Origin of the sequence: Vibrio sp. M250220 (assembly GCF_036533795.1) — a bacterium.
Classification (GTDB): domain Bacteria; phylum Pseudomonadota; class Gammaproteobacteria; order Enterobacterales; family Vibrionaceae; genus Vibrio.
Genome location: NZ_JATABI010000024.1, coordinates 1 through 52,532 on the forward strand (window position 1 = coordinate 1; position 52,532 = coordinate 52,532).

Sequence of the window (52,532 nt, forward strand, 5' to 3'; positions counted from 1 at the left end):
GAATCAATGAAGAAATCATACGCCGATATGTAAGACATCAAGAGAAGCAAGAGCGAGTAGAGCAGCACCAGTTGGCGTTGGATTAAACAAAGGCCCCCTTTTAGGGGGCTCACACAAAGCCACCTTCTTTAGAAGGTGGTAATTTACTTCTATCGTTAGTTTGGTGATTTTCTGTCGCTAAGTTATTCAGTGATAAATAAAGGGTGTCATTCGGTAAGATAATGAAATTTTATTTATGGCGGTAAAATAGTTTGAATCTACTCTCACAACGTATGGAAAAAGGGCGATTCAACCTCTAGTCTTATTATTGAGACAGATTCTCTGCCAGAGTCTCTATAATGTAACCAAATAGATTTATATGTGCCTAGGTACACATTGTATTCATATTATCAATAATAAGGAATATGCTTCATGGGTAGTCAGTTCCGAATGGATTCCGTTCCGGGTTCTTTGGTCGTAGTTGGAGGAACCTACGAACCGTGGCTTTCAGTGTTAGAGCAGGTAGGTTGGAGATGTACTCAGTGTGGAGATTTACGAAAGGCCGATGCGCTGTTTACTGAAACAGGCCCTTGTATTGGCATCGTCGATCTAAGTCATGATGAGTTTAGTCTTAACGGTATAGCAAACCTAGTTAGCAAACATAAGCAAGTTCGCTGGTTAGCGTTTATCAGAGAGTCTCAATTGAGTTCAGATACTATCTGTCAGTTCATTGTTAACTTCTGTATCGACTTTTTTACTGCACCAATTCCAGATGCGCAGCTTCTTAGTACAATCGGACACCAGCTTGGAATGCTCAAGCTAGAGAAGAAAGTATGGCCTCATTATGGCAATCAAAGTGACATGGGAATGATTGGTGATTCTATCCCAGTAAAACGTCTCCGTGATCAGATTAAACGTATTGGTCCAACTGACGTCAGCATTCTTATATATGGTGAGAGTGGTACAGGAAAAGAGACGGTGGCTCGAGCTGTTCATCGAACGTCTGCCCGAGCAAACAAAGAATTCATCTCTGTGAACTGTCGAGCGATGTCAGAGCGCCGTATTGAGAGCGATCTATTTGGTATCAATCGTGATGATTTAAGTGAACCCTCGATTCTTGAAAAAGCGCACGGAGGAACGATCCTCCTTAATGATATTTTGACTTTACCGAAATCTCAGCAGTTCAATCTGCTCAGATTCCTTCAAGAAGGTATGGTTGATACAGCATCAGGCCGTAAAGAGGTCGATGTGCGTGTTTTAGCTGCTAACTCAGCCGATATCGAAAAAGCATTGATTGATGGTGACTTCAACGAAGAGCTTTATCACTATATCAATGTATTGCGCATTAATGTCCCTAGCCTGAAAGAGCGTGCAGGAGACGTTGCAATTTTGGCTCGCCATTTCTTGCAGGAGTACTCGAAAGAGTACAATGCTCAGGCCCGCAGCTTTACTGAAGAAGCGACCCGTGCATTAACTCGCTACCATTGGCCTGGTAACGTTCGTGAACTCATGAACCAGATTAAACGAGTGGTGCTAATGTCGGATACCGTGATGTTAGATGAAATTCACCTCGATTTACCAAAGCGCAGTGATAGCCGCCGTAGCCTCAAGAGCATTCGTGAGCGTAGCGAGCGAGATGCACTACTTTTGGTTCTTGAATCGCATGCAGGGCAAGTGTCTATGGCAGCCAAAGAGCTCGGTGTATCACGTGCAACAATGTATCGTTTGTTGAACAAACATAACCTGATCTCTGACATCACTGTCTAATTGTTTGTTTTGTAAATAAAAAGCCACGCTCTTCCCGAGTGTGGCTTTTTTATTTGGCACGCATAATGCTCTGTCATAAAGATATAACTAAGTTGAATATATTATATCTAACCATCCATTTTGATTATTTTTGGGTTAAAAAATTGTTTTAATCTTATCGACAAAAAAGGGTTGAATTTATAACCTTCATGGTTAGAATTTAACCATGAGCTAGAGCTCATACCCATCAAACTTTGGATTATTACATTAGCTAGGAGGCACACAATGAAACATATCACTGTTAAATCATTTATTTGTGTCTCTATCGATCTAACCATCTCTAAGATGGCTGACTCCAAGTGCAGTGCGTTTGGCGCCGATCGAAAACTAACTGACCTAATGTAATTAGTCCGTATCCACATTTTTTAATTGGCTGCGGGAAAGCAGCGAATTAAAACACCCTGTTGATCTTTATCGATTCGTTGATCTTTTCCCAGCTACCAAACTCAACTGGAGAAAACTCATGAGTCATTCTGTATATCTAAAACTAGCAACGCTATTGGTTAAAGCTGATCTACGTCGTGAAGAGAAGCAATGGAAACGCAAATTACGTCGCAGTGCGTTCGATATACCATGGAATAATGAGCATTTGTTACGTGATATTGGTCTTGAGCTAGATGGACGCCCAATCGGCTTTTCTGAGCCAGACAGCGTTAAAGCCGAACGCCGCATTCGTCATCTTCGTCGTGTGCTAAGCGCGCGAATACCGACGTAATCGAAAGGGCAGGTGGCTTCGCCTGCCCGACTAAATACTATGGACAAGGATTGGAGTAAGTCGTCCCAATTTCTTGAATACCTTGAAGCAACTCATCGGTTAAAACGACATCTAAACTATCAATATTTGATTTAAGCTGATCCAAGTTTGTCGCACCAATGATATTGGCTGCGACAAAAGGTCTTTGATTGACAAAAGCTAACGCCATTTGAGCAGGATCTAAGCCATGATTTCTCGCCAGATTTACGTATGCTTGAGTGGCTTCAATACCTTGTGGCGTAAAATAGCGGACAAAGCGTTCGAACAAAGAACAGCGAGCCCCTTCTGGTTTATGTCCATTTAGGTATTTTCCACTTAAGCAACCGAAGGCCAATGGTGAGTAGGCGAGAAGCTGAATACCTTCATAGTGGCTGATTTCTGATAAGCCAACTTCGAAACTACGATTGAGTAAGTTGTAAGGGTTTTGAATTGATACGATTCGCGGAAGCTCATGCTTTTCCGCTAGCCTCAGCAATGTCATCACACCCCAAGGCGTTTCATTCGATACGCCGATATAGCGAATTTTCCCGGCCTTAATTAGCTCAGCTAGCGCTTCAAGTGTCTCTATTAGCGTTACCTCTTCCTGTGTGTCAGGATAAGGGTAATTCAGCTGACCAAAACAGTTAGTTTTTCGTTGTGGCCAATGCAGTTGGTAAAGATCAACATAGTCGGTTTGCAGACGTTTTAAGCTATCGTCGATGGCTAAGTGGATATTGCGACGATCTAAGCTCATATTTTCGCGGATGTAGGGAACATTACGCGGGCCTGCGACTTTTGTTGCGAGGACGACTTTTTCTCTTTTTCCGGATTTCGCTAGCCAATTACCAATGAATTGCTCCGTTAGACCCTGTGATTGTCCTTGTGGTGGAACAGGATACATTTCAGCGGTATCAATGAAGTTCACACCACGTTCCAATGCATAATCCAGTTGGCTGAATGCTTCTTGCTCGGTGTTTTGTTCACCAAATGTCATCGTGCCAAGACAGAGCTTACTAATCTCCAATGTGGAGTGAGGTAGCTTGTTATATTGCATCGACCTTCCTTGTTGTAAAGAGAGATATGATCCCACTATAGGGGAATCGAGTATCAATAGAAAAGGGGACAGCTAACAAATTCGCAAAATTGCGCAAGTTGACTACTATTGAATACTGGAGGTGAAGAATGCAAAAAACTCAGTTACATAAGTGGATTCATGGTGAACACAAAGAAAGTTACCAGCCACCTAAGGTGTTTGTTATAAGCTGTTCAGACCTATCTCAATACTTGCTCGCAGTTGAATACAAGCACAAACTCGAACCAATAAGAATCGACGATGACCCCGTTCACTTTGACTCACTAGAACAAGTCAAAGATGAACTCAATCGTTTGGGAGTGGAGAGGGCATATCTTCGTTTACACAATGCTTATGATGAATGTGGTTTAGGTGATGGCCCTTCGTATCATGATCAAGAGATATTACTCACAACCCACTAAATGAAGTTGTTCTCCAAAATCTTTGCCGTAAATTGGGTTCTTAAATAAAAACCTAGCGGCAGGGTTTTTATTGGCTTTCCACTGGCACCATAGGCCTCTGTTAGAACACGACTGTTTGCTGCTTTCGGACGAAGTTGTAGCACTTCTCCGTGACGTGCGGTGATCTGTTCAACACGACCGAGCACGATCATTTCCATTAATTCTTCCCAGTCAGTGCGCAGTTGCTGTTCTTCTTCCTCCGTTGGGGACCAGATAAGAGGAGAGCCCACTCGCCTTTCCGAAAGGGGGATCTCTCGTTCTCCTTCAACTGGAACCCAAAGCACGCGTGACAGTTTATTACGCACGTGGCTGGTTTCCCAAGTCAGGCCGTGGACACCGATCAGCGGAGCGACACAAACAAAAGTCGTTTCGAGTGGTTTTCCGGTATAGCTGATCGGGATTGTCTTTAGTTCAATTCCCAGCTGTTCAAAATCTTGTTGTGGCTTGCTGCCCGCGGTTGCTCCTAGATGCCACTCCAATAGTTGTCCAACCCATCCTTTATCTCGGCGAAGATCGGGTGGCACATCAATGTCGGCTTCTGCCGCTAACTCTTGAAAGGACATCCCCGCAATATCGCAGGCTCTGGAGAGTAACTCTTGCTCGGACTTAGGCTCTGATTTCATATCGGTTGGTGTCGATTGGTTTAATGTGCTTATTGTAGCGAATTACTTTCAAATTACGACCAACAAGCAAAGATCGAACAGTTCGAAAAATTGGTGAAAAGATCAACGTTCAACTAGTTATCCACAGGTGATGACGAAAAAAAGTGATTTTTTTGCAAGTATGTATGAATCAACAGGGGTTTAGGCAGACAAAATAGCTTGAGTTTTTGCTCGGATGATGACTCTTGATGATCGTGGTGTGGATAAATGCACTGCTGGTGGATCTTTGACCGATCTGATCATGAAGATGAATTGCTCTAACGATAGGTCTTTATGATATTTGGTTTGAATATTTAAGTTGTTGTTTTTATTTTATTTATTTCTATTGTTTTCATGTTTTTTATGTGTTTCCTTCTCAAGCTGTATGCTTATTGATCACTTTCTCATTGATTCTTCACATACTTATACACAGAAAAGGTGAATAAATGTGGGCTATGTCTCACAACTGTGTGAGTAACCTTTGGTTTGATTAAAAGTTATCCATTTTGGGTGTCCAAAGTAATATTTTCTGTGTTAGTCACACTAGTAAGTTTGCTCATATTGGGGATATGTGGAAAAATCACTGTAATTAAGAATTTAATAGAGGTTGGCCAGTGATAGATGGCGATGGTTACCGCTTAAATGTGGGTATTGTAATCTGTAACAGCCATGGTCAGGTCTTCTGGGCAAAACGATACGGACAACACTCTTGGCAATTCCCTCAGGGAGGGATTGATGAAGGTGAAACCCCTGAACAAGCAATGTACAGGGAGTTATATGAAGAGGTTGGTCTTAGCAAAAAAGACGTAAAAATCGTAGCGACGAGTCGTCATTGGCTGAGGTACAAGTTACCTAAGCGGCTAGTTCGTTGGGATTCTAAGCCTGTTTGTATCGGCCAAAAACAGAAATGGTTTCTACTGCGTTTAGATTGTGATGAATCAAGGATCAACATGCAACGTGGTAGTTCCCCTGAATTTGATGGTTGGCGTTGGGTAAGTTATTGGTATCCAGTCAGACAAGTGGTTTCTTTTAAGCGCGATGTTTATCGTCGGGCAATGAAAGAGTTTGCATCAATGGCAATGCCATTTAAAGAACGCAGAGTGAAAGGCAAACGTAAACACAAAAGAGGATAGACATGCTTTCTCAACTAAGGGAAATAGTTGAACAAGTTTCTAAAGTCGATGAAGTTCATCAGGCTTTAGATATCTTGGTTAAACAAACATGCAGTGCGATGAGCACTGAGTGTTGCACTGTCTATCTCGCCAATGAAGAGATGCAGCGCTTAGAGTTAATGGCGACTCAAGGCCTGCGTTTCAAAGGCGACAAAATCCACATTCGCTTTAGTGAAGGTCTCGTTGGTTTGGTTAAGCGTAGTGCCGAACCTCTTAACATTGCTGAAGCCTCAAAACACCCCGATTTCAAGTACTTTTCTGAGCTTGGTGAAGAGATTTATCAAAGCTTCCTTGGCACGCCAATTATCTATCGTAAGCAAGTTCTCGGTGTATTGGTGGTTCAGCAAAAAACGCCTCGCTTATTTAATGAGATGGAGGAGTCATTCCTAGTCACGCTGGCTGCTCAGCTTGCGGTTATCATTGCGCATGCCCAAACTCAGGGACATTGGCGTCTTGAGAAAAAACAGCAAGCAATACGTGGCGTACCCGCTTCATCAGGGGTAGCGATAGGTGATTTTTGGTGGGATGACACCCAGCCTGATCTGACGAATGTTTATCCTGCATCGACGTTGGATATTGAGCGCGAACAAGAGTGGTTACTGTTGGCGATCGAAGAGGCGTTGAATGATTTTCGCCGAATGCGTAAGCGACTTGATAACGAGATCAATAAAGATGCGCTAGCGATTTTTGATCTGTTTACCCACCTGCTTAATGATCCTATGCTGCGTAAAGATTTAAAGGCGCAGATTCACAAGGGAGACCGAGCAGACTGGGCATTGCGTCAAGTGGTCGAATCCTACTCTAACCGTTTTGCTCGTATGTCGGATGTTTATCTCAGAGAACGAGCTCAGGACATCCGCGAATTGGGGCAACGGTTATTGTTCTTCTTGTACAACACGGATCAAGATAGAACTGTCATTGATAAACCCGTTATTTTAGTCGTGAGGGAGTTGACAGCAAGCTTGCTCGCTTCGATTCCCAAAGATAAGTTACTCGCGGTTATCTCACTGGAAGGAGCGGCCAATTCTCACGCTGCGATTCTTTCCCGTGCATTAGGCATTCCCGCGGTTATGGGGGCTAACCTTAACCCTAAAGCGATAAAAGGCAAGTTGGGTATCGTCGATGGTTACAGCGGAAAAATACTGATTTCGCCAAACAAACAGTTACTACGCGAGTACCGTGCTTTAGCTAATGAAGAGCGTGAATTGGCTAACAAGGTTAATCAACGCATCGAAGACCCCGCTTTTACCAAAGACGGTAAGCGAATTGAGGTGATGTTGAACGCGGGTTTGAGTGCTGATGCCAATATTGCGATTAACCAAGGTGTCGACGGCGTAGGGCTTTATCGAACCGAGATTTCTTTCTTACTTCAACACAGGTTTCCGTCAGAAGAAGAGCAGACTCAGCAGTATCAAGCTGTGTTAGACACCTATCCAGATAAACGTGTGGTGATGCGTACCTTGGATGTGGGTGGTGATAAGGCATTGCCATATCTACCCATTGAGGAAGACAACCCATTTTTAGGCTGGCGTGGGATTCGTTTTACATTGGATCATCCAGATATTTTCTTGATGCAGATCCGCGCTATGATGCGTGCGAGTGCCACTCATCAGAATTTAAGTATCTTGTTACCTATGGTTTCTGGGGCTCAAGAGCTTGATGATGCGATTGCTCTAATAGAACGCGCTCACCAAGAAGTGGTGCTGTTAGATCAACGCATTCGCATGCCACAAATCGGAGTGATGATCGAAGTTCCATCGATGATCTATCTGCTGCCGTTGATTGCTAATAAAGTCGATTTTGTTTCTATCGGGACTAATGACTTAACTCAGTATCTACTAGCGGTTGATCGCAACAACTCACGTGTAGCGGATGTTTATGAGTCAATGCACCCTTCGGTGATCATGGCCCTTAAGCATATTCATTCGACCTGTCAGGAATTAAATATTCCAGTCTGTATCTGTGGAGAGCTCGCTGGTGACCCAATTGGCGCTTTATTGATGGTCGGTTTAGGTTATCGAAGTCTAAGTATGAATACCTCAAACGTTGCTAAGGTGAAGTACTTGTTGCGTCATACCGAAACTGGAGAATTGCAACAACTGGCTGACAAAGCTCTGATGCAACCTTATGGTCATAACATTTATACTATGATGCAGTCATTTTTTGAGGATAAGGGCTTCGCAGGCTTTATTCGAGCAGGTAACAAATAGGGTTCAATGTGTCGATAGAATTACTTTTGTCTTTTATGGCTCTCGGTGCCGTGGTCGGCGTCATGGCTGGTTTGTTGGGGATAGGTGGTGGGCTCATTGTTGTTCCAGCCTTATTGTTCATGCTCCCTGCGGCCGGTATCGATGCAAATATTAGTATGCACATTGCTCTGGCTACGTCATTAGCGAGTATTATTGCGACCTCTGGTTCATCTGCACTCAATCATTTTAGACTTGGGAATGTCGATATGTTCGTGGTCAAGTGGTTGATGCCAGGTGTGGTTGTTGGCGGGTTTTTAGGCGCGAATGTCGCCGAATGGATTCCGTCTCAACACTTACCGAGAGTCTTCGGGGTTATCGTATTGTTACTGGCTATTCAGATGTTATTTTCTATTCATGGTAAAGCATCTAAGAGCATGCCAGGCAGCACTGCCACTATGTTTTATGGCACGGGTATTGGTGTTATTTCGAGTCTCGCTGGTATTGGTGGCGGTTCTCTCTCGGTTCCGTTCTTAAACCGCCATGGTATCGAAATGCGCAAAGCAGTGGGTTCGTCGTCAGTGTGTGGTTGCCTTATCGCCATTTCAGGAATGGTGGGCTTTATTCTCCATGGTTACAAGATTGAGGATTTGCCAGCGTATAGCATTGGTTACGTTTATTTACCTGCTTTAATCGCAATTGCATCCACCTCTATGCTCACCACGCGCATTGGTGCTAAGCTTGCTACCTCATTACCTACACCTACATTGAAAAAAATCTTTGCACTATTTTTAATGTTTGTTGCCGGAACTATGTTGCTATAACGCGCTCTCATCTTATACGTTTCGAAATAATCTGAACTTTATAAAGAGTATTAATCCTATGTCTCAGGGATATCTAACTTTTCCAAATATTGATCCAGTGCTTGTCTCCATTGGACCGCTATCTATCCGTTGGTATGGATTGATGTATTTAGTCGGCTTTGCTTTCGCGCTCTGGCTTGCCAATAGACGAGCTGATAAAGCCGATAGTGGCTGGACGCGAGAGCAGGTATCTGACTTGCTATTTGCCGGTTTCTTAGGGGTTGTGATCGGTGGCCGTGTTGGCTATGTAATTTTCTATAACTTTGACCTTTTCCTTCAAGACCCACTTTATTTATTTAAGGTCTGGACGGGGGGAATGTCGTTCCACGGTGGTCTCCTTGGTGTGATTAGCGCCATGTTCTGGTACGCAAAGAAAAATGGCCGTACCTTTTTTGGTGTCGCTGACTTTATCGCGCCGTTAGTGCCATTTGGTTTAGGTATGGGACGTTTGGGTAACTTTATGAATAGCGAACTGTGGGGACGTGTAACCGATGTGCCATGGGCGTTTGTCTTCCCTAATGGTGGTCCTTTGCCTCGCCATCCGTCTCAGCTTTATGAGATGGCGTTGGAAGGTGTGGTACTGTTCTTCATCTTAAACTGGTTTATCAAAAAACCTCGCCCGCTCGGTTCGGTGTCTGGATTGTTTCTCGCGGGTTACGGAACCTTCCGTTTCCTTGTAGAATACGTGCGCGAACCGGATGCCCACTTAGGTCTATTTGGTGGATTTATCTCAATGGGACAAATCCTCTCACTACCTATGGTGATTATCGGGATTCTGATGATGGTTTGGGCGTATAAACGTGGCCATTACAAAGATGAATTACCACAACAAGCGAAGTAAGGAATTGGTGTGAAACAGTATTTAGATCTCTGTCAGCGAATCGTTGACCAAGGTGAGTGGATTGAAAACGAACGTACTGGCAAACGTTGCCTGACCGTTATCAATGCGGATCTAACGTACAACGTGGCAAATAACCAGTTTCCATTGGTGACAACGCGAAAAAGCTTCTGGAAGGCCGCCGTTGCTGAGCTACTTGGCTATATTCGTGGTTACGATAACGCTGAGGACTTTCGCAAACTAGGTACGAAAACGTGGGATGCAAATGCGAATCTGAATGAAGCTTGGCTAAATAACCCTTACCGTAAAGGTGACGATGATATGGGGCGCGTTTACGGCGTTCAGGGGCGAGCATGGGCCAAACCTGATGGTGGTCATATCGACCAACTGCGTAAAATTGTAGATGATCTGACTCGTGGTGTTGATGATCGCGGTGAAATTCTAAACTTCTACAACCCTGGTGAGTTCCATATGGGTTGCTTGCGTCCTTGTATGTACAGTCATCACTTCTCGTTACTGGGTGATACGCTTTATTTAAACAGTACTCAACGCTCTTGTGATGTTCCTCTTGGGCTTAATTTCAATATGGTTCAGGTCTACGTCTTTTTGGCCATTATGGCGCAAATTACCGGTAAGAAGCCGGGTCAGGCGTATCATAAGATTGTTAACGCACATATCTATGAAGACCAATTGGAGTTGATGCGTGATGTGCAGCTAAAGCGTGAGCCACTAAAAGCGCCGAGCTTCCATATTAACCCTGAGATTAAGAGTCTAGAAGATTTAGAAACTTGGGTGACACTGGATGATTTTTGGGTTGAAGGTTATGAGTACCATGATCCGATTCAATATCCGTTTTCGGTGTAACACGGTTTAATTTTGAATAATGAGAAAAGGGCTCCAAGAGCCCTTTTTTTTGTTTTTCAGATGGTTATTTCAGCGCGTTGGCGACAAACTTGTAGATAGGATCCGTAAGCGCAGGATTAGCGATAGCCGGACTAATAAACTTAGGAGGAATAAGGATACCGTCCTCGACCAAAGATTTTATGGTCGAGAAATAGCGTATCTCCGTTTTACCTGCCAGCAGCAAATTAAAATCCTCACCGAGTTGCTCATAGGCGTTGAGAATCTCTCTAAACCCTCTGAGATAGAGGTAATCTTTGGTATAGCCTCCACCACGGTATACACGGCTTGTAATCGTAAATGCCGTCATATCGTCCGCTTTATACTGCTCTTTAAGTAGCATAAAGGTATTTCTAAAATCGCGGTCAACGATCATGGATTCTACTGCGACAACACGAAGTGCCAATGTTCTGAGGCGTTGCAGACTAAAGTGACCAGAAAGAAACTCACATAAGATAGCCAGCCCTTCTTGAGTAGTCGTATTGACAGGACAACCTAGACTCAGCAACTTCAGTGGTTGTGCTTGACCATTCAAAGTGGTTAACAGGTGGACACCTAATTCATGGTGGGCGAGGGCGTGAAGTTCATTCGCAGAGATGCTTGCCGAAGCATTAATTTTTACTTTGGTTCCTGACACTAATGCATTGGCGATCATGCTATCGTTGATTTCTATCTCCCCTGAATAGCCATGCTGGAAGCAAAACTGCTGCATAAACGCTGCAATCTCTTCACTGTTGTGGCGTGGAGAAGTATCTTCGTCAATGGGCAGATGTAGCAAGAAATGCGCATTTCGCACGTCCTTACTGCTTGGCTCACCAAAATAGCGTAGCGAGTTATACAAGAAGTCCGCACAACCAATAGAACTGAGCTGATCAAGCTTATCGGCATAGGATTGAATCACTTCAGCATAGAGTGAACGGAGTTTTTCATTATCGATATTTTCGATAGGAAGAGAGTAAAGATCACGCTTGGCTTGATGAACATCAAACGTCTGCTCTTTATAGACAAAGTTAGGCTCGACAGAAAATCGATTATCGAAAAAACGCTGCCTCTCTTCGGCATAATTTTGTGGCGTTACGCTGCTTAAGATATCGATATCTTCAACGAGTGATGACAGTTGTTGATCTATTTGCCCTGCCACGGCGAGTAGTTGTTCGTTTTCTTTATGGTCCATCATAGTGTACGTCGCTGTTTTTCTTCAGTGTGTATCAGCTGATGATTTTTTACCAATGAAAACCGATCCATAAATAACAAAAAAGGAGAGCATGGGCTCTCCTTTCAGAAATCGTATTGGCTGATTATGCAGTCATTGCCAGAATCACACCAGGTAGCAAGATAAATACGGATAGTAAGTAACCTATAACGACCGTTTTATTCTTAACTGCCATATCAGAAATGAAGTCAGCACCTTTGAGAGGAATTTCACGTAGGAATGGAATTCCGTAGATTAATACTGTTGCCATGATGTTGAATACTAAGTGAACCAGAGCAATTTGAAGAGCGAATACTGCGAACTCACCAGATACTGCTGTTGCTGCTAGTAGAGCGGTAATACAAGTACCGATGTTAGCACCTAGTGTAAATGGGTATACATCACGAACTTTTAGTACACCAGTACCAACCAGTGGAACCATCAGGCTTGTTGTTGTCGATGAAGACTGAACCAGCACAGTAACAATTGAACCAGACGTGATGCCGTGAATTGGACCACGACCAATCGCATTTTTTAGGATCTCACGCGCACGGCCAACCATTAGACTCTTCATCAACTTACCCATTACAGTAATTGCGACGAAGATAGTTGCGATACCCAGTGCGATAAGCAGGACACCACCAATCGTGTCACCAAATGTGCTTAGCGGTTCTTTCACTGCGCTAACAACGGGTTTAGTAATTGGTTTGATGAAGTTAAGACCTTTGATGCTCATATCACCCGTTGCTAGGAACGGAGAAACTAACCAATGAGAAATCTTATCTAAAATACCAAACATCATTTCAAGAGGTAGGAAGATCGCAACCGCAAGAAGGTTAAAGAAGTCGTGAATAGTTGCACTGGCAAAAGCGCGCTTAAACTCTTCTTTGCAACGAACGTGTCCTAATGAAACAAGCGTATTTGTTACTGTTGTTCCGATATTCGCACCCATCACCATAGGGATAGCTGTTTCTACCGGAAGACCGCCGGCAACGAGGCCCACGATAATTGAAGTTACTGTACTTGAAGACTGGATCAGTGCTGTTGCGACTAAGCCGATCATCAAACCTGCTACAGGGTGAGAGGCAAATTCAAATAGAACTTTAGCTTGATCGCCAGTCGCCCATTTAAAACCACTGCCAACCATCGATACCGCTAGAAGTAGCAGATACAACATGAATGCCAAGTTAGCCCAGCGCAACCAGCGAGTAGTGCTCGAAATTGGCGCCGCTGTAGTAGTAGCTTGGTTCATAATCATTTTCTCCGTGGACCGTTAATGTCTTTATTTTGGTCTGTTGTTGAAACTGAGGCTGATGGTAGAGATGAAATATTTCAGTAATATTACAGTTCCGTGTAACCGCTTTGTTTTTCATCATAACAAACGAATACAGCTGTATTTTGAATTTTACAATAGATTTAAGGTTTTGATTTTAAAGTTGTTTTTGCTTTATTTATTAGTGATTGTTCAATGTGACAAAAATCAAAAAAAAAGGAGAAAAAATCCTTTTGGTGATTCATTTATTACATTGGTTTGTAATAATTGAATTTAAAAGTTCGGTAAAATAGACGGTAATTTGTAAATGTGTAAGTTTTTCCGAGTTATTGTTGTCATGCTCAGCATTTGTTATAACCTTATCCATTCGAACTTAAAGAGTCATCGCGATGTCGCATTTAAATTACAACCACCTCTATTACTTCTGGATGGTCTGCAAGCAAGGTTCTGTAACAAAAGCGGCCGATGCTCTGTTTTTGACCCCGCAGACGGTTACTGGCCAAATTAAAGCGCTTGAAGATCGAATGGACGGTAAGTTAACGAAACGCAATGGTCGCAGTATTGAACCTACAGAGCTTGGCCAATTGGTATTTAAGTATGCCGATAGAATGTTTGGCCTAAGTTATGAAATGCTCGACATCGTTAATTACAGCCAACGAGCCAACATACTCTTTGATGTTGGTGTGGCTGATGCGCTTTCTAAACGTTTGGTGAGCAAAATTTTGTTAACCACTGTGCCTGATGACAATAGCATCCATTTACGGTGTTTTGAGTCGACTCATGAAATGCTACTTGAACAGCTTTCCCAGCATAAGCTGGATATGATTTTATCTGATTGTCCGGTTGACTCGAGCCAAAGCCCTGGCCTCTATAGTAAGAAACTTGGTGAATGCAATATGAGTTTCTTCTGTTCAGGTAATGTGGATAGTGTCAGTTTTCCTGCTGTATTAGAGCAGCGTAAATTGCTTATTCCTGGTAGTCGTACCGCAATGGGCCGCAAAGTATTACAGTGGTTTGATCGACAGGGTCTTCAAGCGAATATCCTTGGTGAGTTTGATGATGTGGCATTAATGAAAGCATTTGCCCGTTACCATCATAATGTCATCTTCTTAGCGCCGTCTATTTACGTTAAAGAAGTAGAAAGTGATCTCCCATTGCAGTTGATAGGCCATATTGATGAACTGAAAGAAGAGTATTATGTGATATTCGCTGAAAGGATGATTCAACACCCTGCTGTAAAGAATGTTTGTGATGTAGATTTTACGAGTTTATTTAATTAAACCAGATGGTTAATTAAACTGAATAGATTATTTTTCTCAGTTGAATTAATATTTGAATGATTCGCTTAAACATAATTATTAATCGTGCGAATCTGGTTAGTACAGAAGGTTAGTTATTTCTGTAAGGCTGAAAATTTTTGTCAAAGTTATGCTTGTATCAAGAGGTCATTGGTGATGGATTTACAAGAGATGGAAAAAAACTCTGCAAAGGCAGTGGTGCTACTCAAGGCGATGGCGAATGAACGACGTCTTCAGATTTTGTGCCTGCTCCATAACCAAGAGTTATCCGTTGGAGAGTTGTGCTGCAAACTGGAATTGAGCCAGTCAGCGTTGTCGCAACATTTGGCTTGGTTAAGAAGAGATGGACTGGTTCATACTCGAAAAGAAGCTCAAACGGTTTATTACACATTAAGCAGTGAAGAAGTGAAGTCTATGATTCAGTTACTACACGAGCTTTACTGTGATAATTAAGAACAGGTGATGAGCAATTAATTGCTCATTTACAAATAGCAGATATAAAAAAACCGGCCAAGGCCGGTTTTTTCTTTCACTGTATAATCAGAGTTCTATTAAAGAGCTTTGATTGCAGCAGAGAAACGAGACTTATGACGTGCAGCTTTATTCTTGTGAATAAGGCCTTTAGTAGCCATGCGGTCTAGGATTGGTGTAACTGTAGCAAAAGCTTCAGTTGCAGCAGCTTTGTCGCCTGCTTCGATAGCAGCAACAGTTTTCTTCATGTAAGTACGCATCATTGAGCGACGGCTAGCGTTGTGCTGACGACGTTTCTCAGCCTGGATAGCGCGCTTCTTAGCAGATTTACTATTTGCCAAGGGTCTAACTCCCAAAAACTTAGTTCAGTGACAATTTAAGGGCGAGGAATATCCCCTATTTGCTCTTAAATGTCAAATAATTTGTGCAAAAACCAATCGAGCCAAACAAATTTTGGATTGAAAGGTCTTCACGGTTAAGATGGCGGGGATTCTAACAGTATTTTTTTTTCAATGCTAATACTAATCTGCTCTGGTTATGACATTCCTAGTGTAAAGTAGAGCGAAATTTTTGATTCCCGAGGTAATTGTGAGTAAACGCCTACTCAAGTCTGGCATGATAGTGAGTGCCATGACCCTGATTTCTCGCGTACTTGGCCTAGTGCGAGATGTTGTTGTTGCCAACCTGATGGGGGCGGGTGCAAGCGCTGATGTTTTCTTCTTTGCCAATAAAATTCCCAACTTCCTCAGGCGTTTATTTGCTGAAGGTGCATTCTCTCAGGCATTTGTTCCTGTTCTGACGGAGTATCATGCTGCGGGAGATATGGATAAAACTCGCCAACTTATTGCGAGGGCCGCAGGTACCTTAGGGGTTCTTGTCTCGATAGTGACATTGTTTGGTGTCTTAGGTTCGGGAATCGTGACGGCTCTATTTGGTTTTGGCTGGTTTTTAGATTGGATGCATGGCGGCCCGTCGGCAGAAAAGTTTGTTCTGGCCAGCCTGATGCTCAAAATTACCTTTCCATATTTATGGTTCATCACGTTTGTCGCTCTTTCTGGGGCAATACTTAACACCATGGGGAAATTTGCCGTTTCTTCATTTACCCCAGTGTTCCTCAATGTGATGATCATTTTATCGGCCTGGTTTATTGCTCCTCAGCTAGCTCAACCAGAAATTGGTTTGGCGATTGGTGTGTTCCTCGGTGGTTTAGTCCAGTTCCTTTTTCAAATCCCATTTTTGATAAAAGCAGGAGTGATGGTTAAACCTCAGTGGGGATGGCGAGATCCTGGTGTGGTCAAAATTCGCACGTTAATGATTCCAGCGTTATTTGGCGTATCAGTGAGTCAGATAAACTTGCTGTTTGACACTTTTATCGCCAGCTTCCTTCAAACGGGATCGATCAGTTGGCTTTATTACTCAGACCGTCTGCTTGAATTTCCTCTTGGCTTATTTGGTATAGCCATTGCGACAGTCATCCTACCCGCGCTGTCACGCAAACACGTCGATGCTCACAACGAAGGTTTTGCCCAGACAATGGACTGGGGCGTACGCATGGTGACACTACTGGGTATTCCCGCGATGTTGGGCTTGATGGTGCTAGCAAAACCTATGTTGATGGTGCTGTTCATGCGTGGGGAATTTACGCCACAAGATGTCGAGTTTGCTTCGATGTCATTGATGGCTTATGCGTCTGGTTTACTCAACTTTATGCTGATTAAAGTTCTCGCCCCTGGTTATTATTCTCGCCAAGATACAAAAACGCCAGTGAAGTACGGCATTATCGCAATGGTAACGAACATGGTCTTCAATGCTATCTTCGCTTATTTTTATGGCTATGTCGGTCTGGCTATTGCGACGGCACTATCGGCTTTGGTCAACATGACTCTACTATATAGAGGTTTGCATATCGCAGGTGTTTATCAGTTAACACGCAAAACACTCATTTTTGTTGGCAAGCTAATTATCGCGGGGGGCTTAATGGTCACAGCGATCATGTGGCAGTTGGAAGAGATGAGTGTTTGGCTGAGCTGGAGTTTAGCTCATCGCGTGATGTGGTTGTCTATGCTGATTGGTTTAGGTGCAGGGGTTTATTTGGTGACACTTCTGGTTATGGGTATACGTTTAAAAGACTTAAAAGCAGCGACAGAGCGAACCTGATTAGTATATAATTCGTCAGTTTCACGCAATGTTTACTCTTTTAGACAGTATTTATAGCCAATAGATAGGTTTTTAGCAGTCCCCAATGGAATTGATTCGAGGTATTCACAATATCAAACCCCACCATCAAGGGTGTGTATTGACGATCGGAAACTTCGATGGTGTTCATCTTGGACATCAGGAAGTATTACGACAAGTGTCTGAACAGGCTAAGGAATTAGGTCTGCCCTCGACGGTAATGACATTCGACCCTCAGCCATTGGAACTGTTTGCTAAAGATAAAGCACCAGCGAGGCTGACACGCCTCAGAGATAAGTTTGTGCAACTGAGTAAATTGAATATTGAAAGGTTGCTTTGTGTAAACTTTAACCTTAAGTTCGCCAATCAAACCCCTGAGGCATTTATTAGTGACTTGTTGGTAGCGCGTTTGGGTGTTAAGTTTCTCGTCGTAGGCGATGATTTCTGCTTTGGTCATGGTCGTAAGGGGAACTTTGCGATGCTGCAAGAAGCAGGAAAAAAGTACGGCTTTGAAGTGGTCAGCACACAAAGCTTTCGCTTAGCTGAGTTGCGGGTTAGCAGCACAGCAATACGTCGGGCATTAGCGCAAGATAAGCTTGATGAAGCTGCGCAAATGTTAGGTCGTCATTATAGTATTAGTGGTCGAGTCTCTCATGGTCGTAAATTGGGTAGAACCATTGGTTTCCCTACGGCAAATATCCCACTAAAGCGTTGCGTATCTCCAGTGTCAGGTGTTTATACCGTAGAGGCATTAGGTCTTGATGATGGGCCTATCGGAGGTGTGGCGAACATTGGTAACCGACCGACGGTTAACGGCGTACGTCAGCAACTAGAAGTACATTTATTCGACTTTAAAGCCAATTTATATGGCAAACAGTTGGAAATCGTACTTTTAGATAAGATTCGAGATGAGCATAAATTTGAGTCATTCGAAGCTTTGAAACAACAAATTGAATTGGATGCTGAAGCAGCAAGGGTGTGGCTGCGTCAGCGTAAAGACCAAGCGGTTTAGTTCGCTGCTTGGCATAATGTCTAACTGTCACCCAACACAACGGAATTAAGAATCGATGAGTGAGTATAAAGATACCCTGAACCTTCCTGAAACAGGGTTTCCGATGCGCGGCAATCTGGCCAATCGTGAGCCAGAGATGCTTGAGCGTTGGTACAAAGAAGACCTTTACGGTGAAATCCGTAAAGCGAAGAAAGGCAAAAAATCTTTCGTTCTACACGATGGTCCTCCATACGCGAATGGTGACATTCACATTGGCCACGCACTAAACAAGATTCTTAAAGACATTATTATTAAATCCAAAACACTTTCTGGTTTTGATGCACCGTACATTCCAGGTTGGGACTGTCACGGCCTACCAATTGAACTAATGGTAGAGAAGAAGAAAGGCAAACCAGGCCAAAAGATCTCTGCGGCAGAGTTCCGTGAAGAGTGTCGTAAATACGCTCAAGGTCAGGTTGAAGGTCAAAAAGAGAGCTTCAAGCGTCTAGGTATCATGGGAGAGTGGGATAAGCCTTACCGCACGATGGATTTTGCTACCGAAGCAAATATCATCCGCGCGTTAGGTAAAATCGCTGACAATGGTCATCTACTGAAAGGCTTCAAGCCAGTTCATTGGTGTACGGACTGTGGTTCGGCACTTGCTGAGGCTGAAGTAGAGTACAAAGACAAAGTTTCTCCTTCGATTGATGTTCGCTTCAAAGCGACAGATGCTGCGGCTCTACTGTCGAAGTTTAATCTTATTGAAGGTCATGAAGGCGAAGGCGATATCTCAATTGTTATCTGGACGACGACACCGTGGACACTGCCAGCAAACCGCGCAGTATGTTTACGCGGTGATCTAGAGTATGTACTTGTCCAAATTGAAGGTGAGTCGAAAGAGCGCATCATCGTTGCGTCTGAATTAGCGAAAGATGTCATGGACCGTGCTGGTATTGAGCACTTCCACAACCTAGGTTTTGCTAAGGGTAGTGATCTTGAATTGCTTCAGTTCAATCACCCATTCTATGACTTTACCGTGCCAGCGATCTTAGGTGATCACGTGACTACTGATTCGGGTACAGGTGTTGTCCATACCGCGCCAGGTCACGGTCAAGAAGACTTCGCAGTAGGTAACCAATACAACCTAGAAGTGGCTAACCCTGTAGGTTCAAACGGCGTTTACCTACCAGATACTGAGTTGTTTGCTGGTCAACACGTATTCAAAGCGAACGATGCGGTCGTTGAAACGCTCAAAGAAAAAGGCGCGCTTCTTCATCAGCACGCTTATGAGCACAGCTACCCACACTGTTGGCGCCATAAGACTCCAATCATCTTCCGTGCAACACCTCAGTGGTTTGTATCGATGGACCAAGCAGGTCTACGTGCTAAAGCACTAGAGTCAATCAAAGGTGTGGAGTGGATGCCTGAGTGGGGTCAAAGTCGTATCGAAGGTATGATTGAAGGTCGTCCTGAGTGGTGTATCTCACGCCAACGTACTTGGGGTGTGCCGATCGCTCTATTCGTTCACAAAGAAACTGCAGAGCTTCATCCAAACACAATTGAACTGGTTGAGAAAGTTGCTCAACTTGTTGAAGAAAAAGGCATCCAAGCTTGGTGGGATCTAGAAATTTCAGATCTACTTGGTGATGACGCTGATAAATACGAGAAAGTACTTGATACTCTAGACGTATGGTTCGATTCAGGTGTTACTCACTATTCAGTGGTTGACGCTCGTGAAGAGTACAACGGCAACAGTGCAGATCTTTACCTGGAAGGTTCTGACCAACACCGTGGTTGGTTCCAGTCGTCATTGATTTCATCTATCGCGATGAAAGGTGAAGCGCCATACAAGCAAGTGTTAACGCACGGCTTCGTTGTAGATGGTCACGGTCGTAAGATGTCGAAATCGATTGGTAACGTAGTTGCACCGAAAGATGTCACGAACAAGCTAGGTGCAGATATTCTGCGTCTATGGGTTGCATCAACAGACTACACTGGCGAAGTCGCGGTATCTGATGAAATTCTTAAGCGCTCTGCTGATGCGTACCGTCGTATCCGTAACACAGCACGTTTCTTCCTTGCGAACCTAAGTGGTTTCAACCCTGCAACGGATATTGTTCCTGCAGAAGAAATGGTTGCACTTGATCGTTGGGCTGTTGGTCGCGCACTAGCGGCTCAGGAAGAAATTGTTAAAGCATACGGCGAGTACAACACTCACGCAGTGACTCAGCGCTTGATGCACTTCTGTTCGATTGAGATGGGTTCATTCTACCTAGACGTGATCAAAGACCGTCAGTACACAGCAAAACGTGGCGGACACGCTCAACGTAGCTGTCAGACGGCGCTTTACTACATCGTAGAAGCGTTGGTACGTTGGATGGCTCCTATCATGTCGTTTACAGCGGATGAAATCTGGAATGAAATGCCAGGTGAGCGCGATAAGTTTGTTTTCACTGGTGAATGGTTCGACGGCCTGTTCGGATTGACTGAAGGTGAAGAGCTGAACAACGAGTTCTGGGCTGAGATTCAGGTGATTCGTGGTAGCGTAAACAAGCTGCTAGAAGACGCTCGTAAAGACAAGACAATCGGTGGCTCTCTACAAGCTGAAGTCACGCTATATGCCGACGATGCACTTCTGGCTAAGCTAGGTAAGCTAGAAGACGAACTGCGTTTTGCTCTACTGACATCAACCGCCGTGGTTAAGTCTCTAGGTGAAAAATCTCAAGCAGCACAAGCGACCGATGTTGAAGGTCTGTTTGTTGAAGTTAAAGCGACTGAAAACGAGAAGTGTGACCGCTGTTGGCACCATACTCCAGACGTTGGTACGATCGAAGGCCATGAGAAGATCTGTGGTCGTTGTGTATCGAACGTAGATGGTGAAGGCGAAGTACGTAAATTTGCATAATTCGCATTAGCGTAACTGAACTTTTCAGAAATTAAATAGCCCCAGTATTTACTGGGGCTACTTTTAGGAACTGTATGAACGAGCAAACATTAACTCTTAAACAATCAGGTGTACGTTGGCTATGGCTAGCGTTGGTTATCTTCCTTGCGGACATCGGTATTAAACTGTTTGTGATGGATAATATGGGTTATGGATGGGCAAATCGAATAGAGGTACTGCCTTTCTTCAATTTCCTTTATGTTCATAATTACGGCGCTGCGTTTAGCTTCCTGAGCGATCAGGCTGGCTGGCAACGTTGGCTATTTACTGGGATTGCATTTGCAGTCACCGCAATGCTGACTTACTGGATGAGTAAACTTCCAGCGGCCGAAAAGTGGAACAATATCGCCTACGCTATGATTATTGGTGGTGCGGTAGGTAACGTCTTCGATCGTGTCGTCCATGGTTTTGTGGTCGATTACCTCGACTTTTACTGGGGTAATTATCATTGGCCAGCATTCAATCTGGCTGATACTACTATCTGTATTGGTGCTGCGATGATTATCTTAGATGGCTTTCGTAAAAAAGACGACGCCAAAGCTTAATTCGTGATGAATTGAATAACCCTAAGCGCTGTCGGTTGATTACGATGGCGCTTTTTAGTATACCCGTCTAGTTTGAATCCGAGCGCCAATTTGACGGCGACACCTCTATTAAAACAATAACGACACCAAGGAAGCAGTAACGTGACTACAATCGCCCAAGATTCAGCAGTAACTTTGCACTTTACGATCAAAATGAAAGACGGGTCTGTTGCCGACAGTACCCATAACATGGGCAAACCAGCCAAACTAGTGATTGGTGATGGTAGCCTTAGTGAAAACTTTGAACAGTGTTTGCTGGGTCTTAACTCAGGTGACCAAAAGGCCATTGAACTTAAAGCTCAAGATGCGTTTGGTTTGCCAAATCCAGACAATATTCATCATATGGACCGTGCTAAGTTTGTTGGTGACGCGGAAGTGGAAGTGGGCACCATCATGGCTTTTTCTGGTCCAGACGGAATGGAAATTCCTGGCATTATTACCGAAATAGCTGGCGACTCTGTGACCGTAGATTTCAACCATCCGCTAGCAGGACAGGATGTGACTTTTGAAGTTGAGATTTTGTCAGTAGAATAACCGCCCAAAGAAGAAAACAACGCCATGAGCAATGAAATGAAAATTCTATTAGCCAACCCTCGCGGTTTTTGTGCCGGTGTTGATCGTGCGATCAGCATTGTTGAACGTGCATTAGAAATGTACCAACCACCAATCTACGTACGCCATGAGGTGGTTCACAACCGTTTTGTCGTGGAAGGCCTCAAGCAGCGTGGTGCGATCTTTGTTGAAGAGTTGCATGAAGTTCCAGATGACAATATCGTTATTTTTTCTGCTCATGGTGTGTCTCAAGCAGTACGCAAAGAGGCCAAAGAGCGTGCTCTCACCGTTTTTGACGCAACTTGTCCCTTAGTGACTAAAGTGCACATGGAAGTAGCTCGTGCGAGTCGTAAGCATATGGAAGTCGTGTTGATTGGTCATGCTGGACATCCTGAAGTTGAAGGTACAATGGGGCAATACGCCAGTGATAAAGGCGGTATGTACTTGGTGGAAACGCCAGCGGATGTAATCGCTCTTAAAGATAAGGTGCGTGATCCAAGCCACCTGCACTATGTGAGCCAAACAACGCTATCAGTGGATGAGACTGCAGATGTCATTGACGAGCTGCGTCGTGTCTTCCCTGACATTCAGGGGCCGCGCAAGGATGACATCTGTTATGCAACGCAAAATCGCCAGGACGCGGTTCGCGAAATGGCAGAGGATGTGGATGTTATGATTGTCGTCGGGTCTAAAAACTCTTCAAATTCTACTCGCCTTAAAGAACTGGCAGAAAAGCTGGGAACGCCGGGCTACCTCACTGACTGCACGGAAGACATCAAGTCGGAATGGTTTGAAGGCAAAACGAAAGTAGGGGTGACCGCGGGTGCTTCTGCTCCAGAGGAGTTGGTCAACCAAATCTTAGACCGAATAAAAGAGTTGGTCGGTGCTCGCTCGGTAGAAGAGATTCAAGGACGTGAAGAGAATATGTTCTTTGAAGTACCGAAAGAGCTACAGATTAAGCAAATCGATTAATGATCAGAACAACAAAAAGCCAGCGTTAAAGCTGGCTTTTTTACGCGCTTTACAATAGAAAAGGCTCCCGAAGGAGCCTTAGTTTTCATTACGTTTTTGTTTTGAGCTACGCAGTTTCTGTGACTGCTTGTGGTTTCTCTTCGTCAGCAAGGTCAGTTTCACCTTTACCTTTGGATCTCTTAATCACGTAAGCGGTAACGGCTAGAGCAAACAGTACTCCAGAAATCGTTGAAATTTGAATTGGCAGACCAAAACCTAGTGAACTGTTATTGAGAATGAAGGTAACACACACTGTCGTCATGAACATTGCAGGGATAGTGGTAATCCAGTGCAGCTTGTTATGGCGCAGTAGGTACGCGGATGCAGTCCATAGCATCATGACTGCGGTCGTTTGGTTAGCAAAGCCGAAGTAACGCCAGATAATGCCGAAATCTACTTGAGTCAAGATGCCACCGATAACGAATAGTGGAACTGCCATCAATAGTCGGTTGCGCAGTGTTTTTTGCTCCATGTTGAAGTATTCAGCTAGGATCAAACGGCTAGAGCGGAATGCAGTATCACCAGAAGTGATAGGTAGGATGACGACACCGAGGAAAGCGATTACACCACCAAAGACACCGAGTAGGCCAAATGATGCGCTGTAAACGACATTACCAGGACCACCGTTTTTCACAGCTTCAGAGAGTGATTCTAGTGAGCCAAAGAAAGATAGAGCGATCGCACACCAGATTAGCGCGATGACACCTTCACCGATCATTGCACCGTAGAAGACGAAGCGACCATTCTTTTCATTTTCCATACAGCGAGCCATCAGCGGAGACTGGGTTGCATGGAAACCTGAAATTGCACCACATGCGATTGTGATAAATAGCGCTGGCCATAAAGGCATATCATTTGGGTTAAGGTTAGTTAGCATATCGCTGACTTGGAAATCACCCATTACAGTGTGTTCGCTAGAGAAAGCAATCGCTGTCATTAGGCCGACCGACATGAAGATAAGTAGGGCGCCAAATAGTGGGTAGAAGCGACCAATGATTTTATCAACAGGAACAATTGTAGCGATGATGTAGTAAGCGAAAATCGCGATAACCATGGTCGTCATGCTAACGTTCAGGCTAGTTTGATCGTTAATTAGGTTAGTGATCATTCCCGCAGGTGCTGAAACAAATACCACGCCGACTAGCAACAGAAGAACAATGGCAAAGATGTTCATAAAGTGTTTTGCGCCATTGCCTAGGTAGCGGCCTGTGATGGTCGGCACTGAAGCACCACCATTACGTACTGATAGCATACCTGAGAAGTAGTCATGTACCGCACCAGCAAAAATACAGCCGACCACAATCCATAGCATTGCTGCTGGGCCGTAAAGGGCTCCCATGATTGGGCCAAAGATAGGACCCACACCAGCAATATTCAGTAGTTGAACCAAGTAGACTTTTTTCGTCGACATTGGAACGTAGTCAACACCATCTTGCATAGTATGCGCAGGAGTTTGACGTTTTTCGTTAATACCAAAAATCTTCTCTACGAATGCACCGTAGAGAAAGTAGCCACCTATCAGGGCCGCGACACAGGTTAGAAACCACAACATAGCACTTGTTCCTTAGTGAAATTAATTAAGCTCACCATGCATACTAAGTCTTTCTCGGGCAATCATCATTCGCTTCTGAAGTGAGTGGTCGTATAGAAAAATGAGTGGTTTTCTGGGCTATTAAGTGGTTTTTTCTGTCAGTGAGTGGCAATTGTTGAAGTTTAGTGGTTTGATTAATCACTGGAGATAAAGTCAAGGAAAAACAATGAGGAAGATAATTGTCGTAGCCATAATGACGGTTCTGACTGCGTGTGTGAGTAGCCCTGAGCAACTCGCAAAACAAGGAGACTGGTATCAAATTGGTTTTCAAGATGGAGTCAGTGGTCACACTCAGCGTTCTTATAAAGAGCTGACAAGTTTAGGCGCAGTTAAGCAGGCAGATTATGAAACGGGTTACTCGGAAGGTATCGGCCAATACTGCAACCCAGATTTCGCCTATCAGATAGGATTGTCTGGTCAATATTACGAAGGTGTGTGTGAAGGTACAGAGAGTGCGCAAAAGTTTCGAATGGAATGGCAGCGTGGCTGGAATGAATACCAGAACTAGCCATTGTTAATCGCATATAACAGAGGGGAGCAAGTTAGCCTCTGCTCCCCTAGTTGTTCAGTTAATCGTTGTGGTGAAGCTGAACCGCTTTGCGCAAAAAACCGTCTTGTTTATCGAGTTTACTTTTTGCTTCAGCAACGTCCATTCCAGTGAGAATCATCAGAATGGCTACCTTAACGTCATAGTGAGTTTGTTCGAGCGTTGCAATCGCTTCACTGTTATCACAATCAGTTGCCTGCATAACGATGCGTGCAGCGCGTGCAACCAGCTTTTTGTTGGTTGCTTTCACATCAACCATTAGGTTCTGATAGCTCTTACCTAAACGAATCATTGATGCTGTCGTTAGCATATTCAGCACAAGTTTTTGCGCTGTTCCGGATTTTAATCGTGTCGATCCTGTAAGAGCTTCTGGCCCCACAATTGGGCTAATCGCTATTTGTGCAATATCGGCGATGGGAGAGTCAGGATTACAGGACAGGGCAACGGTGGTTGCGCCGATTTGGTTTGCGTATTCGAGCGCTCCAATCACGTAGGGTGTTCTGCCGCTGGCAGCAATACCAACCACCACGTCATTGTGAGCAAAATTGATCGCTTTAAGGTCTTCGATGCCTAAGGTAAATGAGTCTTCCGCGCCTTCTTTCGCTTTTAAAATCGCCTCTGGTCCACCAGCGATAAGTCCAATCACCATCTGATCGGATACGCCAAAAGTAGGAGGGCACTCTGAGGCGTCTAAAACACCCAAACGACCACTGGTTCCTGCCCCCATGTAGATCAAACGCCCTCCGCTCTTAAATGCCTCTGTGATTTTATCGACGGCTTGAGCGATTTCAGGTAACACTTTTTCGACCGCCAGAGGAACCTGTTGGTCCTGTTGATTGATTCGCTTGACGATTTCACTTGAAGGCAAGAGGTCGATATCCATGGTCTCAGGATTACGCCCTTCAGAAACTAAATGTGAAAGTGCAGCGATAAGCGCATCATTAGTCATAGTTGTCCTTATTTATCAGCAAAGTACATCACACCAAGGCTAGCCAGTTTGGAGGCTCCGGTGACTTCAGGCAGATTGCTTGGCAGATTGTGAATGCGGCGATAGGCCAGCCAAGCAAAGGCCATCGCTTCCATATTATTACTGTCGACGCCTTTGTCATCGGTTAGCATCACCTGCCAATCTGGCAATAGCTCGGCTAAGCGTTGCATGAGTAGTGGGTTATGAGCGCCTCCACCACAGGTTAATAACTCTGGCGTATCGCCTAGTTTGAATTTTTTGACTTCATTAGCAATAGTTTGCGCGGTGTATTCACACAAGCTTCTTTGCACATCAGCAACCTTCGTTGAGTAACGGTTGAGGATGTTTTCTAACCAAGGCAAGTTGAACAGTTCGCGTCCGGTGCTTTTAGGTGCTGGAAGTGTTAGGTAAGGCTCATCAAGGAGTTCTGACAGTAGGTCAGTATCAATCTTGCCTTGATTAGCAAGCTGAGCATCTTTATCGAACGCGATACCTTGATGTTTATAACACCACGCGTCCATCAACATATTGCCAGGGCCTGTGTCGTAACCAATGATGGGGTGCCCCGGTCTTAACACCGAAATGTTGGCAATGCCGCCGATATTGAGTACCACAACGCTTGAGCCATTCGATTTGAAAATTGATTGGTGGAAAGCAGGAACCAGAGGGGCACCTTGTCCACCCAGTGCAATATCTTTGCGTCGAAAATCGGCGACCGTATCTATCTGCGTTAGGGCTGCAATGATATTGGCATCACCAAGCTGGATGGTAAAAGGCGCGTCCCCATTAGGTTGGTGGAAGACGGTTTGACCATGATTGCCGATGGCAGTGATTTCTTTTGCTGTTCGTCCGCTTTTGGCCAACAGCGCTTGTACTGCTTCCGCATAAAGTTTGCCGAGTTGATGATCTATGTGACCAATTTCTGGAAGCGTAGTTGATTGACCCAGTGACACATTTAGGATTCGTTGTTTAAGCTGCTCTGGAATGGCATGGTCATGGTTTTCCAACAGGCGAATATGACAATCGTCAATCTCGACCAGTGCAGTATCGATTCCATCAAGGCTAGTGCCTGACATAATGCCAATGTATAACTCTTTTGTGGTCATGCTCAATTTTCGCTAACAGTGAAGTTTAACCGTTGTAAACAGAGAATAATCCTAATAACCTCGGGAGCATAGCGAAATTGAGCTGGATGTGGAGAAATTATGGGACCGTTATGGATCGATGTGGCTGGTTGTGAACTGACTGCAGAAGATAAAGAAATTCTTGAACACCCAACCGTAGGTGGTGTGATTCTTTTTTCTCGAAACTACCATGATAGTGCGCAATTATTGGCGTTAAATAAAGCTATTCGTCACGCGGCTAAGAGACCTATTCTGATTGGTGTTGATCAAGAAGGTGGACGAGTACAGCGCTTTAGAGAGGGGTTCTCCCGAATTCCCGCTGCGCAGAGATATGCCCAGTTTGAAAACAGTGAGCAGTTAGCTCAGCAAGGTGGTTGGCTGATGGCTGCTGAGCTGGTGGCCCATGATATCGATCTTAGTTTTGCGCCTGTGTTGGATCAGGGGCATGAGTGTAAAGCGATCGGAGACCGTTCGTTTGGTGAGGATATGGATACCATCGTTTGCCATAGTCTCGCTTACATGAAAGGAATGAAATCGGTAGGAATGGCGACAACTGGCAAGCACTTCCCTGGTCATGGTGGTGTGATTGCTGACTCACATTTAGAAACCCCATTTGATTATCGCGATAACATTCTCGAACAGGATATGGCGATATTTAAAGCGCAAATCGAAGCCGGCATTCTTGATGCAATGATGCCAGCTCATGTTGTTTTTCCCCATTACGATGACCAGCCAGCGAGTGGTTCTGAATACTGGCTCAAACAAGTACTGCGTTACCAACTAGGTTTTAAAGGCATCGTTTTTTCTGATGACTTAAATATGGAAGGTGCGGCGATTATGGGGGGGCCAGCAGAGCGGTCTCATCAAGCATTGGTCGCAGGCTGTGACATGCTGCTGTTATGCAATAATCGACAAGGTCAGATTGAGGTGTTAGACAATCTGCCGATCATGGAAACGCCTGAAGCGGTTAAACTGTTGAAGACACAAAGTTTTACCTTGGAAGATCTGCAACGCAGTGAGCAGTGGCGACAAGCGTCAGATGCGATGAAACGTATTTTAGAATCCTAACTGAAAGAGCCGCGACTGCGGCTCTTTTATTGATTGCTCAGTCAGTGAAAACCGAGTTTCTCTTTGAGGGTTTTAAGGTAACGACGACTCACTGGAAGAGGGTGATTGCTGACTGTGATAATTTCGGCCAAGCCATTTTCCAGTAGTTTAATTTCTTTAATGGCACTGATGTTGACGAGAAACTGTCGATGACAGCGAACAAGAGGTGTTTTCTCTTCTAACACTTTAAGTGTCAACTGAGACGTCGCTTTCTGTTCATGGGTCTGAACATGAACACCGCTAATGTCACTATAAGCAAACTCGACATCTTTAGTCGGAATAATAACGATTCTGTTGAGCCCAATACACGGCACCTGATCCAAACAAGGAGGAGCGATAGCGGCAATTTGCTCCTTATTGACTCGTTGTGTTTTCAGTAGTCGGTTAACTGTCTTAGTAAGCCTTTGGGTATCAACTGGCTTCAACAGATAGTCAAAGGCATTATCCTCAAATGCCTGAACGGCAAACTCATCATAAGCCGTAACAAACACGACTTTTGGCATCGTTTCGGGGTCGAGCATCGCCAGCAGCTCAATTCCCGTTATTTGTGGCATTTGGATATCGAGAAACACCACGTCAGGTTTAAGCTGATTGATTTTTTTTAACCCTTCGATTGCGTTGCTGGCTTGTTCGATAACTTGAATATGCCCAGTTTCTTCTAACAACTCTGTCAGTTCTTCGCGAGCAAAGAGTTCGTCATCTATGACTAATGCTGAAAGCATGGTGTTCCTTAATGAGAGTGTTCGTTGGGAATGATAAAGCTCATTCGCGTAAGTCTGTCCGGTTCTACTTCAATAGTGAGAGCCGAAGCACGACCAAATTTATTCGTGAGACGTTTGTCTACGATTTGCATACCTAATCCTAGATGGTCATCAGCGGGGGGAGAGTAACTGCCCGCGTTATCTTCAACAACGATACGATAACCCTCTTGCTCGACCTGACTGTAGACGCGAACAACGCCTCCGAATAGCAGATTTGATATCCCATGCTTGATGGCGTTTTCTACTAGTGGCTGAAGGGTAAATGTTGGCACTTTGCGACTGAGTAAACTTTCTTCGATGTCTATCGTTACTTCAAGCCTGTCGGTAAAACGCGCTTTTTCGATGGTCAGGTAGGCGTTCACATGGGCAAGCTCTTCTTTGAGGGTGACGGTTTCGATATCTTGCTTGAGATTGCTACGGAAGAAATGAGAAAGATGCTGAATAAGCTCTCTTGCTTTCGCGGGGTCTCGGCGAATAACTGCACTGATAGTATTTAGAGCATTGAACAAGAAATGCGGGTTGACTTGAGCATGGAGTAGTTTGATTTCCGCTTGAGATAACAAGGTTTGTTTCTGCTGGTAGTCACCAAATAGAATTTGGCTTGAGAGTAATTGGGCAATCCCTTCAGCCATCGACATATTGATGGTAGAAAACAGTTTTCGCTTGGGTTCGTACAACTTGATTGTTCCAATCACTCGTTCTCCCGCACGTAAGGGAATAATCAGTGCCGAACCAAGCTTGCATTCAGACGACAAAGAACACTGATAAGGCTTTTCCTTACCGTCGAGGTAGATAATGTCATTTTGTTGAATCGCATCTAATGTGCTTTGTGAAGAGATCGGGGTATTAGGTTTATGGTGATCATCCCCGATGCCTACAAAGGCTAGAATCTTTTCATCGTCGGTAATAGAGACAGCACCAACGTTGGTTTCTTCGTAGATGATTCGAGCGATTTTCTCTGCATTTTGGCTGTTAAATCCTAATGCCAGGATACCCACTGAACGTTCAGCTATGTTGAGTGCACGCCGTGAAAACGTGGCTGAATACTCTTCGAAGATGGTTTTTCTGTCATGCAGAATACTCATAAATAAGGCTGCGCCGACTGAGTTAGCAATGATCATCGGAGCTGCAATAGCAGATACCAAGTTATACGCTTGATCAAAAGGTTTGGCGACGATCAGGATGATCAGCATCTGGACGATTTCTGCCACTAAGGTAACGGCAAAAACTACACTCGGATTAAAGAGTTGTTCAGACTTTCCTTTACGAAGTAGGTAGATATGCAGTAAGCCACCAATCAATCCTTCGGCAGTGGTTGATATTGCACAAGCCACGTCGGTGAAGCCACCGAGTGAGTAGCGGTGTAAGCCTCCGGTTAGTCCGACAAAAAAACCAACAATAGGCCCACCAAAGAGTCCACCCATTACCGCGCCTATCGCTCGGGTGTTGGCAATGGCATCATTGATCTGTAAACCAAAGTAAGTCCCCATAATACAGAATAGAGAGAACAGTACGTAGACGCTCAACTTGTGGCTAAGTCGGTTGGATATGTTCAGCAATGGCAGAAATATAGGGGTCTTACTAAGCATGTAAGCCAGCACTAAATAGACACACATCTGCTGTAGTAGGGAAAGAATCAGATCCATAGCAATAAAATTAGGTGTGGATTTATCCCTTATTCTAGATAACAAACCGCAGAGAAAACATGCTTATCTCATCATTCTTCGCTAAAACCAGCTAAAACCTCATGTGTAAATTTAAATTTACATTGGTGTTTTTTTTAGTTTACATATTGCAATCTAAATTTGGGCTGTTATTTTATGTTTATTCAAGACCAAGTGATACGGATGAATCTTGGTGTAAAAATAAATATACAGGTTTAGGTTATGCAAAAAAGTGAATTGAGCAATATCAATATTAGTGATGAACAGGTTCTGATTACGCCAGAAGAGCTCAAGGCAAAATTGCCTCTTAGTGACAAAGCTCGTCGCGCTATCCAAGAATCACGTCAAACCATCGCGAATATCATCCACAAGAAAGATCACCGTCTGCTTGTTGTATGCGGGCCATGTTCAATCCACGATATCGATGCTGCGAAGGAATACGCTAAGCGTCTTAAAGCACTTTCAGAACAACTGAGTGACCAACTGTATATTGTTATGCGTGTTTACTTCGAAAAACCACGTACAACGGTTGGCTGGAAAGGTTTGATCAATGACCCACATCTAGATGGCTCTTTTGATATTGAGCACGGTCTTCATGTTGGTCGTGAGCTACTTGTCGACCTGGCTGAAATGAATATTCCATTAGCCACTGAAGCTCTGGATCCAATCAGCCCACAATACCTAGCAGATACCTTCAGCTGGGCTGCGATTGGTGCTCGCACCACTGAATCGCAAACTCACCGTGAAATGGCGAGTGGTCTTTCCATGCCAATTGGTTTTAAAAATGGTACAGATGGTAGCTTAGCAACGGCAATTAACGCGATGCAAGCTGCTTCTTCAAGCCACCGCTTTATGGGTATTAACCGTGAAGGTCAGGTTGCTTTACTGACGACTCAAGGCAACCCAAATGGTCATGTGATCCTACGCGGTGGTAAGCAGACCAATTACGATTCAGTTTCTGTGACTGAATGTGAGCAGGATATGGCCAAGCATGGTTTGGAAGCTTCGCTGATGGTGGATTGCAGTCACGCCAACTCACGTAAAGATTTCCGTCGTCAACCTTTGGTTGCAGAAGATGTGATCCACCAAATCCGTGAAGGGAACAAATCGATTATTGGCCTAATGATCGAAAGTCATATTAACGAGGGCAATCAGTCATCTGATATTCCGTTAAGTGAGATGCAATATGGTGTTTCTATCACCGACGCTTGTATCAATTGGGATACAACTGAGGCACTATTACGCCATGCACATGAAGAGCTAGTCCCTTTCCTAGAGAATCGTTTGAAAGGCTAATGTAGAAGAGCACAAGGAACATCAATGGCCGTTGAATTGAATGAGTTGCGTGATCAGATTGACGCAGTAGATAAACAGATTTTGGATTTGTTAGCCCAGCGACTTGCGTTAGTCGAGAAAGTCGGTGAAGTGAAAAGTAAACACGGCTTACCTATCTATGCCCCAGATCGTGAAGCGGCAATGCTGGCTTCACGTCGTCAAGAAGCAGAGAAGAAAGGTGTGCCCCCTCAACTCATTGAAGATATTCTTCGCCGCACAATGCGTGAATCTTATGCCAGTGAGAAAGATTCTGGTTTCAAATGCCTTAATCCTGAGCTTCGCTCTGTGGTGATTGTCGGCGGTCACGGTCAGCTTGGTGGCTTGTTTGGTCGTATGTTTAAGCTTTCTGGTTACGACGTTAAAGTGCTTGGGAGCAAAGACTGGGATCGAGCTGATGAAATGCTTGAGAATGCTGGGATGGTTGTGGTGACGGTTCCAATTCATCTTACCGAAGGTGTGATTGAGAAACTGGGTCAGTTACCTAAAGATTGTATATTGTGTGATTTAACCTCGATTAAGTCTAAGCCACTGCAAGCGATGCTTAACGTGCACCAAGGGCCGGTGGTTGGTCTGCATCCAATGTTTGGTCCTGATGTTCCAAGTTTGGCTAAGCAGGTGATTGTTTACTGTGATGGCCGAGGCGAAGAGAGCTACCAATGGTTGCTGCAACAGTTTTCTATTTGGGGCGCGAGCTTATGTCAGATTGATGCGAGTGAGCATGATCATGGTATGACCTTGATTCAGGCACTACGTCACTTTACTTCATTTGCATACGGTCTTCACCTTAGCCGTGAAAACCCCAATATCGATAAGCTACTCAAGCTGAGTTCACCTATTTATCGCTTAGAGCTCGCTATGGTTGGGCGACTATTCGGTCAAGATCCTAATTTGTACGGTGACATCATTCTCTCTTCTCAAGAGAATATCGACATGATCAAGCGTTTTCACCGTTGTTTTGGTGAAGCCTTGGAGATTCTTGATGGTAAGGACAAACAGGCATTTGTTGAGAGTTTTGACAAAGTCAGTGACTGGTTCGGTGACTACTCGCAGCAGTTCCTTGAAGAGAGCCAAAATTTGTTGAAGCAAGCCAATGACTCCATCCACAGAGGATAGAGTTAGGGATGTAAAAAGAGCGGCTGAACGTCGCTCTTTTTGATCGCTATTATTGAATCACCACAGGTTCTGCCTGTGAAGCCTGTTCGTTTTTCACCGTGCTCACCGAGTTATCACTATACGGTGTATTGGTCAGATTGACCTGTAAGCGCACTGTTTCATCGATGATTTGTACCAGTGGAGCCCATTTGACTCCGTTCTCGTTTTCGAAAAGATAGTTAAAGTTCTCTGGCGTCCAATCCATGGTGTATTGTGGGTTGAGTGCTCGTCCTAAAAAGCGTACTTCGTAATGCAAGTGAGGCCCTGTTGAATTACCCGAGTTACCACAAGTGGCGATCAGATCCCCTTTACTTACAAACTGACCACTGCGAACTTTAAACTTGGCGAGGTGAGCATAGGAGCTCATAAAACCAAACGAGTGTCGAACGGTGAGAAAGTTACCAAATCCTTTTGAACTCGGGCGCACGGTTTCTACAACACCATCCGCAGGAGCATAAATCTCTTCACCGCGTTTACATGTCAGGTCGATGCCCGTATGAGTATGACGTTTGCCGGTAATTGGGTTCGTACGTCTGCCATATGGAGAAGATATGCGCTGGTAGTTGAGCGGCGAATCGTTCGGGATCATACGGAACATGGTCGCACGTACTGCTGAGTCAACCGCTGCGGCATCAAGTCGGTCTTCAAGATTCTGTTCATCGCTGAGTGTTTCATCAGCGAGTCCCAATACAGACTCTACGTCAAAGACACGTTTACCGAGAACTTGAATCTGGTTACGCTTATCTTCCAACTCCTGAGACAGTGAATGGGTGGTGTCCACTTGCTCTTCGTAGAGCATCTCGAGTTCGTTTTTAGCCTGTTCTACTGAGCTGAGTTGATCGAGCAGAGCATTGTAGTTTTGTTGCGTTTTCTGCTGTTGTTGCCAGAAATAAACCCCACCAGAACCTAGCGTACCGATCAGTAGCATAGAGGAAACAACGAAGTTTTTTCTTGAGATATAGAAGTGTTGTACCCCTGATGAGTCAGGGATAGAAATAGTAATTTTTTTTGACATAAGCTAGTTAGGCTAGGTGTACTCACCTAAATCAGATAAGTGTTCGATGTCTCGATGTAAGAGCTCATCATCACCTACGTTTAGTTCGACCAACCGCTTCAAATGCCCGATACTTTCAATATCAATGTGATCAATACTCAGACGAATCACATTGTTATTAAGGCCAACAATATTCCCTACAAGTTGGATCGTAACATCACTTCCTGGAAGCGAAAATTCAACATCAACTTGTTTACCTACATCGAGTAAATCTGATTGGTCACTGGTAAGCAATAAACCGTGTAGCGAAAGATCGCTGACAAGGGCGATCACCTCAACGGACTCTTGTGTCAGTACTGCTTGAGCTTGGTAAACAATACGCGAAAAACGACGGCGTTCGATCATAACTTTCTCTCTTAATTGCAACTCGTAAGAGTATCAAAATTAAAGTGGCCACTATACGCGCTTGTTCGCATTCTTCGCGATCGCAACACGGACAATTATCCGTATTGTGAGCTATATAATAAAGGCCGCTATATTAGCGGCCTTTGCACAAATTTCAAGCTGTATCACATTATTTAGCAATACGCTTGTATTTGATTCGATGCGGTTCCGCAGCTTCTGGACCAAGGGTTTTCTTCAACCAATCCATATACTCAGTATAGTTACCTTCGTAGAAGTTAACCTGACCTTCGTCGCGGTAGTCAATGATATGAGTCGCGATACGGTCTAGGAACCAACGGTCGTGCGAGATAACCATTGCACAGCCAGGGAACTCAAGTAGAGCTTCTTCCAGTGCACGTAGCGTTTCAACGTCAAGGTCGTTGGTTGGCTCATCGAGTAGCAGCACGTTACCGCCAGCTTTGAGAAGCTTAGCCAAGTGAACACGGTTGCGCTCACCGCCTGATAACTCACCGATGATCTTCTGTTGGTCTGAACCTTTGAAGTTAAAGCGAGAGCAGTAGGCACGTGCAGGAATTTCGAAGTGGTTGATTTTGATGATATCCGCGCCTTCAGAAATCTCTTGGTAAACGGTTTTCGAGTCATCCATTGAGTCACGGAACTGGTCAACAGAAGCAAGTTTAACCGTTTCACCCATTTCAATCGTGCCTGAATCTGGTTGTTCAGTGCCACTTAGCATCTTAAACAGCGTCGATTTACCGGCACCGTTAGCACCGATAATACCAACGATCGCACCTTTAGGGATGCTGAATGAAAGGTCATCAATCAGTACTCGGCCATCAAATGACTTAGTCAGGTTATTCACTTCAATAACTTTGTCACCTAGGCGCTCGCCTGGCGGGATGAATAGTTCGTTAGTCTCGTTGCGCTTCTGACGATCACCGCTTTGTAGTTCCTCAAAGCGAGCCATACGTGCTTTAGATTTTGACTGACGACCTTTCGGGTTTTGACGTACCCACTCAAGTTCTTTCTCAATCGTCTTTTGACGAGCTTTTTCTTGTGAAGCTTCTTGTTGTAGACGAGCATCTTTCTGCTCTAGCCAAGAAGTGTAGTTACCTTGCCATGGAATACCTTCACCACGGTCTAGCTCTAGAATCCAACCAGCAGCGTTATCTAGGAAGTAACGGTCGTGGGTGATTGCCACAACAGTGCCTGAATAATCAACTAGGAAGCGTTCTAGCCACGCGACAGATTCTGCATCCAAGTGGTTAGTTGGTTCGTCAAGAAGAAGCATATCTGGGTTTGATAACAGTAGGCGACAGATCGCTACGCGACGGCGCTCACCACCGGATAAGTGTTGGATCTTCTGATCCCACTCAGGCAGACGCAGTGCATCCGCAGCACGTTCTAGCGCGTTATCTAGATTGTGACCGTCTTTTGCTTGAATCAGTGCTTCAAGTTCACCTTGCTCTTTTGCTAGCGCATCAAAGTCGGCATCTGGCTCCGCGTACGCAGCGTATACTTCGTCAAGACGCTTCATTGCACCGGCTACATCAGAAACCGCTTCTTCAACGATTTCACGAACAGTCTTCGACTCATCCAGTACAGGTTCTTGAGGAAGGTAGCCAACATTTAGGCCTGGTTGTGGGCGTGCTTCACCATCGATATCGGTATCAATGCCAGCCATGATGCGCAGTAGGGTTGATTTACCCGCACCGTTTAGACCCAAAACACCAATTTTTGCGCCTGGGAAGAAGCTTAGAGAGATGTCTTTAAGAATTTGTCGCTTTGGTGGCACAATTTTGCTCACGCGCGACATGGTATATACGTATTCAGCCATTGCCGATCGTTCCTAAATAGTCAATTCACGGAAATGGTTATTTTATACTAAGAGCGAGCAGTTTGTTACTAGATAAACGGTGTGCTTCGCTGTCGGTGTCATTAATTGGTGATTTAGCGTGCACTGCTTCACTTAAAGCAAGCCAAATGTCACAGTTATGTGAATTTATTATTATTTACATCTCCGCGCTTTACAGGTCTGATTACAATGAGTCTTAATAAGGAACATCATAGCTTTCTATTCTCTAGGACGAGCCTTTATGACGCAGACTTTCCGAAAGTCGCTGCATCGCATCTCTTCATCGCTAGCTCTTGTTTCTTCGATGATATGCAGCGCAACCTTTGCCACATCTGTGGTGGCTGCTGATTTAAAACAGCAAAGAGATTTGTATGACCAAGCTCAAGAGTTTTTAGATGCCAAGCAAGTCGCTCAGTATCTTAAAATTCGTTCACAAATCGCTGACTACCCACTGACGCCTTACATCGATTACCGTACCTTTCTTGTTGACATTGCACAGCGCTCGCCAACGGAGGTTGAGTCATTTATCCAACAGCATCACAGTTTCCCTTTTTCAGCTCGGATTCGAGCCCCGTATCTGGATGAATTGGCAAAAAAAGGTGATTGGAAGACCATATTAGCGTTCCAAACGAGTGAGCCTCGTGGCGAAACGTATCAATGCCATTATTACAATGCACATGCTCAACAAGGAAATGAAAAGATAGCATTCGAGGGGGCAGAAAAACTCTGGTTATCTGGGCACAGTATTGCGGATGCTTGTGATCCTTTGTTTGAGGCATGGGACAAAGCCGGGCTGAAAAGTGATCAAATGGTCGTTGAGCGCATGCTTCTCGCTTTTGAAGCACGCAATGGTACCTTGATGAGCTACCTGAAGAAACAGGTCAAGTCGTCGCAGGCGACAGGCCAAGCGGAACAGATGCAGGATCTATTTGGGAACCCCGAACGAGTCGGAGCGTTTGCAAAAAAACAGCAGGTAACGCCTGTTAATCAGAAACTGGCTGAACTGGCTCTGAAGAAACTTGCCCGTAAAGATGTCGAACAAGCTCAGCAGCAGTTCAGCTTGGTGGCTCAAGGACAAAAGCTGACGGAGGATACTCAGCAATCATTGGCGGACTACATCTCGTTTCGACTCATTAATACGGACTCTTCATCATTAGCTAAATGGCGTGATAAGCAGATAGTAAAGTCATCAAACGTCGCATTGATAGAGCGTCGTGTACGGCTCGCTATCCAAATGGCAGATTGGCCAAGTGTTGATAAATGGATTCACAAGTTACCTCAGCCTTCTCAGGAAACTCTCCGTTGGCAGTATTGGTTAGGGCGCAGTGAAATAGAGTCAGGTCAGAAAGCTCAAGGCCATCAGCGCTTAGAGAGATTAATTGGTCAACGTAACTTTTACAGCGTGGCTGCTGCGAAAGAGCTTAAGCGTTCAGTCGAGTATCCAACCTCAGAAATTTTACTCGATAAGAGTCTGCTTAAAGGGTTTTCTACCGAGCTGATAAGAATAGAAGAACTGATTGATCGCGATAAGATTACCGCAGCGAAAAGTGAGTGGCGTTGGCTACTTGAACGAGCAGATAAAAAACAGCAAGAGATGTTGGCTGCATTTGCTTCTTTCAAAGGCTGGCACCATTTAACCGTTGCAGCGAGCATCAAAGCACAAATGTGGGATAATTTGCAGATTCGATTCCCAGTCGCTCATCGCTGGTGGTTTGATTTCTATGCAGATAAACACAGCATCGACCCAATAACATTGATGTCTCTGGCTCGCCAAGAGAGTGCGATGGATATCGAAGCGAAATCCCCCGTTGGTGCTCGTGGAATTATGCAGATTATGCCCTCAACCGCTAAGTACACGGCGAGAAAGTATAAGCTGACGTATCAGGGCAAAGATGATTTGTACCAAGTGGGTAAGAACATCGAAATTGGTAGCCATTATCTAGATGGGCTATTAAAACAGTACGATAACAATCGAATTTTCGCGTTAGCCGCGTATAATGCTGGGCCTCATAGAGTGAAAACCTGGCGAAGTCAGACCCAGGGAAAACTAGACGCTTATGCATTTATCGAGGCGATACCATTCAATGAGACACGTGGGTATGTGCAGAACATTTTAATGTTTGAAACTTATTATCGCGAAGTCTTAGGAGTGGATGGGGCGTTCTTGAATCAGCATGAGCTGAACGCGAAATATTAGCGAGCACCTTATCAAATGTCATTGGAACCAGAATACAAAGAGTGGCAGCAGATCTTAGACCTGATTGACCAAAGCACTCAATCTCAACAGCATGAAATGTTACTAACCATGCTACTGACTCCTGATGAGAGAGAGGCTTTAGTGGCGAGAGTCAACATCTTCCGTGAGTTACTGAAAGGGGAGTTGTCACAGCGACAGATAAGCCAAATGCTAGGTGTTGGCATTGCAACCATCACACGTGGCTCCAATGAACTAAAATCAAAAAGTCCTGATGAAAAACAGGCGATTGCTCAGTTGCTGAATAAAAAATAAGGATGCATTTGCATCCTTATTTTTTTACAGATTCGCTGGAAAGTGGTCAGGATTGGCAAAAGGAATCAAGGCGAGAATCAGCGCTTGATGATATACGGAGCTGCGGGTCAGCAGATTATGAGTAAGTAAGCTGATCGCCCCCCCTTTTTGCTTAATATTTTCAGTCGCGAACACCTCGTCCATCACATCGCCCAATTCATTCGCGTCTTTGAGCTTCTCTATGACCAGTGGTGGCAACATCAAACTGGCAGAGCGCGACTCGCCACGGTGAGTCGCCGATTCAATGACCATCCAGGCAAACGTGACATTACTTTCGATACCCGCCTCTAAACCAACATAATAATCGGCATCAGGGACAACTTGTTTGGCGTTACGGACTCGGTTTATGGCACCGGTATACGTTTCTTCATTGCTCATCGGTTGGTCTGCAACTTCGCTTGGAACACTTGTACCGACAAAATCAAACTTCTCAGTTGGAAAAGTGGCTTCGAAGGCACTTTTAACCGCATTGATTTTGGCAGGATTAAGCGATGCTACAATCACCTTCTTTTTCGACATCTCGACTTCCTTTGGATTGAGTTTGAGCAAACTGTAACTGGGATAAAGGCAGAGGAGCAGAGAGATAGTAGCCTTGCATATAGTCGCATTTATTGTCTGCTAACCAGCGGTGCATCTCTGGTGATTCAATCCCTTCCGCGGTCACCATCATAGATTGAGAATGACAAAGATCAACCAGTGGTTTCACAACTTGTTGATTATCGGTTTTGATTAAGGTTTCCAAAAACTCGCGGTCAAACTTAATTTTCTGTACAGGGTATTCGACTAGCTGAGTAATAGAACTGTAGCCGGAACCAAAGTCATCAATCGTCAACTTAAAGCCCATCTGCGTCAAAGCGTAGAGCAAGCTATAGCTTTGTGAATCGGATGCAAATGTTTCTGTGATTTCAAAATCAATCAAATCAGCCTGAATCGGATACAAGGACATCAGTTCTTCAATGTCGTTCGCTAACTGTAGTGAATCAAGCTCCGCAGAAGAAAGGTTGACTGATAGCTGGATCGGCTCGTCAAAGCAAGCCTGCAATTGGGTAAAATCTTTGAAAGCTTGCTTTATAACCCAACGGTCTATCATGCCAAATAGCCCAATCTGTTCAGATATTGGGATAAATTCAGTTGGTGTCACCTTGCCGAGTTTCGGAGAATCCCAGCGTAATAAAGCCTCGACACCTTTTATCTTTTCACCTAGGCGATCATAGTAAGGTTGGTAGAGCAACGTGAATTCATTGTCTAAGTCACCGTTGCGCAGCGCTCGTTCTACCTGAGTTCGACGTTGGACAATATCATCAAGCTCCTTCGAATAGTGAGCGATTTGGTTTTTACCTGCTCGCTTGGCTTGATACATCGCCGTATCGGCGTTTGAAAGTAGTTTTGCAAGCACCATACCGTCATCTGGGTATGAAGCGATACCGATACTGGCGGTAATAGGGAAGCGACCTAGTTTAGGATCCGCATGATTCTGAATCGGTTCTAATACCGCTTGTGCGATGTGATCAGCATATTGACCGTCGTGGCCGGCGGCGATGAAAATGGCAAATTCATCACCAGATAGACGAGATGCCATGCATTCAATGCCATGGTGTTGCTGTTTACTTTGGCTAAGTGTGCGAATGTGCTCGGCAAAATTGACCAGCAATGAGTCCCCTATATGGTGGCCATATTTATCGTTGACGTATTTAAAATTGTCCAAATCGATGTACAGAATCCAAGCGTGAGTATAGCGATGTTTGTTTGCGAGTGTGCGCTCAACATACACTTGGAATTGGTAGCGATTGGCAAGCTGAGTCAAATGGTCATTTTCAGCCATCGCTTTGGTTTTTTGGTAGCTTGAATTGAGTTCTTTATACATATCGTAGAAACGAACAGAAAGGCGACCAATTTCATTTTTACTAGTGAGTTTCTCGATATTAACCCGTTGACGAAGTTCGACCTCTCTCAGTTGACGATCAAGGTGGGTGATCGGACTGATGACGTGACGGTAAAGTAAGAACAGTAGGATTAGCACCGTGGCCGCGGAAGAGGCGCCAAAGGAGAGCTGCAAACGCTGTTCAACTTTAGCGAGCTTTTCTGTTATTAGATATTGTGCGGGATCTAACGTTGCGTACAGCCCTGTTTTAAGCTCAATAGATTGCGTTAATCCGGACTTGGTCACTGGCTGCGAAGAAAAGAAAATACTGCTGTCGTTGTCGAATTCCAGACTACTTTTGAGCTGATCAAACTTGCTCAATGAAAGAGACACAACAACAAAGAAAACTTGATCCTTGTTGTAACTCAAGGGTGAGCTAAGAGTATGAGCATCAAGCACATCATAGCGAATCAGGATACTTTGACCTTGATAACCTTTGGCGAAACCAGTGTGAGAATTGTCACCAGTGTTTTGATAGAAATGCTGCACATACTTTAAGACGTTCTCATCGAGCTTGGCAAAAGGATCACTCTGATTGTCCGCATAAAAACGAACATTCTGTTGACCATCTATAATGGCAACAGCAATGTCATCTTCTTGATTGGGTTGCAGGCTCTTTATGGTGTCTTGCAGGTTTTCAATCATTCTCATCTCGCGATAAGGATTATCCGACTGACCGAAGTAACGGCGAATAATGTCGCTCTTAGTTAAGGTGAGCGAGTAACTATTGATCAATGAGATAGATTGACGAAAATGGCTGGCAAGCTTCTCCATAGAAAACTGCAAGTAGCTGCTTTCACGCTTTATGAATGCGTCCTTTTGATTCATATAGATGCTATAGCTAGAGATAGCCGCACTTAATAGGATGACGGGCGCAACGAGTAGCAGGACTCTAGTGTTTAACTTCATGTTGACTTAGTAACCTATTAATTATCTTTGCTCTTAGACTGATGTTTTCTGCCGAGAGTTCGCTATCTATAAGAGCATGCTCTAACCGGTTGGCTGGTGGAAATAATGTTGTATCGTTTAGGTACCAGTCGGGTAAGAGCTCCGTTGCTTTAATATTCGGAGTCGCAGCTTTTATATCGATTGCATTTGTTGCGGCTACATCTGGCGTCATTAAATACTCTAAAAATTCCACTGCTTGTGCTTTGTTCTCAGAGTGGCTGCTTACAGCCAGACAGTCTATCCAAATAAACATCTCCCCTTCAGGGATGACGTATTCCCATAGATTTTGACCAAGATAGCGGTTCAACGAGTGCTGATCGCCACTGTACGCTAAGGCCATTTCTAAAGGGGCATCGTCTGATTGGCTTCTGATATGGCTGAGAACATATTCGTAGGTGTGAACGGCTCGATTGAAATCGAGCAGTTTAGGGTAGGCTTCTTGCAAATCAGCAGGGTTAGCGGTTGTCGGTGACATGTTTAGGCTATAAAGAACGGGTAAGAACGTTTCAGTACTGTCATTGATCATCCCGATTTTACCCACTAGCTCTGGTGGAGGAGTCACAAACCCTTGCCAAGTTTTTGGTGGTAAAGAGATGCGATCTTTGCGGTAAGCGATGCCTACCGAACCCCAGAAGTAAGGAACGGCGTAGTCACCACACGCTTGGTTCCAACTCTCTGCATTATTCGTTCTGTTTTTTAGCTGGGTTAACTCTTCAAAAGCGCCAATTCTTCCGTAAATTTGTGCCGACACATTGTCAAGTACCACAACATCAAATGGTAGCTGGAAACTTTTCATCATCAATAGACTACGTTCGTCATCATTATCGAAATGAGAGAGATGTAGTGGCACACCTGACAGGGCTTCCCAATTGTTCCGTACGGTTGGTGAGAGAGAGTCTTCCCACATGTAAACGCTTAATGAAGAAGCGCAAACTGAAGAACTGATCAGAAACACTAGGGATAACAACGAAGTTCTCATGCTGACTGGGCGATACCTTAAAAGAGTACTTAAGATCAGCTGAATAGAGCTGACACAACACTAATATGCAACTAAATGTTAGATACTAAGAATATTAGTGAAAAGTGTCAGCTGTTAGATAAGATTTCTTTGAGCTACGTAGACTAATTATTGTAATTTAACCTGAGTGGGCTTCACATTTTCGCTTGGGTAACACCCCAACACTTTCAGATGTTTAGTGATCTTAGTCAATTCATTCAACGCATGCTGCATTTGTTGAGAGTCTAAATGAGCTTCGAGATCGACGTAGAACATCTCTTCCCACGGATTACCCATGATTGGACGTGATTCCAGTTTAGTCATATTGATGCCGTAACGTTGCAGTATCAACAGTGTTTCAACCAGTGAGCCCGCTTCTTGTGACGTTGACATGATTAAAGTGGTCTTCGCAGGGATTTGCGCAGATACCTCGACAGGCTTACGAGCAACGACAATAAAGCGAGTATGGTTTTCTGTCTGGTTGGCGATATTACTTTGGATAGGCTGTAGACCGTACAGCTTACCGCTAGACGCATTGCCAATCGCTGCGACATCATTGCGGTTTAGTTCCTTTACTTTTCTCATTGCGTCGGCGGTGCTGGCACAAGATTCAAGCTTAACGCCTTCGAGTTTACTCAAGAACTCACTACACTGTGCATGTGGTTGCGGGTGTGAGTAGAGCGTTTTGATCTCTTCAAGACGTAGATCGGAGTTCGCGACTAAGCAATGCTCGATAGGCAGCGTTAGCTCGCCGACAATGTATAGAGTAGTGTGTTGCAGTAGGTCATATACTTCGTTAATTGAACCTGAACTGGTGTTTTCGATAGGAAGTACACCAAAGTCTGCATGACCTGACTCAACAGTATTAGTGACTTGCTTGAAGTGTTCACAGTTCAGTTCGATGAGTTCTGTGTTCTTGCGACTGAAGTACTCTCGACTGGCGAGATGTGAGTATGAGCCCTTTGAACCGAGGAAAGCAACACGAGCCAGAGGCTTGCGGCTCAGCTCTGGGTTGGCCAAATTTTGCAGGTATGATTGCTGTAGTAAAACAGAGTCTTCGATGATGGTGTGGAATAATTTGGTGATGTACTGAGCATCAAGTTGGTACTTATCTTGTCCGTTATTGATCAACTTAACTAATAGCTGTTGTTCTCGATCGGCATCTCGCACAGGTTTGGAGGTCTGCACTTTACTTTTCGCGACCTCTATACTCATTTTACGACGTTCAGATAACAGTCTTAGCAGCTGATCATCCAGTTCGTTTAAACGCAGTCGTATTTCTTCAAGTGAGTATTTTTGGTCAGTCATCCTAGTATTCCTCATAAAAAAAGCCTCCCGTGGGAGGCTTTCTGTTCGTTTTTGACTTATCTTTCGAAAACGCGAGAGCCCCCAAGTTTAATGGAGAAAAAAGAAGTCAAAAAAGAACAGAGTGAGTTGGTGCATAACAATTTACTTTGTTGTGAATCTTTAAACACAATAAGCAACGGAGTATGGAGCGTCAACAAAAAAATAGCGCCCCTAGGCGCTATTTTTAATTGCTGGTACAAAATTCGATTTTATTCCGTTTCTTCTTCAAGCTCTGGCTTATCGGTACGGCGCGCTTCAGGTTTGTGGCGCAGTTTGTTTAGCTGGCGTTCTAACTTTTGTTCTACCTCATTAACGGCAGCATATAAATCTTCGTGAGTAGCAGAAGCAACTAGTTGTCCTTTAGGCACGGTGATAACAGCTTCAAATTTTTTCTGTTTATTTGGCTCCTCGCTGAAGGTCGCCTGACAACCGATGATGTCTACTTGCCACTTTTCTAACTTCTTAAACTTGCTCTCAATATGAGTGCGGATTGCAGAGGTGATGTCGATATTTTTACCAGTGATATTTACTTTCATAGATGTTTTCCTCTGTTTAATCCCTCATGGGTTAACTCCAGATTACTTATTCAAAGATAAAATAATGTGATCTAGATCGCTTATTGGTAGGTGTTTTTCGTGCTTAAAACTAAACGTGATCCAACTCAAAGAGTACGTGAATTTTAGTGTGAAAAAGCTTGTGCTAGATGAAAAACCGATTAGATTGGTAAGGGTAACGTGCTAAAAATTCAATGCTTTTTAGGGACGTTGTTCGACCTAATAAAAGTCTTTGCCTATCATTTAGCCACCTAGCATTTGTGAATTAAATCCCAGATTTTCTTCAGCTTTATTTCTCTAACTAACTTCAAATAACTCTTGAGCTCTATTCAATGGTCACTAATTGGGCTTGTGCCGCTTGATGCTCCCTCAGTTGCTTTAGAGATTTGAGCTGTTTGTAGATGACAAAGTAGCGATTGATATTGGATACGTAGTGAACGGGCTCTCTGCCGATATTTCTTCGAGCCATAATTTCTACGTTGCGAAACCATTTGTTCGGGTCATAACCATTCTGTTCAGCGAGTCGTCGCATTTTCCTAATATTGGCTGGCCCTGCATTGTACGCGGCTAATGTAAAGTAGACCTGATCATCAGGAAGGATATTGTCGTCATTGAAATATCGGTCCTTGATAAAACGCATGTATTTCACACCCGCATGGATATTGTTATCTACTTGATAGATATCAGGAATATTTACATTGGGATCTTTTGCCGTGCTGGGTAGTACCTGCATCACGCCGACAGCCCCTTTGTGCGAGACCTTACTCTGATCCAGCCCTGATTCTTGAAAACCTTGAGCCGAAATCATTAATGAATCGAAACGGTATTGTTCTGAGTAGAGATCAAAGATCGGTGAGAGAGACTCAAGTTTATTGATGTGATTGGGGTTGAGAATTCGTTTAAGCCAGTTCGTATTGTCAAGATATTTGGCATAGATGACATTCCCAAGCAAAGTGCCGGAGCGATAATCCTTGAGGTACTGGTTTACAAAGGCCGCAAGCTGGGGGCTTTGTTGGCGCATCGCCCATGCTACTTCACCATCTGTTCTGAGAGGAAGAGATGAGTGAATCTGAATATTCTCCATCACTTTCAACCATAACTCACTTTTATGACTGTCTAGCACGGTGGCTGGAACATGTCCCTGGTTGACCATTTCAATGAGTTCGTAGTCTTGAAGTGTTTCTTCGACAAAACGGACTGTGATTGGAGGGAGTGACTGCTGTTCTAGCTTCTGGTTGAGTTTTTGTATGCTCTCAAAGTAGCTCGAACTTGCACGTACCCAAATATCTCGACCGCTTAGCTGCGATAGCTGTTCTATTGGAGTCTCATCTTTGTGGGTGATGAGTAACTCCTCAACGCCAGTCAGCACAGGATCACTAAAGGCGACTTGCTCGATTCGTGTTTCGGTCACGGTTAAATTGGCGACGGCTAAGTCACCGTAACCGTCAACTAGCGCAGGAAGCAGTTCATCACGGTGAACAGGGATCACTTGTAAATTGAAGTAGGAAGAACGTTGCCTAAGTTCTTTTTCAAAATGGTAAAGGAGCTCCGCAAGGATACCTTTTGGCCGGCCATCCTCTATATAGTAGAAACCTAAATCCGCAGCGACCAATACTCTAATGGCCCCTTTTTTCTCCAACTGAGAGAGATCACCAAAATAGGGTTGTTTTTGTAGTGGTGAAAGTGACAAGGCATGCGCGTTTCCGATGAAAAAGCACAGTAAAGAAATAATAGCAACGGTTCGTAGCATGCAACACCTCAACAATACACTGAATAAAATGTAGTTCTTTAGTTCAACATGCGCAAAGTTCGCCAATAAAAAAACCTCCATGTCGGAGGTTTTTTTGCTTTATTTAATAGACGCTTACTGAGGGTTAAGCTCAATCAGTTGCTCAGTTCTTTTGATCGCATCTTCAAGTCCTAGTTGCTTGTAGGCTTCCAATTGAATCTCAAGTGATTTGCGAGCGGCTTCAGTATCTGGATAGGTTTTTTGCAATTCTTGGGTGCGGTTAATCGCGGCAATCCAAGCCTCACGGCGTAGATAAAAGTCGGCCGTTGCTAAATCATATTGAGCAAGACGATTTTTTAGCGCATACATGCGTTTTTGTGAGTCTTCTGCGTAAGGGCTATCTGGGTAGCGTTCAAGCAGTTTCTTAAAGTCAGCAAAGGCTTTTTTCACAGGCTCAGGATCACGATCGCTACGATCAGTGTTAAGCAAGTCATGCATAAAGTTGCGGTCTTGTGCCATGTGTGTCAAGCCACGCATGTAAAGAACCCAATCCAATTTTTCGTGAGTTGGGTTTAAGCGTGTAAAGCGTTCAATCGTCGCGAGACCTAATGCTAGGTCATCATTTTTGTAGTACGCATAAATTAGGTCTAGCTGAACCTGTTCTGAGTAAGCACCAAATGGGTAACGAGAGTCGAGTGCTTCAAGTTTATCAATGGCAGTAAGCCAGTTACCACTTTGAAGCGAAACCTGTGCTTCTGAGTAAAGCTCAGATGGTGGCACATCTGGAACAACCTCTTCGCTGCTAGAGCAGCCTACCAGTACTGATAATGCCAACAAGCCAGATAAAGTATGCTTTTTCATGTCAGGATTCGATTCCTTGAGATAAATATTTCTGTTGCTTCCGTTACTTTCTATTCCGTAACAGATACAATGTCCAATAGTACATTTTTCCACAGTAGTGACAATTAGTCTCACAGTTTTTAAAAAAGTTCGATATGGCCCAGCAGATTGAGTTAACAAACACAGTAAAAGATAGCCAACTAGGGCAGCGCCTAGACCAGGCTATTGCGGAATTATTCGCTGATTTCTCTCGTTCACGCCTCAAAGAGTGGCTATTAGACGGGAAAGTTCAGGTGAATGGTGAAGTCGTCACCAAGCCTCGTACCAAAGTGATGGGCGGTGAAGAGATTATTCTGCAAGCGGAACTTGAAGATGAGCAGCGTTGGGAAGCGCAAGATATTCCATTAGACATCGTTTATGAAGACGATGACATTCTAGTGATCAATAAACCACGTGGTTTTGTTGTTCACCCAGGAGCAGGCACGCCAGATGGCACTGTGCTGAATGCTTTACTCCATCATTACCCAAATATTGCCGAAGTACCTCGTGCAGGTATCGTTCACCGTCTAGATAAAGACACAACGGGCTTGATGGTTGTAGCAAAAACAGTTCCGGCACAGACACGATTAGTTCGTGCTTTGCAGAAAAAGCGTCACTTTACTCGTGAGTATGAAGCGATTGCTATTGGTAGAATGACCGCAGGTGGGCGAGTAGAACAACCTATTGGTCGTCATTCAACGAAGCGTACTCTAATGGCAGTAAGCCCAATGGGCAAACCCGCCGTAACGCATTACCGAGTGGCAGAACACTTCCGCGAACATACCCGTATCCGTCTACGTCTTGAAACTGGTCGTACGCACCAGATTCGTGTGCACATGTCATACCTACAGCACCCTCTGTTAGGTGATACTGCCTATGGTGGACGTGCACGTATTCCGGCGGGCGCGACAGAAGAGTTGGCGACAATGATTCGTTCATTCGACCGTCAAGCGCTTCACGCTGTGATGCTAAAGTTTGAACATCCAATTACAGGCGAGGAAGTCGAATTCCATGCGCCTGTACCAGATGACATGGTTGCCATGGCAGAAGCTCTGCGACAAGACGTTCGTGAACATGGTTTAGGCGACGAGATCTAACCATGGAGATGATCATCCCCAACTGGCCAGTTGCGAAACATATAAAAGCGTTTTCCTCTACTCGAGGAGAAGTTTTTTCTGTTGGCGCTTATCAAGGACTTAACCTTGGGACTCATGTTGGTGATGATTATGCGATCGTTGAGAAAAATCGTCATTGGTTGGCGCAGAAAGCGTCTATGCCTTCTGCGCCAGTATGGCTGAATCAGACCCACTCAACAGTGGTGGTTAACTTAGATGCTCCAACCAATGAAGTACTGGATGCTGACGGAGCGTTTACTGAGCACCAAGGCGTCGTCTGCTCGGCAATGACAGCTGACTGCTTACCAGTACTACTGACCAACGTGTCAGGCACTCAAGTCGCCGCGGTTCATGCCGGATGGCGAGGACTAGCGCACGGCATTATCGAAAATGCTGTCGAAAAGTTTGAGGGTGAGGTTATGGCGTGGATTGGTCCTGCCATTGGACCGCGTGCATTTGAGGTTGGTCAAGATGTCGTAGAGGCATTTACTTGTATTGAACCACGAGCCATTGATGCCTTTGAACCCCGAACTCAACAGGGGAAATGGCTAGCGGATATGAACCTACTTGTTACCCAACGACTGCGTCGAGTCGGTGTTGAGCAAATCTTTTATAGTAATTTATGTACTTACTCTGACTCTGAACGATTCTATTCCTACCGCCGAGATGGCATCACAGGCAGACAAGCGACCTTTATCTGGATAGAAAAATAATCGCTTTATTTCCTACCGTAAACTCTATTCCTCCCCTTGAAAAACTCTATTGGCGTATCCATCTTTCATACTGATTAGTTATTTTTTCTCAGTTGAGATAGGAAGGTAGATATGCGTCTTGACAGATTCACAAGCAAATTCCAAATCGCCATATCTGACGCTCAATCGTTGGCATTGGGCCGCGATCATCAATACATTGAACCAGTGCACCTGATGGTGGCATTAATGGATCAGAATGGCAGTCCTATTCGTCCCTTGCTCACCATGCTAAATGTAGACATTACTCATTTGCGCTCGAAATTGAGTGAGATCCTTGACCGTTTACCAAAAGTGAGTGGTATTGGTGGCGATGTGCAGCTCTCTAGCGCTATGGGAACCATGTTTAACCTATGCGACAAAGTGGCTCAGAAGCGTCAAGATGCCTACATCTCATCAGAGATTTTTCTATTAGCGGCATTGGAAGACCGAGGCCAGTTGGGCTCACTACTGAAAGAGCTAGGCTTAACTGAAACTAAAGTATCTGAAGCCATCGATCAGGTTCGAGGTGGACAGAAAGTGAATGATCCGAATGCGGAAGAGCTTCGCCAAGCACTGGAAAAATTCACCATTGATCTGACAGAGCGTGCTGAACAAGGGAAACTCGATCCAGTGATTGGCCGCGATGACGAAATTCGCCGCACCATTCAAGTTTTGCAGCGTCGTACCAAAAACAACCCTGTCATAATTGGTGAGCCGGGGGTTGGTAAAACAGCGATTGTTGAAGGTTTAGCGCAACGTATCGTTAATAACGAAGTACCCGAAGGCTTGCGCGGTCGTCGCGTGCTCTCGCTCGATATGGGAGCGCTGGTGGCAGGTGCTAAGTATCGTGGTGAGTTTGAAGAGCGTCTGAAATCGGTTCTCAATGAACTGTCTAAAGAAGAGGGCAACATTATTCTCTTTATCGACGAAATTCATACGATGGTTGGTGCCGGCAAGGGAGAAGGCTCTATGGATGCAGGCAACATGCTTAAGCCTGCATTAGCGAGAGGAGAGTTGCATTGCGTTGGTGCGACGACACTTGACGAGTACCGACAATACATAGAGAAAGACCCAGCGTTGGAGCGTCGATTCCAAAAAGTCATCGTTGATGAGCCAAGTGTTGAAGATACCGTGGCGATCTTACGAGGACTTAAAGAGCGTTATGAACTTCATCACCACGTTGAAATTACCGACCCAGCGATTGTTGCTGCGGCGAGTTTATCGCATCGCTACGTATCAGATCGTCAGCTACCCGATAAAGCCATCGACTTGATTGACGAAGCGGCTTCCAGCATCCGTATGCAAATCGACTCTAAACCGGAATCTTTAGATAAATTAGAGCGTAAAATCATTCAGCTCAAAATCGAGCAACAGGCTTTGATTAATGAACATGATGATGCCAGTGAAAAACGACTAACTATCTTAAACGAAGAATTAGCGGATAAAGAAAGAGAGTTTGCGGAACTGGAAGAAGTCTGGAACGCAGAAAAAGCGGCTCTGTCGGGAACACAGCATATTAAATCAGCGCTAGAACAAGCACGCATGGATATGGAGTTTGCCCGTCGAGCTGGTGATCTTAACCGAATGTCTGAGTTGCAATATGGGCGTATCCCTGAACTAGAAAAACAGCTAGATCTTGCGACTCAAGCTGAAATGCAGGAAATGACCCTACTGCGTAATAAGGTCACAGACAATGAAATTGCCGATGTTCTGTCTAAGCAGACGGGGATACCGGTATCGAAAATGCTGGAAGCAGAAAAAGAAAAACTGCTACGTATGGAAGATGTACTGCATAAGAGCGTCATTGGTCAGACGGAAGCGGTAGAGGTAGTCTCCAATGCCATTCGCCGTAGCCGTGCAGGCTTGTCGGATCCAAACCAGCCAATTGGCTCATTCCTATTCTTAGGCCCAACAGGGGTAGGTAAAACCGAGCTATGTAAGACACTGGCTAAATTCATGTTCGATAGTGAAGATGCGATGGTTCGTATCGACATGTCTGAATTTATGGAAAAACACTCAGTGGCGAGATTGGTAGGTGCGCCTCCAGGTTACGTCGGTTACGAAGAAGGTGGTTATTTGACAGAAGCGGTTCGTCGCAAACCGTATTCAGTAATCTTGTTGGATGAAGTTGAAAAGGCGCATCCTGATGTCTTTAACATCTTGCTGCAAGTGCTTGATGATGGGCGTTTAACAGATGGGCAGGGTAGAACGGTCGATTTTCGCAATACTGTGGTGATCATGACCTCTAACCTAGGTTCGACTCGAATCCAAGAAAACTTTGGAACGGTCGATTATCAGGGTATGAAACAGCAAGTAATGGATGTAGTGAGCAAACACTTCCGCCCAGAGTTCCTAAACCGAGTTGATGAAAGTGTGGTGTTCCACCCATTGGGTCAAGACCACATTAAAGCGATTGCTTCTATTCAATTAGCGCGTTTATCTAAACGAATGGAAGAGAAAGGTTACTCGCTAGAAGTCTCAGACAAAGCGCTGGAACTTATTGCTCAAGTTGGGTTTGACCCAGTATATGGCGCAAGACCACTCAAACGAGCGATTCAGCAAAGTGTTGAGAACCCGCTGGCGAAAGCCATTTTGGCAGGTAAAGTTGTCCCGGATCTGCCAGTTAAATTGCTGGTGAACAACGATCAGATTATTGCTCACCAATAATTACAGCTATTACAGCACTTGCAAAAGGGCCCTTTTTAAGGCCCTTTTGCTCTGTTTTTAGGCTTATTGTTTGTTATGTGAGCGAACGATGCGAAAAACGATATTTTTTTGAATTTAGCTCTTGTACTCATTTGGAAACTCCCTATAATGCGCCTCCGTTGCCACGGGATACCGAGCTAATAAGCGCTGGCAATAACGACGGTGAAAGTTAACTAATAACTTTCGAAGAAATAACGAAAAAAGTGTTTGACACTGAAAGTTATCTCGATAAAATGGCCGTCCGTTTTGAGAAGACCTCAAAACAAAAGCTCTTTAAAAATATAGACCTATCAATCTGTGTGGGCACTCGTTGATGATAATCCAATTAGAAATTTCTCTAAATAAAGAGGGGTTTCAAATTAGGTTTCAATGAAACGAAGTGACCAAACGAGACTTCTTTTGGAAACATTAGA

The 52,532-nt window shown here is 44.4% G+C and carries 45 protein-coding genes, 1 pseudogene and 1 other annotated feature; of the genes and pseudogenes, 26 read left to right on the forward strand and 20 right to left on the reverse strand.

What is annotated here, in order from left to right:
• The 3 genes and pseudogenes from QTN94_RS10075 to QTN94_RS10085 all read left to right on the forward strand — a co-directional run.
• Positions 1 to 86 (forward strand): annotated as a pseudogene (locus tag QTN94_RS10075) (IS200/IS605 family transposase); the annotation flags it as partial.
• A gap of 325 nt (positions 87 to 411) precedes the next feature.
• Positions 412 to 1,746: a cyclic-di-GMP-binding transcriptional regulator VpsR gene (vpsR, locus tag QTN94_RS10080; protein WP_331427570.1), complete on the forward strand. Its 1,335-nt coding sequence runs from the start codon at positions 412 to 414 to the stop codon at positions 1,744 to 1,746.
• A 502-nt stretch (positions 1,747 to 2,248) separates the two neighbouring features.
• Positions 2,249 to 2,500, forward strand: coding sequence for a DUF1127 domain-containing protein (locus QTN94_RS10085; protein WP_138972123.1), 252 nt, complete (start codon positions 2,249 to 2,251; stop codon positions 2,498 to 2,500).
• A gap of 37 nt (positions 2,501 to 2,537) precedes the next feature.
• Here the strand turns inward: QTN94_RS10085 and QTN94_RS10090 are convergent, their stop codons facing one another.
• Positions 2,538 to 3,572: an NADP(H)-dependent aldo-keto reductase gene (locus QTN94_RS10090; protein WP_331427571.1), complete on the reverse strand. Its 1,035-nt coding sequence runs from the start codon at positions 3,570 to 3,572 to the stop codon at positions 2,538 to 2,540.
• Positions 3,573 to 3,700: 128 nt separating this feature from the next.
• Between QTN94_RS10090 and QTN94_RS10095 the strand changes: the two genes are divergently transcribed.
• Positions 3,701 to 4,012, forward strand: coding sequence for a DUF6482 family protein (locus QTN94_RS10095; protein ID WP_331427572.1), 312 nt, complete (start codon positions 3,701 to 3,703; stop codon positions 4,010 to 4,012).
• On the opposite strand, the gene mutH is transcribed toward QTN94_RS10095, so the two are convergent.
• Positions 4,009 to 4,674: a DNA mismatch repair endonuclease MutH gene (gene mutH, locus QTN94_RS10100; protein ID WP_331427573.1), complete on the reverse strand. Its 666-nt coding sequence runs from the start codon at positions 4,672 to 4,674 to the stop codon at positions 4,009 to 4,011. The genes QTN94_RS10095 and mutH overlap by 4 nt on opposite strands.
• Before the next feature lie 632 nt (positions 4,675 to 5,306).
• On the opposite strand from mutH, the gene rppH reads away from it, so the two are divergent.
• Genes rppH through QTN94_RS10125 form a run of 5 tightly spaced genes read left to right on the forward strand, consistent with a single transcriptional unit; the run spans position 5,307 to position 10,615 of the window.
• Positions 5,307 to 5,825: an RNA pyrophosphohydrolase gene (gene rppH, locus QTN94_RS10105; protein ID WP_138972120.1), complete on the forward strand. Its 519-nt coding sequence runs from the start codon at positions 5,307 to 5,309 to the stop codon at positions 5,823 to 5,825.
• A 2-nt stretch (positions 5,826 to 5,827) separates the two neighbouring features.
• Positions 5,828 to 8,074 carry a phosphoenolpyruvate--protein phosphotransferase gene (ptsP, locus tag QTN94_RS10110; RefSeq protein ID WP_331427574.1) on the forward strand — a complete coding sequence of 749 codons (2,247 nt, stop codon included), beginning with the start codon at positions 5,828 to 5,830 and terminating at the stop codon, positions 8,072 to 8,074.
• A 35-nt stretch (positions 8,075 to 8,109) separates the two neighbouring features.
• Positions 8,110 to 8,874: a sulfite exporter TauE/SafE family protein gene (locus tag QTN94_RS10115; protein ID WP_419723652.1), complete on the forward strand. Its 765-nt coding sequence runs from the start codon at positions 8,110 to 8,112 to the stop codon at positions 8,872 to 8,874.
• A 58-nt stretch (positions 8,875 to 8,932) separates the two neighbouring features.
• A complete protein-coding gene (lgt, locus tag QTN94_RS10120) occupies positions 8,933 to 9,754 on the forward strand; it encodes a prolipoprotein diacylglyceryl transferase (RefSeq protein ID WP_269377394.1) in 822 nt (273 codons plus the stop codon).
• 9 nt (positions 9,755 to 9,763) lie between these two features.
• Positions 9,764 to 10,615 carry a thymidylate synthase gene (locus QTN94_RS10125; RefSeq protein WP_138972116.1) on the forward strand — a complete coding sequence of 284 codons (852 nt, stop codon included), beginning with the start codon at positions 9,764 to 9,766 and terminating at the stop codon, positions 10,613 to 10,615.
• Positions 10,616 to 10,679: 64 nt separating this feature from the next.
• Here the strand turns inward: QTN94_RS10125 and QTN94_RS10130 are convergent, their stop codons facing one another.
• Together QTN94_RS10130 and QTN94_RS10135 are read right to left on the reverse strand one after the other, a co-directional pair.
• Positions 10,680 to 11,828, reverse strand: coding sequence for a flavohemoglobin expression-modulating QEGLA motif protein (locus QTN94_RS10130; RefSeq protein WP_331427575.1), 1,149 nt, complete (start codon positions 11,826 to 11,828; stop codon positions 10,680 to 10,682).
• Between the two features lie 121 nt (positions 11,829 to 11,949).
• Positions 11,950 to 13,095 carry a Na/Pi symporter gene (locus QTN94_RS10135; RefSeq protein ID WP_331417577.1) on the reverse strand — a complete coding sequence of 382 codons (1,146 nt, stop codon included), beginning with the start codon at positions 13,093 to 13,095 and terminating at the stop codon, positions 11,950 to 11,952.
• Between the two features lie 410 nt (positions 13,096 to 13,505).
• Between QTN94_RS10135 and nhaR the strand changes: the two genes are divergently transcribed.
• Together nhaR and QTN94_RS10145 are read left to right on the forward strand one after the other, a co-directional pair.
• Positions 13,506 to 14,396 carry a transcriptional activator NhaR gene (nhaR, locus tag QTN94_RS10140; RefSeq protein WP_331427576.1) on the forward strand — a complete coding sequence of 297 codons (891 nt, stop codon included), beginning with the start codon at positions 13,506 to 13,508 and terminating at the stop codon, positions 14,394 to 14,396.
• A 174-nt stretch (positions 14,397 to 14,570) separates the two neighbouring features.
• Positions 14,571 to 14,867: an ArsR/SmtB family transcription factor gene (locus QTN94_RS10145; protein ID WP_138972113.1), complete on the forward strand. Its 297-nt coding sequence runs from the start codon at positions 14,571 to 14,573 to the stop codon at positions 14,865 to 14,867.
• 98 nt (positions 14,868 to 14,965) lie between these two features.
• On the opposite strand, the gene rpsT is transcribed toward QTN94_RS10145, so the two are convergent.
• Positions 14,966 to 15,226, reverse strand: a complete 261-nt coding sequence (gene rpsT, locus QTN94_RS10150; protein ID WP_038206410.1) for a 30S ribosomal protein S20 — start codon at positions 15,224 to 15,226, stop codon at positions 14,966 to 14,968.
• A 247-nt stretch (positions 15,227 to 15,473) separates the two neighbouring features.
• On the opposite strand from rpsT, the gene murJ reads away from it, so the two are divergent.
• From murJ to ispH, 6 genes are all read left to right on the forward strand, one after another.
• Positions 15,474 to 17,042 (forward strand): murein biosynthesis integral membrane protein MurJ, encoded by a 1,569-nt coding sequence (gene murJ / locus QTN94_RS10155; RefSeq protein ID WP_331427577.1) that lies wholly within the window; start codon positions 15,474 to 15,476, stop codon positions 17,040 to 17,042.
• An 85-nt stretch (positions 17,043 to 17,127) separates the two neighbouring features.
• A complete protein-coding gene (gene ribF, locus QTN94_RS10160; protein ID WP_138972111.1) occupies positions 17,128 to 18,072 on the forward strand; it encodes a bifunctional riboflavin kinase/FAD synthetase in 945 nt (314 codons plus the stop codon).
• A 55-nt stretch (positions 18,073 to 18,127) separates the two neighbouring features.
• Entirely contained in the window at positions 18,128 to 20,956 is a 2,829-nt protein-coding gene (gene ileS / locus QTN94_RS10165; RefSeq protein ID WP_331427578.1) for an isoleucine--tRNA ligase, read from the forward strand.
• Positions 20,957 to 21,030: 74 nt separating this feature from the next.
• Positions 21,031 to 21,540 carry a signal peptidase II gene (gene lspA / locus QTN94_RS10170; RefSeq protein ID WP_331427579.1) on the forward strand — a complete coding sequence of 170 codons (510 nt, stop codon included), beginning with the start codon at positions 21,031 to 21,033 and terminating at the stop codon, positions 21,538 to 21,540.
• Between the two features lie 141 nt (positions 21,541 to 21,681).
• The gene (gene fkpB, locus QTN94_RS10175; protein ID WP_138972108.1) at positions 21,682 to 22,113 is read left to right on the forward strand and encodes an FKBP-type peptidyl-prolyl cis-trans isomerase; all 432 of its coding nucleotides are present in this window, start codon (positions 21,682 to 21,684) and stop codon (positions 22,111 to 22,113) included.
• A 24-nt stretch (positions 22,114 to 22,137) separates the two neighbouring features.
• Positions 22,138 to 23,103 (forward strand): 4-hydroxy-3-methylbut-2-enyl diphosphate reductase, encoded by a 966-nt coding sequence (gene ispH / locus QTN94_RS10180; protein WP_171052205.1) that lies wholly within the window; start codon positions 22,138 to 22,140, stop codon positions 23,101 to 23,103.
• Positions 23,104 to 23,209: 106 nt separating this feature from the next.
• Here ispH and QTN94_RS10185 read toward each other — a convergent pair whose 3' ends face one another.
• Positions 23,210 to 24,694 carry a carbon starvation CstA family protein gene (locus QTN94_RS10185; protein ID WP_138971376.1) on the reverse strand — a complete coding sequence of 495 codons (1,485 nt, stop codon included), beginning with the start codon at positions 24,692 to 24,694 and terminating at the stop codon, positions 23,210 to 23,212.
• Between the two features lie 205 nt (positions 24,695 to 24,899).
• Here QTN94_RS10185 and QTN94_RS10190 point away from each other — a divergent pair, with 205 nt between their 5' ends.
• Positions 24,900 to 25,241, forward strand: coding sequence for a DUF2799 domain-containing protein (locus tag QTN94_RS10190; protein WP_138971375.1), 342 nt, complete (start codon positions 24,900 to 24,902; stop codon positions 25,239 to 25,241).
• Positions 25,242 to 25,302: 61 nt separating this feature from the next.
• Here QTN94_RS10190 and murQ read toward each other — a convergent pair whose 3' ends face one another.
• Together murQ and QTN94_RS10200 are read right to left on the reverse strand one after the other, a co-directional pair.
• Positions 25,303 to 26,229, reverse strand: coding sequence for an N-acetylmuramic acid 6-phosphate etherase (gene murQ, locus QTN94_RS10195; RefSeq protein ID WP_331427580.1), 927 nt, complete (start codon positions 26,227 to 26,229; stop codon positions 25,303 to 25,305).
• An 8-nt stretch (positions 26,230 to 26,237) separates the two neighbouring features.
• The gene (locus tag QTN94_RS10200) at positions 26,238 to 27,353 is read right to left on the reverse strand and encodes an anhydro-N-acetylmuramic acid kinase (RefSeq protein WP_331427581.1); all 1,116 of its coding nucleotides are present in this window, start codon (positions 27,351 to 27,353) and stop codon (positions 26,238 to 26,240) included.
• Positions 27,354 to 27,452: 99 nt separating this feature from the next.
• Between QTN94_RS10200 and nagZ the strand changes: the two genes are divergently transcribed.
• Positions 27,453 to 28,439 carry a beta-N-acetylhexosaminidase gene (gene nagZ / locus QTN94_RS10205; protein WP_331427582.1) on the forward strand — a complete coding sequence of 329 codons (987 nt, stop codon included), beginning with the start codon at positions 27,453 to 27,455 and terminating at the stop codon, positions 28,437 to 28,439.
• Positions 28,440 to 28,480: 41 nt separating this feature from the next.
• Here the strand turns inward: nagZ and btsR are convergent, their stop codons facing one another.
• Positions 28,481 to 29,200: a two-component system response regulator BtsR gene (btsR, locus tag QTN94_RS10210; RefSeq protein ID WP_138971371.1), complete on the reverse strand. Its 720-nt coding sequence runs from the start codon at positions 29,198 to 29,200 to the stop codon at positions 28,481 to 28,483.
• 8 nt (positions 29,201 to 29,208) lie between these two features.
• Complete coding sequence (locus tag QTN94_RS10215; RefSeq protein WP_138971370.1) at positions 29,209 to 30,885, reverse strand: sensor histidine kinase; 1,677 nt, start codon at positions 30,883 to 30,885, stop codon at positions 29,209 to 29,211.
• A gap of 240 nt (positions 30,886 to 31,125) precedes the next feature.
• On the opposite strand from QTN94_RS10215, the gene QTN94_RS10220 reads away from it, so the two are divergent.
• Entirely contained in the window at positions 31,126 to 32,199 is a 1,074-nt protein-coding gene (locus QTN94_RS10220; RefSeq protein ID WP_138971369.1) for a 3-deoxy-7-phosphoheptulonate synthase, read from the forward strand.
• 24 nt (positions 32,200 to 32,223) lie between these two features.
• Positions 32,224 to 33,351, forward strand: a complete 1,128-nt coding sequence (gene tyrA, locus QTN94_RS10225) for a bifunctional chorismate mutase/prephenate dehydrogenase (RefSeq protein ID WP_269377372.1) — start codon at positions 32,224 to 32,226, stop codon at positions 33,349 to 33,351.
• A 49-nt stretch (positions 33,352 to 33,400) separates the two neighbouring features.
• Here tyrA and QTN94_RS10230 read toward each other — a convergent pair whose 3' ends face one another.
• The 3 genes from QTN94_RS10230 to ettA form a co-directional block, all read right to left on the reverse strand.
• On the reverse strand, positions 33,401 to 34,405 hold the full coding sequence (locus QTN94_RS10230) for a peptidoglycan DD-metalloendopeptidase family protein (RefSeq protein ID WP_331427583.1): 1,005 nt from the start codon (positions 34,403 to 34,405) through the stop codon (positions 33,401 to 33,403).
• A gap of 12 nt (positions 34,406 to 34,417) precedes the next feature.
• Positions 34,418 to 34,789, reverse strand: coding sequence for a PilZ domain-containing protein (locus QTN94_RS10235; RefSeq protein WP_138971366.1), 372 nt, complete (start codon positions 34,787 to 34,789; stop codon positions 34,418 to 34,420).
• Positions 34,790 to 34,958: 169 nt separating this feature from the next.
• Positions 34,959 to 36,626, reverse strand: a complete 1,668-nt coding sequence (gene ettA, locus QTN94_RS10240; RefSeq protein ID WP_138971365.1) for an energy-dependent translational throttle protein EttA — start codon at positions 36,624 to 36,626, stop codon at positions 34,959 to 34,961.
• A gap of 259 nt (positions 36,627 to 36,885) precedes the next feature.
• Between ettA and sltY the strand changes: the two genes are divergently transcribed.
• Positions 36,886 to 38,841 (forward strand): murein transglycosylase, encoded by a 1,956-nt coding sequence (gene sltY, locus QTN94_RS10245; RefSeq protein WP_331427584.1) that lies wholly within the window; start codon positions 36,886 to 36,888, stop codon positions 38,839 to 38,841.
• A 15-nt stretch (positions 38,842 to 38,856) separates the two neighbouring features.
• The gene (gene trpR, locus QTN94_RS10250) at positions 38,857 to 39,153 is read left to right on the forward strand and encodes a trp operon repressor (protein WP_138971363.1); all 297 of its coding nucleotides are present in this window, start codon (positions 38,857 to 38,859) and stop codon (positions 39,151 to 39,153) included.
• A gap of 24 nt (positions 39,154 to 39,177) precedes the next feature.
• On the opposite strand, the gene yjjX is transcribed toward trpR, so the two are convergent.
• From yjjX to QTN94_RS10285, 7 genes are all read right to left on the reverse strand, one after another.
• On the reverse strand, positions 39,178 to 39,711 hold the full coding sequence (gene yjjX / locus QTN94_RS10255; protein WP_331427585.1) for an inosine/xanthosine triphosphatase: 534 nt from the start codon (positions 39,709 to 39,711) through the stop codon (positions 39,178 to 39,180).
• The gene (locus tag QTN94_RS10260; protein ID WP_331427586.1) at positions 39,677 to 42,022 is read right to left on the reverse strand and encodes a putative bifunctional diguanylate cyclase/phosphodiesterase; all 2,346 of its coding nucleotides are present in this window, start codon (positions 42,020 to 42,022) and stop codon (positions 39,677 to 39,679) included. Before QTN94_RS10260 ends, yjjX begins: the two co-directional genes overlap by 35 nt.
• Positions 42,006 to 43,040 (reverse strand): polyamine ABC transporter substrate-binding protein, encoded by a 1,035-nt coding sequence (locus QTN94_RS10265; protein ID WP_331427587.1) that lies wholly within the window; start codon positions 43,038 to 43,040, stop codon positions 42,006 to 42,008. The genes QTN94_RS10260 and QTN94_RS10265 overlap by 17 nt, the downstream gene beginning before the upstream one ends.
• Positions 43,041 to 43,187: 147 nt before the next feature.
• Positions 43,188 to 44,366, reverse strand: coding sequence for a prephenate dehydratase (gene pheA, locus QTN94_RS10270; protein WP_138971359.1), 1,179 nt, complete (start codon positions 44,364 to 44,366; stop codon positions 43,188 to 43,190).
• A gap of 13 nt (positions 44,367 to 44,379) precedes the next feature.
• Positions 44,380 to 44,499: a sequence feature (Phe leader region), on the reverse strand.
• 115 nt (positions 44,500 to 44,614) lie between these two features.
• On the reverse strand, positions 44,615 to 44,941 hold the full coding sequence (gene hpf / locus QTN94_RS10275) for a ribosome hibernation-promoting factor, HPF/YfiA family (protein ID WP_138971358.1): 327 nt from the start codon (positions 44,939 to 44,941) through the stop codon (positions 44,615 to 44,617).
• A gap of 343 nt (positions 44,942 to 45,284) precedes the next feature.
• Positions 45,285 to 46,709, reverse strand: a complete 1,425-nt coding sequence (locus tag QTN94_RS10280) for a lytic transglycosylase F (RefSeq protein ID WP_331427588.1) — start codon at positions 46,707 to 46,709, stop codon at positions 45,285 to 45,287.
• Positions 46,710 to 46,823: 114 nt separating this feature from the next.
• The gene (locus QTN94_RS10285; RefSeq protein WP_269377360.1) at positions 46,824 to 47,549 is read right to left on the reverse strand and encodes an outer membrane protein assembly factor BamD; all 726 of its coding nucleotides are present in this window, start codon (positions 47,547 to 47,549) and stop codon (positions 46,824 to 46,826) included.
• A gap of 134 nt (positions 47,550 to 47,683) precedes the next feature.
• On the opposite strand from QTN94_RS10285, the gene rluD reads away from it, so the two are divergent.
• The 3 genes from rluD to clpB all read left to right on the forward strand — a co-directional run bounded on the left by rluD (position 47,684) and on the right by clpB (position 52,080).
• The gene (rluD, locus tag QTN94_RS10290; RefSeq protein ID WP_331417594.1) at positions 47,684 to 48,664 is read left to right on the forward strand and encodes a 23S rRNA pseudouridine(1911/1915/1917) synthase RluD; all 981 of its coding nucleotides are present in this window, start codon (positions 47,684 to 47,686) and stop codon (positions 48,662 to 48,664) included.
• Positions 48,665 to 48,666: 2 nt separating this feature from the next.
• On the forward strand, positions 48,667 to 49,395 hold the full coding sequence (gene pgeF, locus QTN94_RS10295; protein WP_331417595.1) for a peptidoglycan editing factor PgeF: 729 nt from the start codon (positions 48,667 to 48,669) through the stop codon (positions 49,393 to 49,395).
• A 111-nt stretch (positions 49,396 to 49,506) separates the two neighbouring features.
• Complete coding sequence (clpB, locus tag QTN94_RS10300) at positions 49,507 to 52,080, forward strand: ATP-dependent chaperone ClpB (protein ID WP_269377356.1); 2,574 nt, start codon at positions 49,507 to 49,509, stop codon at positions 52,078 to 52,080.
• Positions 52,081 to 52,532 lie beyond the last annotated feature (452 nt).

Coding starts and splice junctions, on each gene's coding strand:
- nagZ (WP_331427582.1), top strand. CDS start 27,453: ATGGGACCGTTATGGATCGATGTGGCTGGTTGTGAACTGACTGCAGAA.
- lspA (WP_331427579.1), top strand. CDS start 21,031: ATGAACGAGCAAACATTAACTCTTAAACAATCAGGTGTACGTTGGCTA.
- trpR (WP_138971363.1), top strand. CDS start 38,857: ATGTCATTGGAACCAGAATACAAAGAGTGGCAGCAGATCTTAGACCTG.
- hpf (WP_138971358.1), bottom strand. CDS start 44,941: ATGAAAGTAAATATCACTGGTAAAAATATCGACATCACCTCTGCAATC.
- pgeF (WP_331417595.1), top strand. CDS start 48,667: ATGGAGATGATCATCCCCAACTGGCCAGTTGCGAAACATATAAAAGCG.
- QTN94_RS10220 (WP_138971369.1), top strand. CDS start 31,126: ATGCAAAAAAGTGAATTGAGCAATATCAATATTAGTGATGAACAGGTT.
- vpsR (WP_331427570.1), top strand. CDS start 412: ATGGGTAGTCAGTTCCGAATGGATTCCGTTCCGGGTTCTTTGGTCGTA.
- QTN94_RS10115 (WP_419723652.1), top strand. CDS start 8,110: ATGGCTCTCGGTGCCGTGGTCGGCGTCATGGCTGGTTTGTTGGGGATA.
- QTN94_RS10095 (WP_331427572.1), top strand. CDS start 3,701: ATGCAAAAAACTCAGTTACATAAGTGGATTCATGGTGAACACAAAGAA.
- QTN94_RS10280 (WP_331427588.1), bottom strand. CDS start 46,709: ATGCTACGAACCGTTGCTATTATTTCTTTACTGTGCTTTTTCATCGGA.
- QTN94_RS10260 (WP_331427586.1), bottom strand. CDS start 42,022: ATGAAGTTAAACACTAGAGTCCTGCTACTCGTTGCGCCCGTCATCCTA.
- sltY (WP_331427584.1), top strand. CDS start 36,886: ATGACGCAGACTTTCCGAAAGTCGCTGCATCGCATCTCTTCATCGCTA.
- QTN94_RS10090 (WP_331427571.1), bottom strand. CDS start 3,572: ATGCAATATAACAAGCTACCTCACTCCACATTGGAGATTAGTAAGCTC.
- ptsP (WP_331427574.1), top strand. CDS start 5,828: ATGCTTTCTCAACTAAGGGAAATAGTTGAACAAGTTTCTAAAGTCGAT.
- lgt (WP_269377394.1), top strand. CDS start 8,933: ATGTCTCAGGGATATCTAACTTTTCCAAATATTGATCCAGTGCTTGTC.
- tyrA (WP_269377372.1), top strand. CDS start 32,224: ATGGCCGTTGAATTGAATGAGTTGCGTGATCAGATTGACGCAGTAGAT.
- QTN94_RS10145 (WP_138972113.1), top strand. CDS start 14,571: ATGGATTTACAAGAGATGGAAAAAAACTCTGCAAAGGCAGTGGTGCTA.
- QTN94_RS10190 (WP_138971375.1), top strand. CDS start 24,900: ATGAGGAAGATAATTGTCGTAGCCATAATGACGGTTCTGACTGCGTGT.
- QTN94_RS10130 (WP_331427575.1), bottom strand. CDS start 11,828: ATGATGGACCATAAAGAAAACGAACAACTACTCGCCGTGGCAGGGCAA.
- btsR (WP_138971371.1), bottom strand. CDS start 29,200: ATGCTTTCAGCATTAGTCATAGATGACGAACTCTTTGCTCGCGAAGAA.
- QTN94_RS10200 (WP_331427581.1), bottom strand. CDS start 27,353: ATGACCACAAAAGAGTTATACATTGGCATTATGTCAGGCACTAGCCTT.
- ettA (WP_138971365.1), bottom strand. CDS start 36,626: ATGGCTGAATACGTATATACCATGTCGCGCGTGAGCAAAATTGTGCCA.
- pheA (WP_138971359.1), bottom strand. CDS start 44,366: ATGACTGACCAAAAATACTCACTTGAAGAAATACGACTGCGTTTAAAC.
- clpB (WP_269377356.1), top strand. CDS start 49,507: ATGCGTCTTGACAGATTCACAAGCAAATTCCAAATCGCCATATCTGAC.
- mutH (WP_331427573.1), bottom strand. CDS start 4,674: ATGAAATCAGAGCCTAAGTCCGAGCAAGAGTTACTCTCCAGAGCCTGC.
- QTN94_RS10265 (WP_331427587.1), bottom strand. CDS start 43,040: ATGAGAACTTCGTTGTTATCCCTAGTGTTTCTGATCAGTTCTTCAGTT.
- murQ (WP_331427580.1), bottom strand. CDS start 26,229: ATGACTAATGATGCGCTTATCGCTGCACTTTCACATTTAGTTTCTGAA.
- ileS (WP_331427578.1), top strand. CDS start 18,128: ATGAGTGAGTATAAAGATACCCTGAACCTTCCTGAAACAGGGTTTCCG.
- QTN94_RS10215 (WP_138971370.1), bottom strand. CDS start 30,885: ATGGATCTGATTCTTTCCCTACTACAGCAGATGTGTGTCTATTTAGTG.
- QTN94_RS10085 (WP_138972123.1), top strand. CDS start 2,249: ATGAGTCATTCTGTATATCTAAAACTAGCAACGCTATTGGTTAAAGCT.
- rluD (WP_331417594.1), top strand. CDS start 47,684: ATGGCCCAGCAGATTGAGTTAACAAACACAGTAAAAGATAGCCAACTA.
- QTN94_RS10185 (WP_138971376.1), bottom strand. CDS start 24,694: ATGTTGTGGTTTCTAACCTGTGTCGCGGCCCTGATAGGTGGCTACTTT.
- ispH (WP_171052205.1), top strand. CDS start 22,138: ATGAGCAATGAAATGAAAATTCTATTAGCCAACCCTCGCGGTTTTTGT.
- nhaR (WP_331427576.1), top strand. CDS start 13,506: ATGTCGCATTTAAATTACAACCACCTCTATTACTTCTGGATGGTCTGC.
- yjjX (WP_331427585.1), bottom strand. CDS start 39,711: ATGTCGAAAAAGAAGGTGATTGTAGCATCGCTTAATCCTGCCAAAATC.
- QTN94_RS10285 (WP_269377360.1), bottom strand. CDS start 47,549: ATGAAAAAGCATACTTTATCTGGCTTGTTGGCATTATCAGTACTGGTA.
- QTN94_RS10230 (WP_331427583.1), bottom strand. CDS start 34,405: ATGTCAAAAAAAATTACTATTTCTATCCCTGACTCATCAGGGGTACAA.
- ribF (WP_138972111.1), top strand. CDS start 17,128: ATGGAATTGATTCGAGGTATTCACAATATCAAACCCCACCATCAAGGG.
- QTN94_RS10235 (WP_138971366.1), bottom strand. CDS start 34,789: ATGATCGAACGCCGTCGTTTTTCGCGTATTGTTTACCAAGCTCAAGCA.
- QTN94_RS10135 (WP_331417577.1), bottom strand. CDS start 13,095: ATGAACCAAGCTACTACTACAGCGGCGCCAATTTCGAGCACTACTCGC.